This is a genomic window from uncultured Phascolarctobacterium sp. (assembly GCF_937920985.1).
Taxonomy (GTDB): domain Bacteria; phylum Bacillota; class Negativicutes; order Acidaminococcales; family Acidaminococcaceae; genus Phascolarctobacterium_A.
The window spans coordinates 1-53,130 of record NZ_CALDXR010000038.1 but is presented as its reverse complement, the minus strand read 5'-3'; the positions used below and the strand labels follow the sequence as shown (position 1 = coordinate 53,130).

Annotated in this window: 46 protein-coding genes and 3 tRNA genes; 42 read left to right on the top strand and 7 right to left on the bottom strand. The window is 43.7% G+C overall.

Annotation, left to right across the window (positions count from 1 at the left end; genetic code table 11):
• The first annotated feature begins 745 nt into the window (after window positions 1-745).
• The 12 genes from Q0612_RS07235 to rd all read left to right on the top strand — a co-directional run bounded on the left by Q0612_RS07235 (window position 746) and on the right by rd (window position 11,825).
• Window positions 746-1,552 (top strand): hypothetical protein, encoded by an 807-nt coding sequence (locus Q0612_RS07235; protein WP_298882694.1) that lies wholly within the window; start codon window positions 746-748, stop codon window positions 1,550-1,552.
• A 186-nt stretch (window positions 1,553-1,738) separates the two neighbouring features.
• A tRNA-Asp gene (locus tag Q0612_RS07230) sits at window positions 1,739-1,815 on the top strand.
• Window positions 1,816-1,817: 2 nt separating this feature from the next.
• A tRNA-Gly gene (locus Q0612_RS07225) sits at window positions 1,818-1,892 on the top strand.
• 1 nt (window position 1,893) lies between these two features.
• Window positions 1,894-1,967 (top strand) — tRNA-Trp (locus Q0612_RS07220).
• 266 nt (window positions 1,968-2,233) lie between these two features.
• Complete coding sequence (gene typA, locus Q0612_RS07215) at window positions 2,234-4,060, top strand: translational GTPase TypA (RefSeq protein ID WP_293828098.1); 1,827 nt, start codon at window positions 2,234-2,236, stop codon at window positions 4,058-4,060.
• Between the two features lie 111 nt (window positions 4,061-4,171).
• Window positions 4,172-4,546, top strand: coding sequence for a cell division protein SepF (gene sepF, locus Q0612_RS07210; RefSeq protein ID WP_293828100.1), 375 nt, complete (start codon window positions 4,172-4,174; stop codon window positions 4,544-4,546).
• Window positions 4,547-4,712: 166 nt separating this feature from the next.
• Window positions 4,713-5,435, top strand: coding sequence for an aspartate/glutamate racemase family protein (locus tag Q0612_RS07205; protein ID WP_293828102.1), 723 nt, complete (start codon window positions 4,713-4,715; stop codon window positions 5,433-5,435).
• 187 nt (window positions 5,436-5,622) lie between these two features.
• Complete coding sequence (locus Q0612_RS07200) at window positions 5,623-6,396, top strand: PD-(D/E)XK nuclease family transposase (protein WP_298882687.1); 774 nt, start codon at window positions 5,623-5,625, stop codon at window positions 6,394-6,396.
• Between the two features lie 38 nt (window positions 6,397-6,434).
• Window positions 6,435-6,623: a hypothetical protein gene (locus tag Q0612_RS07195; RefSeq protein ID WP_298882685.1), complete on the top strand. Its 189-nt coding sequence runs from the start codon at window positions 6,435-6,437 to the stop codon at window positions 6,621-6,623.
• Window positions 6,624-6,836: 213 nt separating this feature from the next.
• Window positions 6,837-9,686: an excinuclease ABC subunit UvrA gene (uvrA, locus tag Q0612_RS07190; RefSeq protein ID WP_298882682.1), complete on the top strand. Its 2,850-nt coding sequence runs from the start codon at window positions 6,837-6,839 to the stop codon at window positions 9,684-9,686.
• Window positions 9,683-11,530 carry an excinuclease ABC subunit UvrC gene (gene uvrC, locus Q0612_RS07185; RefSeq protein WP_298882679.1) on the top strand — a complete coding sequence of 616 codons (1,848 nt, stop codon included), beginning with the start codon at window positions 9,683-9,685 and terminating at the stop codon, window positions 11,528-11,530. The genes uvrA and uvrC overlap by 4 nt, the downstream gene beginning before the upstream one ends.
• Window positions 11,531-11,666: 136 nt before the next feature.
• Window positions 11,667-11,825: a rubredoxin gene (gene rd, locus Q0612_RS07180; RefSeq protein ID WP_009146201.1), complete on the top strand. Its 159-nt coding sequence runs from the start codon at window positions 11,667-11,669 to the stop codon at window positions 11,823-11,825.
• A 182-nt stretch (window positions 11,826-12,007) separates the two neighbouring features.
• Here the strand turns inward: rd and Q0612_RS07175 are convergent, their stop codons facing one another.
• The gene (locus Q0612_RS07175) at window positions 12,008-13,465 is read right to left on the bottom strand and encodes a hypothetical protein (protein ID WP_298882675.1); all 1,458 of its coding nucleotides are present in this window, start codon (window positions 13,463-13,465) and stop codon (window positions 12,008-12,010) included.
• A 384-nt stretch (window positions 13,466-13,849) separates the two neighbouring features.
• On the opposite strand from Q0612_RS07175, the gene Q0612_RS07170 reads away from it, so the two are divergent.
• From Q0612_RS07170 to Q0612_RS07140, 7 genes are all read left to right on the top strand, one after another.
• Complete coding sequence (locus Q0612_RS07170) at window positions 13,850-14,014, top strand: hypothetical protein (RefSeq protein WP_293828113.1); 165 nt, start codon at window positions 13,850-13,852, stop codon at window positions 14,012-14,014.
• A gap of 235 nt (window positions 14,015-14,249) precedes the next feature.
• Entirely contained in the window at window positions 14,250-15,956 is a 1,707-nt protein-coding gene (locus Q0612_RS07165; protein WP_298882671.1) for a hypothetical protein, read from the top strand.
• A gap of 11 nt (window positions 15,957-15,967) precedes the next feature.
• Window positions 15,968-16,687: a lectin-like protein gene (locus Q0612_RS07160; protein ID WP_298882668.1), complete on the top strand. Its 720-nt coding sequence runs from the start codon at window positions 15,968-15,970 to the stop codon at window positions 16,685-16,687.
• Between the two features lie 27 nt (window positions 16,688-16,714).
• A complete protein-coding gene (locus Q0612_RS07155; protein ID WP_298882663.1) occupies window positions 16,715-17,965 on the top strand; it encodes an SH3 domain-containing protein in 1,251 nt (416 codons plus the stop codon).
• A gap of 20 nt (window positions 17,966-17,985) precedes the next feature.
• Window positions 17,986-18,702: a peptidoglycan recognition family protein gene (locus Q0612_RS07150; protein ID WP_298882661.1), complete on the top strand. Its 717-nt coding sequence runs from the start codon at window positions 17,986-17,988 to the stop codon at window positions 18,700-18,702.
• A 14-nt stretch (window positions 18,703-18,716) separates the two neighbouring features.
• A complete protein-coding gene (locus Q0612_RS07145) occupies window positions 18,717-19,325 on the top strand; it encodes a L,D-transpeptidase (protein ID WP_298882659.1) in 609 nt (202 codons plus the stop codon).
• Window positions 19,326-19,345: 20 nt separating this feature from the next.
• The gene (locus tag Q0612_RS07140) at window positions 19,346-19,630 is read left to right on the top strand and encodes a hypothetical protein (protein WP_298882657.1); all 285 of its coding nucleotides are present in this window, start codon (window positions 19,346-19,348) and stop codon (window positions 19,628-19,630) included.
• A gap of 355 nt (window positions 19,631-19,985) precedes the next feature.
• Here Q0612_RS07140 and Q0612_RS07135 read toward each other — a convergent pair whose 3' ends face one another.
• Both Q0612_RS07135 and Q0612_RS07130 read right to left on the bottom strand, forming a co-directional pair.
• Window positions 19,986-20,357 carry a transposase gene (locus tag Q0612_RS07135; RefSeq protein WP_298882654.1) on the bottom strand — a complete coding sequence of 124 codons (372 nt, stop codon included), beginning with the start codon at window positions 20,355-20,357 and terminating at the stop codon, window positions 19,986-19,988.
• Window positions 20,327-21,268 (bottom strand): IS110 family transposase, encoded by a 942-nt coding sequence (locus Q0612_RS07130; RefSeq protein ID WP_298882653.1) that lies wholly within the window; start codon window positions 21,266-21,268, stop codon window positions 20,327-20,329. The genes Q0612_RS07135 and Q0612_RS07130 overlap by 31 nt, the downstream gene beginning before the upstream one ends.
• 365 nt (window positions 21,269-21,633) lie before the next feature.
• On the opposite strand from Q0612_RS07130, the gene Q0612_RS07125 reads away from it, so the two are divergent.
• From Q0612_RS07125 to Q0612_RS07090, 8 genes are all read left to right on the top strand, one after another.
• Window positions 21,634-22,554 carry a hypothetical protein gene (locus Q0612_RS07125; RefSeq protein WP_298882651.1) on the top strand — a complete coding sequence of 307 codons (921 nt, stop codon included), beginning with the start codon at window positions 21,634-21,636 and terminating at the stop codon, window positions 22,552-22,554.
• Window positions 22,555-22,569: 15 nt separating this feature from the next.
• Window positions 22,570-25,242: an ATP-binding protein gene (locus tag Q0612_RS07120; RefSeq protein ID WP_298882649.1), complete on the top strand. Its 2,673-nt coding sequence runs from the start codon at window positions 22,570-22,572 to the stop codon at window positions 25,240-25,242.
• A gap of 17 nt (window positions 25,243-25,259) precedes the next feature.
• The gene (locus tag Q0612_RS07115; RefSeq protein WP_298882647.1) at window positions 25,260-27,008 is read left to right on the top strand and encodes a hypothetical protein; all 1,749 of its coding nucleotides are present in this window, start codon (window positions 25,260-25,262) and stop codon (window positions 27,006-27,008) included.
• 14 nt (window positions 27,009-27,022) lie between these two features.
• Window positions 27,023-27,301, top strand: a complete 279-nt coding sequence (locus tag Q0612_RS07110) for a zinc ribbon domain-containing protein (protein ID WP_298882645.1) — start codon at window positions 27,023-27,025, stop codon at window positions 27,299-27,301.
• A gap of 4 nt (window positions 27,302-27,305) precedes the next feature.
• Window positions 27,306-27,767, top strand: coding sequence for a hypothetical protein (locus tag Q0612_RS07105; RefSeq protein WP_298882643.1), 462 nt, complete (start codon window positions 27,306-27,308; stop codon window positions 27,765-27,767).
• 15 nt (window positions 27,768-27,782) lie between these two features.
• Window positions 27,783-29,357 carry an AAA family ATPase gene (locus Q0612_RS07100; protein WP_298882640.1) on the top strand — a complete coding sequence of 525 codons (1,575 nt, stop codon included), beginning with the start codon at window positions 27,783-27,785 and terminating at the stop codon, window positions 29,355-29,357.
• Window positions 29,358-29,438: 81 nt separating this feature from the next.
• On the top strand, window positions 29,439-33,659 hold the full coding sequence (locus Q0612_RS07095; protein ID WP_298882639.1) for a hypothetical protein: 4,221 nt from the start codon (window positions 29,439-29,441) through the stop codon (window positions 33,657-33,659).
• Window positions 33,660-33,663: 4 nt separating this feature from the next.
• Window positions 33,664-34,398, top strand: coding sequence for a hypothetical protein (locus Q0612_RS07090; RefSeq protein ID WP_298882637.1), 735 nt, complete (start codon window positions 33,664-33,666; stop codon window positions 34,396-34,398).
• 19 nt (window positions 34,399-34,417) lie between these two features.
• Here the strand turns inward: Q0612_RS07090 and Q0612_RS07085 are convergent, their stop codons facing one another.
• Complete coding sequence (locus Q0612_RS07085) at window positions 34,418-35,299, bottom strand: IS30 family transposase (protein WP_298882596.1); 882 nt, start codon at window positions 35,297-35,299, stop codon at window positions 34,418-34,420.
• A 125-nt stretch (window positions 35,300-35,424) separates the two neighbouring features.
• Here Q0612_RS07085 and Q0612_RS07080 point away from each other — a divergent pair, with 125 nt between their 5' ends.
• The 8 genes from Q0612_RS07080 (at window position 35,425) to Q0612_RS07045 (ending at window position 40,774) form a co-directional block, all read left to right on the top strand.
• Window positions 35,425-35,730, top strand: a complete 306-nt coding sequence (locus Q0612_RS07080; RefSeq protein WP_298882593.1) for a ribosomal protein L7/L12 — start codon at window positions 35,425-35,427, stop codon at window positions 35,728-35,730.
• 16 nt (window positions 35,731-35,746) lie between these two features.
• Entirely contained in the window at window positions 35,747-36,241 is a 495-nt protein-coding gene (locus Q0612_RS07075; protein WP_298882590.1) for a hypothetical protein, read from the top strand.
• Between the two features lie 455 nt (window positions 36,242-36,696).
• Window positions 36,697-37,053: an IS66 family insertion sequence element accessory protein TnpA gene (locus Q0612_RS07070; protein ID WP_298882587.1), complete on the top strand. Its 357-nt coding sequence runs from the start codon at window positions 36,697-36,699 to the stop codon at window positions 37,051-37,053.
• A complete protein-coding gene (tnpB, locus tag Q0612_RS07065; protein ID WP_298882585.1) occupies window positions 37,047-37,400 on the top strand; it encodes an IS66 family insertion sequence element accessory protein TnpB in 354 nt (117 codons plus the stop codon). Before Q0612_RS07070 ends, tnpB begins: the two co-directional genes overlap by 7 nt.
• A gap of 141 nt (window positions 37,401-37,541) precedes the next feature.
• Entirely contained in the window at window positions 37,542-38,126 is a 585-nt protein-coding gene (locus Q0612_RS07060; protein ID WP_298882582.1) for an IS66 family transposase zinc-finger binding domain-containing protein, read from the top strand.
• A 9-nt stretch (window positions 38,127-38,135) separates the two neighbouring features.
• Window positions 38,136-38,495, top strand: a complete 360-nt coding sequence (locus tag Q0612_RS07055; RefSeq protein ID WP_298882579.1) for a transposase — start codon at window positions 38,136-38,138, stop codon at window positions 38,493-38,495.
• Between the two features lie 13 nt (window positions 38,496-38,508).
• Complete coding sequence (locus tag Q0612_RS07050; RefSeq protein ID WP_298882577.1) at window positions 38,509-39,120, top strand: transposase; 612 nt, start codon at window positions 38,509-38,511, stop codon at window positions 39,118-39,120.
• Window positions 39,121-39,376: 256 nt separating this feature from the next.
• Complete coding sequence (locus Q0612_RS07045) at window positions 39,377-40,774, top strand: ATP-binding protein (protein ID WP_298882575.1); 1,398 nt, start codon at window positions 39,377-39,379, stop codon at window positions 40,772-40,774.
• A gap of 301 nt (window positions 40,775-41,075) precedes the next feature.
• Here Q0612_RS07045 and Q0612_RS07040 read toward each other — a convergent pair whose 3' ends face one another.
• Complete coding sequence (locus tag Q0612_RS07040; RefSeq protein WP_298882572.1) at window positions 41,076-42,161, bottom strand: type II secretion system protein GspD; 1,086 nt, start codon at window positions 42,159-42,161, stop codon at window positions 41,076-41,078.
• Between the two features lie 198 nt (window positions 42,162-42,359).
• On the opposite strand from Q0612_RS07040, the gene Q0612_RS07035 reads away from it, so the two are divergent.
• Together Q0612_RS07035 and Q0612_RS07030 are read left to right on the top strand one after the other, a co-directional pair.
• Window positions 42,360-43,538 (top strand): GspE/PulE family protein, encoded by a 1,179-nt coding sequence (locus Q0612_RS07035; RefSeq protein WP_298882569.1) that lies wholly within the window; start codon window positions 42,360-42,362, stop codon window positions 43,536-43,538.
• The gene (locus tag Q0612_RS07030) at window positions 43,531-44,517 is read left to right on the top strand and encodes a type IV pilus twitching motility protein PilT (RefSeq protein WP_298882567.1); all 987 of its coding nucleotides are present in this window, start codon (window positions 43,531-43,533) and stop codon (window positions 44,515-44,517) included. Before Q0612_RS07035 ends, Q0612_RS07030 begins: the two co-directional genes overlap by 8 nt.
• A 116-nt stretch (window positions 44,518-44,633) precedes the next feature.
• Here Q0612_RS07030 and Q0612_RS07025 read toward each other — a convergent pair whose 3' ends face one another.
• Window positions 44,634-46,937, bottom strand: a complete 2,304-nt coding sequence (locus tag Q0612_RS07025) for a cation:proton antiporter (RefSeq protein ID WP_298882564.1) — start codon at window positions 46,935-46,937, stop codon at window positions 44,634-44,636.
• A gap of 207 nt (window positions 46,938-47,144) precedes the next feature.
• Here Q0612_RS07025 and Q0612_RS07020 point away from each other — a divergent pair, with 207 nt between their 5' ends.
• The 4 genes from Q0612_RS07020 to eis all read left to right on the top strand — a co-directional run bounded on the left by Q0612_RS07020 (window position 47,145) and on the right by eis (window position 50,955).
• Window positions 47,145-48,029 (top strand): aminotransferase class IV, encoded by an 885-nt coding sequence (locus Q0612_RS07020; RefSeq protein ID WP_298882562.1) that lies wholly within the window; start codon window positions 47,145-47,147, stop codon window positions 48,027-48,029.
• On the top strand, window positions 48,022-48,528 hold the full coding sequence (locus Q0612_RS07015) for a hypothetical protein (RefSeq protein WP_298882560.1): 507 nt from the start codon (window positions 48,022-48,024) through the stop codon (window positions 48,526-48,528). Before Q0612_RS07020 ends, Q0612_RS07015 begins: the two co-directional genes overlap by 8 nt.
• A 349-nt stretch (window positions 48,529-48,877) precedes the next feature.
• The gene (locus Q0612_RS07010; protein WP_298882557.1) at window positions 48,878-49,723 is read left to right on the top strand and encodes a DUF2156 domain-containing protein; all 846 of its coding nucleotides are present in this window, start codon (window positions 48,878-48,880) and stop codon (window positions 49,721-49,723) included.
• Window positions 49,724-49,731: 8 nt separating this feature from the next.
• On the top strand, window positions 49,732-50,955 hold the full coding sequence (gene eis, locus Q0612_RS07005; RefSeq protein ID WP_298882552.1) for an enhanced intracellular survival protein Eis: 1,224 nt from the start codon (window positions 49,732-49,734) through the stop codon (window positions 50,953-50,955).
• A gap of 152 nt (window positions 50,956-51,107) precedes the next feature.
• On the opposite strand, the gene Q0612_RS07000 is transcribed toward eis, so the two are convergent.
• Entirely contained in the window at window positions 51,108-51,989 is an 882-nt protein-coding gene (locus Q0612_RS07000) for a LysR family transcriptional regulator (RefSeq protein WP_298882549.1), read from the bottom strand.
• A gap of 144 nt (window positions 51,990-52,133) precedes the next feature.
• On the opposite strand from Q0612_RS07000, the gene Q0612_RS06995 reads away from it, so the two are divergent.
• Complete coding sequence (locus Q0612_RS06995; RefSeq protein ID WP_298882547.1) at window positions 52,134-53,078, top strand: ABC transporter substrate-binding protein; 945 nt, start codon at window positions 52,134-52,136, stop codon at window positions 53,076-53,078.
• Window positions 53,079-53,130: the final 52 nt, after the last annotated feature.

Sequence of the window (53,130 nt, the reverse complement as noted above, 5' to 3'; positions counted from 1 at the left end):
AGGAGGGGAGAGTGGGAATGATAGCAAAAGTAAAGACAGCAAACCCCTCTCAGTCACCCTAGCGGGTGACAGCTCCCCCCAAGGGGAGTCTCTTAGTGTCGCTTTGCGCTAACATACAAAACCGCAAGCGGTAATCAGGTACAACCCTTCCGTCTGCTCACTGCGTTCGCAGCCACCTTCCCCGAGGGGCAGGCAAGAAGTCAGGCTTAAAGCTGACTTACCTTGGTTCCCCCTTGGGGGAACTGTCGCCGTAGGCGACTAAAGGGGGTGCTAAAAGCTTCGGTAGCAGAAAGCCTCTCTGAGGAGGGGAGAGTGGGAATGATAGCAAAAGTAAAGACAGCAAACCCCTCTCAGTCGCCCTGACGGGCGACAGCTCTCCCCTAGGAGAGCCTTTCTCAGCATATACCGCAAGCGGTAATCAGGCTTTTAAGAAGGCAGCCAGCCTCCAAAGATAACTTTACTATAACACACCAACCGGCATTTGACAAGAGTTCTGGCAACTTCGTTCTGTCCCACACCTCTCGCAAGAATTTTAATCAGCGTATTCGCCAATAAAGCAAAATCACGAATATGCCAAGAGGCAAAAGGCAGCATAGCAAAATCTTTCCCCTCTATCTCCCATTTTCCTACTATTTCCCATATAGATAGTTGATAATTATTTTCAATCGTGATATGATTATATTGGTTCCTAAGGAACTAATAATTGATTATTCTTACAAAAGAATGAAAAAGAGAGGTTTTTTAAATGACGACTGTTGCTGAAAAGTATTTACAAATTGCTAAGCTGGCGAAGGATCCTGCTAATGCAGAGGTTGTTATTGATGGTATTCTGACATTTTTCGGATTGGATTATTTTGACTTAGACCTGGGTGTTGAGTACCTGTATACTACCAAGGTGATTGACTATAAATTCAGAAGCGTGCTGCACAAGGCTGAAGATATGGATGCTATTATGGCATGGTTCAAAGAAAAAGCCGGCGTTACCGACGAAGAGATCGCTGCTGCTGAAGCAAAAGAAAAAGAATACGTTGCAGGCTGCCTGATGCTTGCTAAACAATATCTGGGCATGGGCCACTGCATCAGCGGCAAAACCTACCTGGAGCTGGCTGCTGCCAAAGGCTCTGAAGAAGCAATCGCACAGCTGAAGGACATGGAATATGCACAAGACATGTACAACCTGGGTGAGCATTACCTGGCAATGGGCCATTGCATCTGCTCCAAGACCTACTTTGAACTGGCTGCTGCCAAAGGCTGCCCGAAAGCTGCTGCTAAGCTGAAGGACATGGAATACGCAGAAGATATGTACAAGCTGGGCGAGCAATACCTGGGCATGGGCCACAAAATCTGCTCCAAGACCTACTTTGAATTAGCTGCTGCCAAAGGCTGCCCGAAGGCTGCTGCTAAGCTGAAGGATATGGAATACGCTGCAGACATGTACAAGCTGGGCGAGCAATATCTGGCAATGGGCCACAAAATCTGCTCCAAAACCTACTTTGAACTGGCTGCTGCCAAAGGTTGCCCGGAAGCTGCTGCTAAGTTAGCTGAATACTAAGCATAATTGATTCTCTAAAATAAGTGTTGGAGTTTTGACCTGATTCAGGTTAAGACTGCCAACACTTTTTTGCTTAAAAGACTTGTGTTGGCAGCTGGAAAAGCGTTCCTGAAAAAAATTGCAAAAAAACACTTGCCAAAACGCTAAACATATGGTAATATATATACCTGTCAGACACCTGACATTGGCCCGGTGGTTCAGTTGGTTAGAATGCCGCCCTGTCACGGCGGAGGTCGTGGGTTCGAGTCCCATCCGGGTCGCCAATGCGGAAATAGCTCAGTGGTAGAGCACCTCCTTGCCAAGGAGGGGGTCGCGAGTTCGAATCTCGTTTTCCGCTCCATAGGGGCATAGTTCAATGGTAGAGCAACGGTCTCCAAAACCGTCGATCTGGGTTCGAGTCCTAGTGCCCCTGCCATAGTTAAAGTAGCCTGAGAGTTCGCTCTCAGGCTTTTTTCATGCCTGCGTTTAGCAAGATACTACTTTATTAGCAAATAGTTTATGCAAGGCTTTGCTGCTAACCCCTTTACCTTGCATCTTACAAGCTTTTCTGTAACTTTCAAGACAATTTTATTGACAGTATGACTGAAAAAGCATATAATAAAATAGTTTAGTAATACTGTGAAAGGATGCACTTGACAAGCATCCTTTTTCTTGTCTTTTATGAAGGAGAGAAAAGGAATAATGATTAGAAACGATATTCGTAATATAGCAATTATTGCCCACGTTGACCATGGCAAGACTACCCTGGTTGATGCTATGCTGAAGCAAAGCGGCGTTTTCCGTGCTAACGAGCGCGTGGAAGAACGCGTTATGGACTCCAACGCATTGGAGCGTGAACGTGGTATCACCATTCTGTCTAAAAACACTGCTGTTATGCATAACGGCGTAAAAATCAACATTCTGGACACCCCGGGCCATGCTGACTTCGGCGGCGAGGTTGAACGCGTACTGACCATGGTTGATGGCGTACTGCTGCTGGTTGATGCTTATGAAGGCCCGATGCCGCAGACCAAATACGTACTGCGTAAAGCATTGGAGCAACACCTGAAACCGATTGTTGTCATCAACAAGATTGACCGTCCTGACCAACGTGTTGATGAGGTTATTGATGAAGTTCTGGACCTGTTCATTGAACTGGATGCAGATGAAGATCAGCTGGAGTTCCCGGTTGTTCTGGCTTCCGCCCGTAACGGTATTGCCAAGCTGTCCATGGATGAGGAAAGCGATTCTCTGGAGCCTTTGTTCAAAGTAATTCTGGAAAACATTCCTGCTCCGGACGTTGACGTTAACGCACCGCTGCAGATGCTGGTTAATACCCTGGATTATGATGATTATGTAGGCCGTATCGTTGTCGGCCGCGTAGTTCGCGGTACCATCCACAACGGCGAAAACATTACCCTGATGGACGAAGCAGGCAACCGTAACGGCAAAATCGGCCGTCTGTACACCTACCAGGGCCTGAAGCGTGTAGAAGTGCCTGAGGTTGAAGCAGGTGATATCGTTGCGCTGATCGGTCTGCAGGACGCTAACATCGGCGACACCATCGCTGACAGCGAAAATCCGGAAGCTCTGAAGGGCATCAAGATTGACGAACCTACTCTGTCCATGCTCTTCTACGTTAACAACAGCCCGTTTGCCGGTCGTGAAGGCGAATTCGTTACCAGCCGTCACCTGCGTGACCGTCTGTTCAAAGAGGTTAAAACCAACGTTTCCATGCGTGTTAAAGAAACCGACAGCCCGGATGCTTATGAGGTTGCTGGTCGTGGCGAGCTGCATCTGTCTATTTTGATTGAAACCATGCGTCGTGAAGGCTTTGAGCTGCAGGTTGGTAAACCTAAGGTTATTATGCACCGCGATGAAAACGGCAAGCTGATGGAGCCTATGGAAGCATTGACCATTGACGTACCGCAGGACTTCATGGGTGCTGTAATGGAAGGCCTGGGCCTGCGTAAAGCTGAGCTGCAGAACATGACCGAAATGGCCGGCTATCTGCGTATGGAATTCAAGATTCCTGCTCGTGGCCTGATTGGCTTCCGTAACCAGTTCCTTACTGATACTAAAGGTAACGGCATTATGAACCACGTATTTGCCGGTTATGAAGAATATAAGGGTGAAATCCCCGGCCGTACCCGTGGCAGCCTGGTTGCATTTGAAACTGGCGAAACCACCTCCTATGGTATCGGCAATGCTCAGGAGCGCGGCACCATGTTCGTAGTTCCTGCAGAAAAGATTTACGAAGGCCAGCTGGTTGGCGAAAACAGTCGTGAAGACGACATGGACGTTAACCCCTGCAAGAAGAAACATGTCAGCAACATGCGTGCTTCCGGCAGTGACGACGCTATCCGTCTGATTCCGCCTCAGACCTTCTCTCTGGAGCAGGCTCTGGAGCACATCAACGATGATGAGCTGGTTGAGGTAACTCCGAAGAGCATCCGTATGCGTAAGAAGGTTCTGGACCGTCTGGAGCGCGGCAAGCTGCGTGGCCGTATGAAGAATGTTCAAGCATAAATTTTGACAACCTGTTGAAAATTTGCTACAATTAGATTACTAAGCAGGACTTTTGCCTATAGGCAGCGAATAATAGTCTAAATAACTGTTTTGGTTTGGAGGCTGATGGCCATGGGTTTAAAAAATACAGCAATGAAATTCTTTTGGTCAGATGAACAGGAAGAGCAGCAGGAGGTATATGCCCGTCCGCGTCTGCTGAAATCCGGTCATTTGAATATTATGGTGCGTACGCCGAAATCCTTTGCGGATGTGCGTGAGTATGCAGATTCTCTGATGAACGGCAGCGCAATTATGGTATGCTTCGATGCAGTTGACGAAGCGCTCAGATATCGCATTTTTGATTATCTGAACGGCGTAAGCTACATTGTAAATGCCGATGTGAAAAAAATTAATGATGATTTGCTGCTTTATGCACCTGAACAGGTACAGGTTAGCAAGGAAGAGACAAGAGCTTCTTCCAGTGTACGTTCCTGGCTTAGTAAATAAAAATTAAAAAATTAGCCGTTGCTTGTCACTCTGCGGGGTGGCTGGCAGCGGCTTTTTGTCTATCTGCAGGGCCTGGCAATATTTGCAAATACCAGCTTGGTGTGCTAAAATTAAAAGAACTTTATTAATCCTATCAGTGAAGCTAAACAGGAAAGAAGAGGTATATATGAGCGAAATGAAAATGAAGAAGAATGGTAAAAAATTAGGTGTTGTCGGTGGCCTTGGCCCTGCAGCTGCTGCAGAGTTCTTGCGTCAGTTTACTATGAGATGCCCGGCAAGCTGCGACCAGGAGCACCCGGTAGTGTATATGATTGGTGACTGCGATATCCCGGACCGCGGCACAGCAATTTTCGGCAAGGGTGAATCCCCGCTGCCGAAGCTGAAGGCTGATTTACTGCAGCTGTGCGATATGGGTGCGGATGTACTTGCTGTTCCCTGCAATACTGCACATTTCTTTATCGACCAATTTGCTGATGAATTGCCGGTACCGTTGCTGCATATCGTTGACGAAACCGTTAAGGCTGCCAAAGAGCTGTCTCCGGAAAAGGGTGCCTGGATGCTGTCTACTAAAGGCACGCGTGCTTGCGGACTGTATCAGAAATATGCCGAAAAGCGCGGACTGACACTGTACATTCCGAATGAGGAGCAGAGCGATAAATCTCAGGAGGTTATCAACTGCGTTAAGGCTAACCAGCTGGCAAAGGCCGGCGCTATTATGAAGGAGCTGGTAGAGGAGCTGTGGGCTGAGCGTGATATTCCTGTAATGACCGCCTGCACAGAGCTGCCGCTTGGCTATGATGCATCCGGACTGCCGCAGGAGCGCAGCGTTTCCAGCATCGGTGCGCTGGCAGATGCCTGCGTGCGTGCTCTTTATGAAGAAGTAAAATAATATTTGTTCGCTGAACCACCTTGGCGTGAGGCTGAGGTGGTTTTTATTTTACTGCGATAAATTGCACATAATTTTCAGAAAACAACTTGACTGCCAGATATTGATGCTTTATAATCTAATAAGTAGAAAAATCTGAAAATTACAAAGATAGGGAGCTGATAAAGTGCCAACACAGGAGCTTACCGAAGTGCAGCAAATTGTTCAGGAGCTGTGCTTAATGAATAATAAGTTTATGAATAAGGTTTTTGAAAACAATATTCCTGCAGCGGAATTGTTATTGCGCATTATTTTGAAAAATGATAAAATCAAAGTGAAAGAAGTTAAGGTGCAGAATTTTATCCAAAATCTTTATGGACATTCGGCACAAATGGATATTCTAGCACAGGATGAGGCTGGAGTATACTTCAATGTTGAGGTTCAACGTAGTGATGAAGGTGCGCCAGCAAAAAGAGCACGCTTTTACAGCAGCTTGCTGGACAGTAATTTGCTGAAGGCCGGTAAGCCATACGAACAGTTACCGGTTACCTATGTAATTTTTATCACTGAAAATGATGTGCTTCAAGGTAATCTGCCATTATACGATATTGATAGAGTGATTAAGCAAAACGGTGCTGATTTTGGCGATGGTACGCATATCGTTTATGTAAACAGTAAGGTACAAGATGATACACCGTTAGGCAAGCTGATGCAGGATTTTTACTGTAAGGATCCCGCAAGGATGCATTATAGTGAATTAGCTGCGAAATGCGGATATTTGAAAAATGCAAAGGAGAGTAAAGCTGACATGCAGGATATTATTGAACAATACGCAGAGAAACGAGCGCAAAGAGCTGTTGCAGAAAACGATATGAAGGTCGTTGAGAAACTTCTAGGAAAAGGAATGTCGGTAGAAGAAATAGCAAATCTGTTGGATTTAACGGAAGCTCATGTAAGAGAACTTGCTGGTAAGCGCAGTGCCTAAGCGGCTGTTTGCAAAACACAAAGGAGCGTGAAGCTTACATGCGGGATATTATTGAAGAATATGCAGAGAAAAGAGCACAAAAGGCTGTTGCAGAAGCAGAAAGAGAAAATAATAAGAAAATTGTAGTAAAGCTTTCAGCTAAGGGTATGTCGGTAGAAGAGATAGCAAGCATTTTGGAGATAACAGAAGCACAGGTAAGAGAACTTGCTGGTAAGCGCAGTGCCTGAAACAATAATAATTTAAAATGAAAAATGCCCTCGGTTTGCAGTTAATTTGTAAGCCGGGGGGTTTTGCTTTTAGTGCAATCTAATATAAAAATTAACCTTTAGCGTGAGTTTCCAGAAAAGCATTTTTACTGCGTTTATCCTAGTAGTGTGCTATAATATAAACATACTATCGTTGGCAGCAGCTGCTGCCTTTTGTTAACAGAGGTAAAACATATGCAAGAATTTTTAATTGTGAAGGGTGCGCGTCAGCACAACCTGAAAAATATAACGGTAGAAATACCACGCAATAAAATGGTAGTTATCACAGGCCTTAGCGGCAGCGGCAAAAGCAGCCTGGCCTTTGATACAATTTACGCCGAAGGCCAGCGCCGCTACGTGGAATCACTTTCGGCCTACGCCCGTCAGTTTTTGGGGCAGATGGACAAGCCTGATGTGGATTACATCGAAGGCCTGAGCCCGGCAATTTCCATCGACCAGAAGACCACGAGCCGCAATCCGCGTTCTACCGTAGGTACGGTAACGGAAATTTACGATTACCTGCGCCTGCTGTTCGCGCGCGCAGGTGAACCGCACTGCCCTAAATGCAGCAAGCTCATCGAGCAGCAGAGCGTGCAGCAGATAGTCGACAAGGTGCTGGAGCTGCCGCAGGGAAGCCGCTTTATGGTGATGGCGCCGCTGGTGCGGGGGCGCAAGGGTGAGCATATGCGTTTGCTCGACGATATGCGGCGTGCAGGCTATGTGCGTATGTATATTGACGGCGAGGTGCGCACACTGGATGAGGATATCCGTCTGGAGAAAAATAAAAAGCACAGCCTTTCTGTAGTTATCGACCGTCTGGCGGTGCGTGAAGGCATCAGGCAACGTTTGACGGATTCCGTGGAAACGGCGCTGAAGCTGGCCGATGGCTTTGCGGAGGTAGCAACACTGGGAGAAACAACGGCAACGCAGCTTTTCAGCGAGCATTTTGCCTGCAATGACTGCGGTATCAGCCTGCCTGCGATTGAACCGCGCCTGTTTTCCTTCAACAACCCCTTCGGTGCCTGCCCGGACTGCACAGGTCTTGGCATGCATATGGAGTTTGACAAGGCCTTGATTGTGCCTGACGCTGACAAAAGCTTTGCGGAAAGGTGCATTGCCTGCTTCAGCAACAATCTGAATTCCTATTTCATGAAGCAGCTGGGCGCAGTTCTTGCTGCCTATGGCTATAGCTATGACACCAAATGGAATGAGCTGACGCCCGAGATGCAGCAGCTTTTGTGGGATGGTGCCGGCGAGAGCAAGTTTAAGTTCCTGTACGAAAACCTGCAGGGTGAGGTTAAGGAGCACAACACAACCTTTGACGGCATTTTGAACGTGCTGCGCCGTCGTTACCGTGAAGCCTTCAGCGACGCTATGCGTCAGGATTTGGAGGAGTTTATGACGAGCACTCCCTGCGCGGCCTGCCATGGCAGCCGCTTGAAGCCGGAGGCTCTGGCAATTCTTATCGGCGGTAAAAATATCTGTGAGGTTACGGCGCTGACGGTGCGCGACTGCCTGCAGTTCTTTAAAAAGCTGGAGCTGACGCCGAAGCAGCAAATCATTGCGCATCAGGTGCTGAAGGAGATCATGGCGCGCCTGCAGTTCCTCAACGACGTAGGCCTTGATTACCTGACGCTGGACAGAAGCGCCGGTACGCTGAGCGGCGGCGAAGCGCAGCGCATCCGTCTGGCAACGCAGATAGGCAGCGGCCTGACAGGCGTGCTGTATATTCTGGACGAACCGAGCATCGGTCTGCATCAGCGCGATAACGGCAAGCTGCTGGAAACGCTCAAGCATTTGCGTGATTTGGGCAATACGCTGATTGTTGTCGAGCATGATGAGGAAACGATGTATGCTGCCGACCAAATTATCGACATCGGTCCGGGAGCAGGCGAGCATGGCGGTGAGGTAGTGGCCCAAGGCACGGTAGAAGAAATTAAGCAGGTGCCTGCATCCGTTACCGGTACCTATCTTAGCGGCCGCAAATTTATCCCGGTTCCTAAGCATCGCCGTGAGTGCGATGGCAGGATGCTGACGATTCACGGCGCCCGCGCCAACAATCTCAAAAATATTGATGTCAGCATTCCGCTCGGAGTCTTTACTGTAGTAACAGGCGTGAGCGGCAGCGGCAAATCTACTTTGATTAACGATATTCTCTATAACTCTCTTGCTGCGAAGCTCAACAGTGCGCGTCTGCGTGCTTCCGAGCATGACAGCATCGAGGGCATAGAATATACAGATAAGGTCATCAATATCGACCAGTCCCCAATCGGACGCACACCGCGCTCCAATCCTGCAACCTATACCGGCGTTTTTGATTTTATCCGAGAGCTCTTCAGCCAGACCAACGAGGCCAAGCTGCGAGGCTATAAGGCAGGCCGCTTCAGTTTTAACGTAAAGGGAGGACGCTGCGAGGCCTGCAAGGGCGACGGCATGAATAAGATAGAAATGAACTTCCTGCCGGACGTTTATGTTCCATGCGAGGTTTGCCACGGTGCACGCTACAATCGCGATACGCTGGAGGTGCATTATAAGGGCAAATCCATCGCGGAGGTTCTTGATATGACGGTGAGCGAAGCCTGCGAATTCTTCAAAAATCAGCCGCGCATTTACCGCAAGCTGGCAGTGCTGGAGGACGTAGGCCTTGGCTACATTCATCTGGGACAGGCAGCGACGACGCTGAGCGGCGGCGAAGCGCAGCGCGTGAAGCTGGCAACGGAGCTTTCGCGCCGCAGTACGGGACGCACCGTGTATATCCTGGACGAACCTACGACAGGCCTGCATATCGCGGATGTACACAAGCTGTTGGATGTGCTGCAGCGTCTTGTAGAAGGCGGTGACAGCGTTATCGTCATTGAGCATAATCTGGACGTTATCAAGGTAGCGGATTATATTATCGACCTCGGTCCCGAGGGCGGCGACAAGGGCGGTACCTTGGTGGACAGCGGTACGCCGGAGGAAGTAGCGAAGGTCAAAAAATCCTACACAGGACAGTACATCAAGCAGGAGCTGGCTAAGGCGAAGAAGAACGGGTGGTACGTATGACAGAATTAGCCGCAGGCTTTAGTGATAACATAAAAAACGCCCTGGCTGTGCTGCCGGAAAAGCCCGGCGTTTACCTGATGCACGATGCTTCCGGCAAGGTTATCTATGTCGGTAAGGCCGTAGTGCTGAAAAACCGCGTGCGCAGCTACTTCCGCAATTTGGCCAGCCATACGCCGAAGGTGAAGGCGATGGTGGCGAAAATCGCGGAGATTGAAACGATTGTTACCTCCAGTGAGGTGGAAGCGCTGATTCTGGAATGTAACCTGATCAAAAAATATCGCCCGCGTTACAACATTAGCCTGAAGGACGATAAAACCTATCCCTATCTTAAGGTTACCATGCAGGAGGATTTCCCGCGTTTATATGTTACACGCAGACACATGCGTGACGGCGCACGTTATTACGGACCGTATGCCGACGCCGGTGCCATGCATGCTACGGTAAAGCTGCTGCGCAGCATGTTTCCGCTGCGCACCTGCCGCAAAATGAATCCTGACAGACCGTGCCTGAACTACCATATTAAGCGTTGCCTTGCACCCTGTGCCGGTTATATCAGCAATGCGGATTACCACAAGATGATTAAATCCGTCTGCATGGTGCTGGACGGACGCACCACGGAGCTGGAGCGTGATTTGAAGCAGCAGATGCAGGAGGCAGCGGATAACTACGCCTTTGAGGAGGCTGCCAGACTGCGCGACCAGCTGCAGGCTGTGGCACGTCTGAACGAGGCGCAGAAGGCTGTCACTAATAACGGCGGTGATATGGATATCTTCGGCCTGGGGCAGGATATGACAGGCCTGTGCGTGCAGCTATTCTTCGTGCGTAAGGGCAAGCTCATCGGCAGAGATAACTTCTTTATGCCCGACGGCGGCGACACGCCGCAGGAGGTTATGACAGCCTTCGTCAAGCAGTATTATAACGAAGCAACCTTTATTCCCAAGGAAGTAGTGCTGCCGTATTTGCCCGAGGAGGAAGAAAAACAGCTTATTGAAACGTGGCTGGCAGACAAGGCGCAGCGACGGGTAGAGCTGCTGCTGCCACAGCGCGGCGTTAAAAAGGATTTGCTGAAGCTGGCGAATGAAAATGCCGTCAAGCTGCTGAACGAACGCTTGCGCAAGGGCAGCCTGTCGCTGAAAAACGACCTGCAGGCAGCCGAAGAGCTGCAGCAGGCCTTGGGCTTGGAGCATCCTCTGGAGCGCATGGACTGCTTCGATATCAGCCATACGCAGGGTAGCGAAACTGTTGCTTCCATGGTTGTGTTCCGCAACGGCACCAGCAGCAAAAAAGATTACCGCAGATATAAAATTGTTTCGGCAGAAGGCAAGCCTGATGATTTCAAATCCATGCAGGAGGTTGTCTACCGTCGTTACCGGGATTATGAGGACTTGCCCAGCCTGGTGGTTATCGACGGCGGCAAGGGCCAGCTGAGCTCGGCGCTGGAGGTTATCCGCGGCCTGGGCCTTGACGATTTGCCGGTTGTAGGTCTGGCCAAGCGCGAGGAGGAAATCTTTAAACCGCATCAGAGCGAAAGCATTATGCTGGACCGTGAAGGCGCTGCGCTGCACCTCATTCAGCGCATCCGCGATGAGGCGCACCGCTTTGCTATTACCTATCACCGCAAGCTGCGTGGTAAACGCAATCTCATTTCCGTGCTCGACCATGTGGATGGCATCGGTCCTAAGCGTCGGCAGGAGCTGTGGAAGGCGTTCAAAACGCTGGACGCTATGCGAGCAGCAAGCGTCGAAGAGCTGGCTGCGGTAGAAGGCATGAACCATGCGGCGGCACAGACGCTGTACGACTTCTTCCGTCTGGATTTGCTGGAAAAGCAGCAGGCGCTGCAGTAAAAGGTTCACAGCTATTTTGCAGAATATCCTCGCATACTGTGCTATAATAATTATAGGTCAAAAATAATAATTATTATGTAGCTCGCACTTAGCTATTCTTAAAAGCGCGGGCTATGGCAAGAGGAGGACGAAGCTTATGGCAAAATGGGTATGTGATGTTTGTGGTTATGTGTATGATCCTGAGGTTGGCGATCCCGATAACGGTGTTGCAGCAGGCACAGCCTGGGAAGATGTACCGGAAGAATGGGTTTGCCCTCTTTGCGGTGTAGGCAAGGATCAATTCTCGGAAATGTAAAATTGCATAGGATATAGCAAACGAGGCTGGGGTTATCCTAGCCTTAAACAGAAAAACCAGTGGAGGTTTACCGTCAGGTAAATATCCGCTGGTTTTTTAGTGCAAAAAATTAAAAAATACTTAATTCTAGCGATTCTTTAATTTGTGAAGTTGGTTTGTCCCAACCTCTTTGATGTTACTTATTAATTATAGATATTTTTATATTTATCGTAGACAGCATGCAGCAGCTCTTTGCTTTCCTCTTCGGAATAAACCATACTGCTTTCCGGCAGGTAAACCAGAAAATCATGGAATGCATGTACCAGGCTTAATTCCTGCAGATGGAAGATATACTGTCCTTTATTGGAACTGAAGTAATATATAATAATATTTTGCTCGCTTGGCGCGCAAATGCAGATAGGTGACGGTACGGAAAGCTTTTCACTGCGCACAATCCTTGGCGTGAAGCTGCCATCATCAACGCTGTTGATAATGTTCTTTAAAAGCGCCAGGCGTTGCGGCGGCGTCAGGTAAGTGTACATGAAATCAGGGATTTCTGTTACGCGTCCTGTTTCCATAAAGAGGTTTAGGCCCTCCAACGTAAAGGAAATATGATGTGTGCTGTATTGTGCACGGATTTTGTCAAAATAAGCAACAATAACACCTTGCATTTCAGCCGGTATAATATCCTTGTTTAATCTGTCCATAAGTATATCTTCCGGACAGAAGCTGGGGAAGCAAGGCTGGTAGAAAAGCTCATGCACTTCTTCAGCGTTTATTTCCTCATCGCTGAGGAAGGTAGACTGCAAATATTCCTCCGGCGTAGGATGGAAGGCTTGGCAGATCGGATTAGCAACACTGAGACTTTTTTTGAAGGTATCACAGGTAAGTGCAACCATATCCTGTGAATGATAGAGAACTGCTTTATCCTGTTCGTAGGATATTGTTAAAACAAAATCACTGGTGATGATTTTAAACGGCAGCATACTTGTGTGGTTGAACAACGTATCAACATTGTCATAAACATAGTAAGGATGGAAAACCTCGCATTGGAATAAAATAGGCACAAGCTTTTGCAGGATGTTAAGGTTATAGGTTGTGCTTTTATGTCCTTCGTTTTTGTCAAAAACGATGATAGCTTCCACAAGCGTGTTATTGCGGTTAAAATCAATGGAAGTAAGACAATCAAAAATATATTGATATTCAGGCTGTACCATTAATTTGATGTGGCCTGATTTTTTATTGGCTTCAATTTCCAAAACCGCCTTCAAAATACGATTGATATTAGCCTGACCGTTGATAGTTTTTAATTGTTCCTGCATATCGAGCATATCCTGTACGCCTGTGGGAATCACAAGCTCGTCGGCAGAATTCATATCGTAAAAACCGGAGATGATTTTGCTGACGTGCTCACGACGGAAAAAGTTTTCTTCTCCCATATGTGATATATGATAGGCGCGCAGTAATTCTGCTGTTTCACTGGGGTTGAGCATCATGGCTTTGGCGATGGCAGTTACGTCTGCAACATTCGCAGGCATACGCTTACCAACCTTCATGTGCTGTATCATTGTTCTGTCTACACCGCTTATTTTTGAGATAGTGTAAATTGTTGTATTTTTGGTTTCTAGATACTTTTTGAGCGTATCTGCAAATAATGTCATAAGCAAAACCCTTCCTAAAAATAGTTCATCGTCAATATATATATTATAGATGAATTTGTGACAATAATAAAGTCTTGAATATGCAAGAAGCCTGTCACAAAAGTTGTCACATGTGTCAGATATATGTCAATTTGGTTAAAATTAAGAGTATAATGGAAATTTCATAATGATATATACGAGCATTGATAAGAGATACCCCTATATGACGATGCTTTGCGAACTAATAGACAAGTACTTCGTAGAAACGCTATTGTGTAGTGGGGGGCAAAATGGGTGTTAGAGGTATACATTGGAGGGTATAGTGGATGGTTTTAGCTTGCGACTTGACTACTATTAGTGTATCAATAAATTTCTCATATCAATTTAGTAGAGAGGGTGATATTAATGCCAATATTGAATAGAATAAAATTTGATGGTACTCGTAACAACGAACCATGGTTAATTTATAAATGGGAAAGGGAAGATATTATATTAGGTTCGCAGTTAATAGTTGGACCTGGACAAGAAGCTATATTTGTAAAAAATGGTCAGGCGCAAGACATTTTATAAAAAAGCGGTGGCTTTAGAAGCGCGGTCTTTAGCTTGTGGAGAGTTTGGGTATGGCAGTGATAATATTACAGAATTAGAAACTCTCATCTGTAATGAATTGCTTTCATTAGAAAAATGGTTTCTGATGAAAGCTATGATCGTGCAGAAGTTAATGATAAATATATTGGAATACACAACTTGTTAGAAGAACGAGAAGCCATGTTAAAACATTATTAAGCAAGGAATGGTGATGAGCATGAAACAGTATTATAATTTATTAGAAATAGATGAGACTCTCAGTAAAGATGAAGTGAAAAAAGCATTTTTAAGCAAGAAAGCTTCTTTGCAAAGTAAATTATTGTCTAAGGATTCCTACGAGCGACAGGATGCTATGCGCAAATTGCAGGAATTAACGCAAGCTTACAAAGAAATTATAACTTCTCTCAACAATAAAAAAGCGGAAGTTAAAGAGCAGGAAAGCAGTAGCGCAACGCATGATATACAGGTCAAAGATAATACCAATAATACAAAGCAAGATAAGCAGGATATAGAAGATACAAGCAAGATAACGCATGGTAATAAAGGGGCAGTTGCTTCTGTGGATGAAAAAGTTGGGCAAAAAAATAAAGATGGTAATATTGGTACGAATAGTAATAGTGGAACAGTTATCGTTTCGCCTAAGCCAGATGATGTAACTCGTATCGCTGATAATGTTTTAATTTGTCCGAAGTGTCAGTTTGCCAATAACGCTACTTTGAAATTTTGTGGAAACTGTGGACAACCTTTAAGAAACAATGGTGAATATGGTGGTGGCAATAGTGGTGACAATGGCGTAGTGACAGCAATTGTCAAATATAAAAACTATATTTTCAGCGTTTTGGCGATATTGCTTATTCTAGTGTGTGGCATTGGTGTTTTTAAAAATTATGTTAATACGCCGGAAAAAGCAGTAGAGAAGTATTTGACTGCTCTCAGCAAACAGGATTATGCTGCAGCTTATGGATATTTGTTTGTAACCGAGAATGATTTTGTAAATAAAGACAATTATATAAAGAGCATAGAGTTCGTGAAGAAAAACCCTAAGGATTATAAGGATAAACTAGTTGTGAAGCTGTCTAAAGGAATAGCTGACATCAACGTTGTACAAGTAGGGCAAGAAACCAAAGTTGATGCACAACACGTATGTACATATAAATATAAATTGAGATTAAATGATAATAGTGAAGTTGAGGGAACTTTAGTGACGGTTGCTCCCGTTAGTTATTGGGATAAAATACTTGGCAATTATAAAATCCCTGATTATGAGACGATTAGGGCAGTTGATATGGAAGTAGAAACTAATGCCAAGCTTTATGTTGATGGGGTGCTGTTAAAAGCACCGAGTAGTACCAACAGAGGTACACATAACTACCTTTGTCCAGGCCTTTTTTATGGCGAGCATAATATTAAGGTAGAAGTACCATTTTGCGATCCTTATGAAACAAAGCTGATTTTAACGCCCAATACGAAATCTTCAGTCTTATATTATTGGAAATCGCATTTGAAAAAAGATGTTTTGCAGGACATGGAGAAGCAATCTGAAGATATTCAGCGAAAAATTGTAGAAGGGGCAGTCAAAAATGAAAGCCTTGAGAATCTGCAATTAGGCTTTTCGGAAGCAAAACTGAACAGTATGTATGATCAATATAAGCGTTTCTTCAACAGAGCTGATGGAAGCGGTATATATTCTATGGATATTACTGAAGTTACAAGCAATGAACAGTATAATAATAGATTATATAATCCGTTCAAAGATAGAATTTATAAAATCAATTTTAAATTTAATTATACAAGAAAGAATAGAAATGGTATTCAAGAGAGTAGAGTTGGCAATGGAGAGGGTGAGCTTGGTGTAGTTTTCAAATTAAAAAATGATAAAGTGGTACCTGTTGCTATCGATACTTTCAGATTAAGAACGCATTGAAGGAGCTAATTATGAAAAAGATATGTGGTATTTTATTAGTTTTGACATTAACAACTAGCAGTTTGTATGCAACGCCTGCTGACGCATTTGATTGGGGAAATTTTGGTAATAAAATATTAAGGTCTGTTGGCATTTCTAATGGAGGGCATTCATCTAAACCCAAAATAGCAAAGAAAGATAAAACTAAGCCTAGCGAATCTAAACCGACGATATTGGCAAATAATCGCATGTACCAAATTGTTGATTTGCGCTCTGGGTATAAAAAAGCTGAATTATATGCAGATCGTGTAGGTGGTCATTTGGCAATAATTGATTCTAAAGAAAAGAGCAGAATGTTGTATGATTTCATGGTTTCACAAGGATACGACAGTGCGTATTTTGGTTTGACTGATGAAGAGCTTAATGGCAATTGGGTATTACCTAATGGGCAGAAGCCTAAATTTACCAATTGGCATTCTGGGCAACCGACAAAGGAAGAAAGTAATGAAAGGTATGCGATGTTATATCGCAAATATAAAAATGCTACTTGGAAAGCTGGTTCGTTTTCGCCTTTGTTAGAAAATAGTAATACTACAGCATTTATAATTGAATGGGATAAAGAAGTGAAACCACAAGAATATAAGGAAAAAGTTGTAAGAAAAGAAGCACCAGCAGATGGCGGCTATTATGAACCATCGTGGGGCAATAGCTCGTATGAAGAACCGGATTATGAGGAAGAGATTTCCGGTTAATTTGCTAGGTAGAGGAGTGGAGTGTAAATGCAAGATTATTATGATTTGCTTGGATTAAATGAAAACTGTACAAAAGATGAAGCAAAAAATGCCTTTATGTCTAAGAAAAAAGAAGTGCAGGGAAAAATGCTGTCTCGGGATTCTGAAGAACGAGCTGCAGCTGTAAAAGAACTGGGAGAATTGACAAGTGCTTATAAAGCTATTGTTGAGAACATTACTGATGCTAATAAAACGAGTAATTCTGTAAAAACTGAGAGTGGTGGTATTATAATTTCTGGTCCTATACAGCCACCACCTAAGCCTGTAACACCTAAGACTGTAACACCTATTAAAGTTAATCCTAGTGGGACTGCGATAAACAAAAATATGATGATAATTTTTGGCATGATTTTAGGTATTTTAGTATTAGGAATTGCTGTATATTTTGTGTTTATACAACCAAATAAAACTAAAAATATTCCAATACCGCCGACGATTAGTACATCTGCTTCAATTATACCTAAAATGGAAGATGCTAAAGAAAGACATAATGGCAACATAGCTAGCATAGCTAAATTGATTAATGATACTATAAACAAAAAGGGTAATTTAAAAGGTGAAACAGAACTTCTTAACAGTGCAATGCGTGTTGAGCAAGAAGTATTAGATACTTTAACAGAGCTGCGTAATAGCAGTGAAGCAAATACGCGTAAGGGAAGAATGCTTATCAGAATTCTTCAAGCAGAACAAAAAAGAATAAGCGGTTTGGTAGATGGTCTTAGAGCAGGTGTTAATGGATTGGATTATCAAGCCGCATTTAAAATTGGTAGCGAAGGTTATTATGAATATGAAAGATTAAACAGCGAGTATATGCACTTTGAAACAGGTGATTTTAAACCTCAAATGGCCTATGTTAAGGGCGATGATGTTTTTTTGAGAAGTGCGCCGTCTACCAATAGTTCTGTGATAAAAACCTTGAAGCGTAATAGCGGACTAGATGCTATTGCTGTACAGACATGCGATGATGAGCGAGCTGGTATGATTAATACTGATAATGTGGTTGTGGGCTTCAATGGTCAGAATATAAGACTTGCAAAAGGACAGCCTGTGACAATAACTGGTGAAAATGGCGGTACTTATCAGTGTCAGCTGAATTTAGAAAATGGCAGTGGAACAATATATGTTGATAAAGTTAATGTGAAAAAGCTTTATGGCGAGACTTGGTATAAGGTACGTTTGTCAGGTGGTACGGAAGGTTTGGTGTATAAGGATTTTATTCAACTGAAAAGAGATATGTAACATTGCTGGAGGCTTAGTAGATGGGTAAATATTTAACATTATCTTTGTTACTTTTGCTTTGCTGGACTAATTTAGGTTGTTTGGGAGCAGAAGAAAATACTGAAAAAGAAGTTGCTCCAAAGACTGCTGTTCAAGAGCAAGTAATGCGGGAATTACCTAAGTTGGAAGTTGTACATAAACCTATAAAATGGACGGAACAACGAGAGCAGCTTATCAAAGAATATGCGCAAATGCATTATGGAAAGGATATAACTAGTATTGTTCCGCAAGTTGTAATTACCCACTGGACTGTATCTAATGATGCTGAATCTGTTTATCAGTATTTTTATAGTGAGACAATGCCAGATGATGGCGGCGGACGTTTAAATGTTGCGTCGCATTATTTGGTTGATAGAGATGGCACTATTTATCAGTTGACGCCGGAGACAGCGTTAAATAGGCATGCAATTGGTTATAATTGGTGTGCTATTAGTATTGAAAATGTTGGCGGCGTTGATGGAAAAGAAGATTTGACAGAGGCACAGGTAAAGGCTAACATTGCTATTATCCGCTATTTACAGGCAAAGTATTCTACGATTAAGTATGTGTGGGGACATTATCAACAACATGAAGCAGAAAGTAGCGGATTGTTTATAGAGAAGGTACCAGATTATTATGCGGAAAAAATTGATCCTGGTCCTGCTTTTATGGGTAAATTAAAACAAGGATTGAGTGATTTGAATTTGAAATTTTACTAGGAGTAGTGTTGATCGTGAAAAAGTATGTCCTTTATATATTGATACTGGTGTTTTCAATTATTTTTATTGGCGGGTGTTCAGCTGATCATGGGGATGGGCGAGATGCTGATACGCAACGAGGCAATACTGATAATAAGGCAGAGATAGTGAAAGATAAAAATGAAACTAATGAAAATTTATTAAAGAAGTATAAAATGGATAATAGGTTCATTTTAATCGTTAAAAGCAAATTTGAGGTTTATGCTATTGATGATATGGGAAAGGTAGTAGCAGTTTATCCGTGTGCTTTAGGAAAAAATAGTGGACAAAAGGAAAAAGAAGGAGATATGAAGACTCCGTCAGGCATTTTTCCTATTGATGAAATAATTGATGCCTCTAGTTGGACTCATGATTTTAAGGATGGTAAAGGAGAAATTACAGGAGCTTATGGACCTTGGTTTATTAGTTTAGATACTAATAAGCTAAGTAGAGGTAAGTGGGGAGGTATAGGCATCCACGGAACACATGATCCAGATTCGATTGGTAAAAAAGCTTCAGAAGGTTGTATAAGATTAAAGAATGATGATGTTCAGAAGCTTAAAGCTTTTGCTAAAGTTGGCATGCAAGTAATTATTGAAGAGTAGAATCAAGGAGATGAAAAATTATGATGAGAAGATTAATGTCAATTATGCTAGCAACGTTTTTTGCGATGGGGATTAATGGATTTGCAGAAGCTGCTACAAGCGGGGGAATGAATACAGCTACTATCAATGTGCAGACGCAAGCAGATTGGAAACGAACTGGCGCAGAATCTATCACTTTAGTAAACAATGCTGTTACAATAAAATATTTAAATCTATTTGGAAAAGAAAAAGTAAAACTATTTATCCAAAGTTTAATATTAAAATTAAAAGTGCAGATGGCAAGCAGAGATTTTCTCGTATCATGAGCAGTAAAACAGTTAAAATTAATTTAAAGCCTGATAAGCATTATTATATTGAAGTTTCATATGATGGAAATGGAACTTGGCTAAAATATGCTAGGCTAAAAAATGCTAGAATGGAAGGTAATCCGTATTGGTATGTTAGTGCAACGTATAAGGTAAAGTCTTATTGGTAAAGTTATGGTAATAAGTGAGAAAAATATGAAAACAATTTACGGAAAGCATTAATTTTACTAAGCAATCTGGTAATATGTCAAGCCCCTAATAAGATAAAAATGTAAGCAACTGGCCTCAAAAAGGGTAACTTTAATAAGACTGCCGGATTAATCTTCAAAAAAGAGGCAGTTGTAACGAGCAAATATTAAGTTCGGCTTACTCCACTTTGGGAGTAAAGTTGGTTTTTGACCAGCAATCCAAAAATCAACCGGACAAATTTGCGAGCAGTTAAAACTAAAGCACGTTTATGTTGGTGCAATTTTACTTCAGCATATTTCTTTTGGTAGAACTCCGCATAAACAGCATCATGCCTAATAAGTGAGCCAACAGCTTCGAGTAGGTAGTATCTAAAGTAACTATTTCCCGCTTTGGTCATTGTCGTATCATCAGCTCTAAAGTTGCCAGATTGCGTTTCACGCCACGTGAGACCAGCATATTTGGCTAATGCGTCATCAGAGCTGAAGTTTTCAATGGTGCCCAGTTCAGCTAATAGCCCTGCAGCATATACAGGATCCACTCCAGGTATAGAACGCAGGACATATAGGCTTCTGGATGCAGTCCTCTAACGGTATGCTCAATAGCCGTGTTAACGGTTTTGAGCTCTGCAGCATAAGAGCGAATTACATTGAAAGATGAGGCAATGGCAATAGTTAGAGGCTCATATAGGCACTTGTCCAGACGGTAGGAATCGCGTGCAGCCTTCTGTAGAAGCTGCGCAGTCCGTTCTGGATCAGTAAATCTGTTCTTGCCTTTAGAACAGATAAAATCAACCAAGTTTTCCATGGACATAGTTGCTATGTCATCTGTGGAAAGAAGCTCGGTGAGCACAGCGGCAGCTGTGGCACCATAGTTGTTAGAAAAGGGCTTGTTCTCGTTATCTAGAATAGAGAACTCACTGAATTTCAGGAATATGTTGGAGCACATATAAGTCTTTTCTCTGGCTAGGCACTTAGATAGATGAAGCCTGTGCCGTGTAAGGCGTTGTAGAGCCAAAAACTGGCTACCACGCCAAGGCTTTGAAGTTATCCTGCCGACTCTGGCAAAGTCGGCAATCACCATAGCATCGACATAGTCGTTCTTGCTTTTGCCAAGAAAAGATTTCTTGTAATTAGCAATCATCTTGGGGTTTAAGCAGTATACCTCAATACCAAGAGCCATAAGCTCAGAACAATCTGAGAGATAGTTGGCGATGTGGATACTGTAATAGGATGTAGATTCCAGGGCTACGCACACTTTAGTAAAGTCATGCTTAGCTGCTACGAATTCAAGAATGGTATTAGCCAACTGTTCGGCACCAGGCTGGTTATTGGGGACAGCGAACGACTTTAGGACAGTAGTAGAGAAGAAGTCTAAAAAGCAGACAACGTTCTCACGAGAGCTAATGTCGATACCGACAAACAAAGTAGATTGAAGATCCGCCTTCTTCATAAAGAAAACACCACCTTTCCGGCTAAAGATGGAAGAGTAGTTAAGGGCAATCCTGATCTCAGGGACTGACTGCAATCTCGCATAATAAGCATTCATCTGTGGAAGCATACTTGCTGGAGAACTTCCGCCCAGAGATGCAACATCTGAGTGAGCAGATAATGATCCAGGAGTCAGGCGGCAAGCTTTTTAAGCAATAACCGCTAAGGGTTTGCAGGAGGTGACAGCCGTTATCTTAGCTACAGTTCATTAAGAATATTGTAGCATCAGGAGAGCCTGTTGGGGTAGCCTTATGAAGTTGTCAAAGAACAAATTTTGCTGGTAAGTTAACGGCGGATGTTGCTTACAAATATATTATACGAGGAGGAATGATAATGGCGTATAAGTGTAGAATTTGTGGCGTAAATGAAGTTGATAATCAAGGCGATATATGTGAACTTTGTGCGATTGGTCAAGATCCATATGCTCAAAGTGTGTCACCTACTCAAACTCAAATCGCATCACATAACAAACGAAATATTATAAATAATAGCGGCAATCAAAACACCGATACTTATGCCCCCAAAAGAGGGGGGAACCGAAAAGTTTTATTAAGCGGTGGAGCTTCGTTGGCTGACCAAGCCCCATATGGTAACGATATGACAACCGTTGCCTCTCAGCCTTCGGTTCAAGTGTATTCAGCAGGTCAAGCTCCTCAAGTCGCTCAGCAGAACACAATTGTAGTCAACTCTCAATCTGCTCCTCGTGTTTCGGGTAATCAACCTTTAACAACGGGAATAACCAAAAACATTGTCGTGGATAATCAAAAGCGGTCTATTTTGGAAAAGTGGTTTAGAGCTTTGTTTATGGGAATCCCCTTTACACTTGATGATGATGTTACGATGTTCCAGGTGTTTCCCGATTTTTCGGGTACTGCATTAAACGCCCTTGGTAATGCCTGCGATCAGGTTATTGTGTACGGAAGGTTAAATAATGGTGCAGTTAGCGAAAATAATGATATTGAAGTATATGGACGAAGAGACTCCAACAATAACATTATTGCCAAACTCATAAAAAATAAAGCAAGCGGAACCACTATTACCCCTGCGAGAACAATCGGACAAGGTGTTGTTTGGTTTATCACAGCGATTGTCGTTGCCCTTATGTTTATGATGATTTCCGGTCTTGGTGTCGAAGGAATTATCTGGGCAGTTATTATCATTCTGTGCCTTACAAACCTACCCAAAGCATTGAAAATATTCGGTGCTATTTTTGGGGCTATATTCTCGCTAATAAAACGACTTTTTTAACAAGAAGGGTGGCCAATGGCAAATTATAACGGATATACTTCTGCCGAAAAGAATCACGCTCTTTGCAGGAAAGACCTTGATTTTATTCCTAACGGCAACTTTATATCTAATGGATATGAAGAAAGTCAGAATATGCAGTTTTTCAAGGTGAATGGTTTAACTCGCTTTTGGGAAACAGAACAAGATTTTTCAATAAGTACATTAGTTGGTGACATTCTCAACAGTAGCGTTCGTCACGGTGTGCCATTTGCATATGCGATTATCGGAAATGAAAACGGCATTGACATATACATAGGAACAATGAAAGTTTTGCGAGACGGATTGCGTTCTTCGTACGAATCTGTTTTTCCGGGGATTGACATAGAATATGTCTCCGAAAATCCTTTAAGAACAAGCCCACGAGAATATGGTGGAATGTTCACTGGTATTCCGACCGATAAACTTGCGGCTGAAAAAAAGAGTTTTCAAATTGAAAACATTTGCCGAGGTATGCAAGGAAAAAAATTTACTTATTTAATACTTGCATCTGGCATCAGCAATATCGCTGTTACACTCGGACACGAAAAAATTCTTGAGGAAATGGAAAGTGTCTTTACGCTCATTAACCAGACCATTTCTGGCGGAGCACAAGGCAATCTGTCTGCACAAAAACAGGATTTTCACAGCAAGAATTATTTTGAAAATCTTGAAGTTCTTGAGCATATGTTAAAGGTCGGTACAGCACGAGGAATGTGGCGTGTAAACGGCTACTTTGCATCCGATAACGCTATGGATGCGAAGCGACTTGGAAATATCATCAAAGCAAGTTATTCGGGTGAAGAATCAAAGCCCGAACCTTTCAGAGTAATTGATTACAACTCAATTAAAGATGTAATTTCCAATACATATATGATGGCTGATTTGATTGAAAATCCAGACTTGCATCCCTTGGGAAGATGGCAACGCTCTGGAATTGCTCAGTCAATCACGTTGTTTATATACAAGTATCAAACCGTGTTAAACAGCGACCAATTAGCTACTATGTGTCAGTTGCCAACAAAGGAATTTCCAGGGTACTACATTGACCAATATGTTGAGTTCGATGTATCTAACAGAAGAAAAAAATTATTTAAAAAGCCTATCCCGATTGGAGATATTTGTGTTGCAGGACGCAAAGACAATTCAACTGCCAACAACATATATTCTATGGAAAAAGACGACTTCACACGTCACGCTCTGATTATTGGAATAACCGGCGGTGGTAAAACAAATACGTCTAAATCCATTTTGAATACGTTGTGGAACCCTGCTGACCGACAAGAGAAAGTTCCCTTTATGGTTATCGAGTCAGCGAAACGTGAATATTGGGAGTTGCGAAACCTTAAAGGTTTTGAGGACTTGCTTGTATTTACGCTGGGCGCTGAGGCAGCTCAAACATCGGTAAAATATAGAATCAATCCCTTTGAAACGAACCACAAAATTTCGCTTCAAACTCACATTGATTATTTGCTATCAACTTTTAAGGCTGCGTTCGATTTGTACCCTCCAATGCCATATATCCTTGAAAAAGCTGTTTATGAAATATACAGCGACCGTGGATGGGACATTGTAGAAAATATAAATCGTTTTGGTTTGACCGAGTACCCTACTCTTTCAGACCTTTACAATAAAATTGATGTAATAGTCGATAATATGGGGTATCACCAAGAGGTTCAATCAAACGTAAAGGCTGCACTACAAGCACGAGTTTACTCTTTGATGATTGGCGGTAAAGGTGCGATGTTGAACACGCCAAAATCTGTGCCAATAGAAGAACTGTTGTCTCGTCCTGTTGTAATGGAGCTTGAAGATTTAGGTGACGACGAAACAAAATCTTTCGTAATAGGCATTCTGCTTGTTCAGCTATACGAATACCGAAAGTCTCAGATGACCAAAGGTAGCAAACAGCTCTCCCATATTCTTATGGTTGAAGAAGCACACCGCTTGCTGAAAAATGTCTCTGAGTCGGGTGAAGGTGGTAACACACGTGCTAAATCTGTTGAGTTTTTCTGTAACCTTCTTGCCGAAATTCGTACTTTTGGGCAAGGCATCTTGATTGCTGACCAGATACCCACAAAACTCGCACCGGATACGATTAAGAACACAAACCTTAAAATTGTACATCGTACAGTTGCGTTAGAGGATAGAGAAACGATTGGCAGAGCAATGAATATGAGTCCAGAGCAAATTGAGTATCTCAGTTCATTGCGACGTGGTTATGCTGCTGTATATGCCGAAGGTGACAATAGGCCCAAGTGTGTGAAGTTGCCTCTTGTTAAGTCTTATTACGAAAAAAACCGAGGCGAAGTTATTGCCGAGGTGAAAAAGAAAGTATATGACATTGCAAGCGGATACGATGAGGTTATTTGCCACCATGCAGGATGCTCGTATTGTGAACATCGTTGCAAATATCACAAGAAGATTTCCGAGTACATAGACACCAATGTAGCCACAAACAAGGTTTTGGAAAAGTGGGTAGTTAAAAAATTTGCCCCCAAATCATTCGATGCGTTTTTGAACTCGGAACTGATTAAAAAGTTAAACATACAAAATGATTTTGAGCGTCTTTGCGTGTTAGGCTATATCTTGGCTCAAAACGAAGATCTAAATGATGGTCAAAGGCAGAAATACCTGTCAGACTATCTTAAATATAAAAAATCCACTAAATAAACGGAGGTAGAAAGAGAATGGCGGATTATGCAATCAGTTCAGCTAATCTAAGTGCAATTGAAGATGGCTTAAGAGCTATCAACAACAATCTCGGTACGCTGAACAACAACCTCGAAGTAATCGACAATAACGTTGACCGTGTAAACGACAACGTCAAGGTAGTTTACGATGAAATTGGTGCCTTGGCACGTGATTTCAACAACTTTGTGCAGCTTCAGGTTAGAGCGAACGCTTTGTCCAAAGCACAGCAGAGAGTTATTCAAATCAGGCAGGAGATGGAGAAGCGGTTTGGTCACTACGACATCGTAAGAAGAACTACCACTGGCATTCTTCAAGCGGATGACATTGGTATTGTCAAGAAAGACACTATAAGCAATGCTACTGAGGAACTTATGATCTCCACCCCTGGATATTGGTTGGCTCCTTGTTTGGTGGCACTCGCTGCTTGGATTAACGACCAGCCAGAATTAGCTGAACGTGCTCTCAAGGAAGGTATCAAGAGAAACGACGAAAAGACTTCTCTGTTCTTCGCTTTGATTTGCCGTAGAGCCGACCGCAAGAGCGCTGCACTCAAATGGACTCAGCGTTATCTCGCTAACCAGGATGAAGAAAATCTTGACAGGAAGACGGTGATTATTCTCGACGCTTTTGCAAGCGGTTTGCTTGGGTCAGATTCCGAAGGCATCGTTTCCAGACAGATGGGCGAATGGCTTGAGCATCTTGCGGACAAGCCTGGTTTTGTTGAGCAGCAGACAAAGCAGTGGTCCGATGCAATCAACCTCAAGAGAAAACCTCTTGCAACTAACGATTATACATATCTTCGCAAGTACAGCAAGACATGGCCTGCTTTGCAGGATATCATGGAAGGAGCTATGCTCCATGCTGAAATCCTGGGCTATTTCACCGCAATCTTTGAACAGGAAAGTTCAGCAGACTCTTTGAAGGCACAGCTCGACGAGATTTTGAACACTTTGGTTTCTGAATTTGACGAGGAAGAAATTCCTCTCCGAAAAGAAGAAAAGTACAACCAGTTTGTTATTGACTTTGACGGCGATGAGGATTGTGCTCGCCTGAATATGGCTGTTGAACAGACCGCTTTTGAGGAACACAAGGACTTTACTCAGTTGCTTACTGATGCAGCTATGAAGCCCGACAGTTCCCATGCAAGCGCTTCTACTCAGAAGTTTGCTATTGCTCTTTCCAAGGAATGGGTCAGCGATGCCTACAACGACGTTGTAGCTCAAAACAGGATGAAAATTCCAAACGAAATCGAAATCAATGTTGATACCTTTAACGATAAGACTACTGATGGTCAGAATGAAACAGAACTCATCAGCAAGTTCAACGCCCTGGTTGACAAGGAAAAAGCAAGTGCGCTTGCTCAGGTTGTCCTCTCCGGATTTGAGAAATTCTGTCTGTGGGGTGGTGCGGCAATAGGTGTTATCGGTTTGATTATGATGATTGCCGGCAACGGTTTCCTCGGTTTGATTGCGATTATCGCTGGCATTGGTATGGTTATCAACCATTTCTCCAAGAAGAAGAAAGTTGAACAGAATCGTCAGAATATCGAAGCAAAGTTTGAAGAAAAACGCAAGAACGGTTCTCAGATTATCAGAGCTATTCTCGCTGAGGTTGTCGATTTCAGAGCTGAGTTCGCTGAAAAAGATGGTGAAAGTCAAAAGGTTATTGACTTCCTTGAGCAGATTAGCCCCGAACAGTATGTGAGAAAGCTTGCGGATTCAAACCGTAGAATTAAGGTTCAGTAAAGGAGGAAAGAAAGATGGATGCTAAAAGCAAAGCGAATTTTATAAACTCTGTTGCTGCTGGAACGAATATTCCTTGTCCTAAGTGCGGTGCAAGTAATAAAGCTGATAGTAAATTTTGCATTTCCTGTGGCGAAGAAATTGTTGTGCCCCAAGCCAACAATGCTCCTGCTTTCGCCCCCGCAAAGGAAACACCTGCAAAGGTGGCGAAATATGTTGCACCCAGCAGTGCTTTTGCAGAGAGCCTTCCTGCGTGGAGCATCGAACCGCCCCAGGTAATGGTAAGGAGGCACTAATTCGATGTTGACCACAGCTATTGCACCTCCGAAAACATATTCTGAATGGGTTGCTGTTTTGGATATGCTAAAAGCTAAATCCGATGATGAAGCTGTGTTGTCTGCTATGCAGAGAGGCACTATTGAATGGCAATCCGGTGTTGCCGAACGGTTTGCAAAAAAACTGATTGATGTTATCAACTATCGAATGAATGCTGCATCTGATAAGTTCCAGAAGGAAATGACTCGTTCTAATGGGCAAGAGAGAGCCATTGTGCAGGCTCTCCTTGCCCTCCGCAAGGAGATGTGCTTTTTATCTAAAGCGATCAATCTTCCTGCAATCCCGGAGAAGGACCGTCAGCAGTATCACCAGTTGGTAATAAGTCAAGCAAACAGTATGCAGACTTCTCTTGAGGATTCTGCGAAGAAAGACCGTAGCGGTAAACTCGCAAGCATTGTGAGAAACAATAAAGTAAACGCATTTTGAAAGGAGAGCTGATATATGAGTGATGTTGCAAAGAGCAAAGAACTTTTGAAAAGATACTCTATCGCTCGTATCCCTTTCATAGCTATAAACACAATCGAAAGAGCAAGAACGTTGGATATTTTGAAAGAGATTTCCGAGGAACTAACTCTACCTTTTTATGTTCATACGCTATCAAAGGGTATTTACGATTTAAGCACGGAAAAGTCAATTAACGATGATAAATCCGTGTATGGAGCTATTGACTTTATGAGTGAGCAAATGAAGCGTAAGCAGTATATGACGCTCATTCTGACCGAGGTTCCCGATATTAGTGGCGACAATAGTGATGCAAGACAGATTCTGGACTTGGTTACATTGGCAAACGAATCTGGCGGCGTTGTTATAGTTTTGACTAATAATGCTGTTTGGAATCAGCTACAAAGATTGGGTATGGTCATTAAAATTGACCTCCCCAACGAAGATGAAATGTATTCGATTATCAAGGAGTACATAGACGACTATCGTTCGGAAATTCCTATTGAATGGGATAATACCGATATTCGTGAAGCCGCTTCTACTTTGGCTGGCGTAACCCGCATTGAAGCGGAAAATGTAATTGCTGCCTTGATAGCAAATAAGAGTATCAAAAAATCCGATATGGATGAAATTAGATACGCTAAAGACAGATTGTTTTCTGACATTTCCGGTTTGGAAAAAATTGATGTGGATGAGAGCGTTAAGGATGTCGGCGGATTAGCCGGTTTAAGAAAATGGCTGAATGAAAAGAAAGAACTCCTCACTCCTGAAAAGCGTGATGAGTTAAGAGCAAAAGGATTGCAACCGCCGAGAGGAATTTTGCTTGTTGGTGTTCCTGGCTGTGGTAAATCTCTTTCTGCGAAATCAATTTCTGCTAACTGGAAATTGCCGCTATATCGCTTGGACTTCGCTACAGTTCAAGGAAGTTATGTGGGGCAGTCCGAGCAACAGTTGAAGGATGCCCTTACAACCGCTGAGAATGTATCTCCTTGTATTCTCTGGATTGATGAAATTGAAAAGGGATTGTCCGGTGCAAGTGGTTCAAACGACGGCGGTGTATCGACACGAATGGTTGGACAGTTCTTATTCTGGCTTCAGGAGTGTAAAAAGCAGGTGTTCGTTGTTGCGACAGCAAACGATGTTTCTATGCTCCCCTCTGAGCTTTTGCGTAGAGGTAGATTTGACGAGCTGTTTTTTGTCGATTTGCCTACTGCCGATGAACGTCGTGACATTCTTTCGCTGTATATGCGTAAATATTTGAAACTTGATTTTATCGGTCCATTTGCAGATAAAATTGTAGAACTTACTGATGGATTTACTGGCGCCGACCTTGAATCTACCGTGAGAGACTTGGCATATCGCTCTATTGCTAACAGTAATTTCGTGCTTAATGAAGAAAATATGATTACAGCATTCAACAATGTTGTACCCCTTTCTCAGACAAGTCCCGAAAAAATTGAAGCAATCCGTGATTGGGGAAAAGAGCGTGCTGTGCCTGCTTCCGGTAAGCCAATCGGCGGAGAGGAACTCTCCCAGAAGAAATCTGGACCCAAGACACGAAAAGTGTTGGTGTGATAATTCTACGCAGACACGGATGTGGCTTGATTTATGCAAACCATACCGTGTCTGCGTTATTTTATATATGGAGGATAGATTATGAGCTTCAATTTAGAAAACGGCGAGAATAGAGAAATCAACGAAACTCCCGAAGTCAAAGTTGATAGTGAACACTTGTCCGAAACTGAGGAAACTGCCGAAAATTTTGATGACTGCTCTCTGAATGAAGTTCAAGACAGTAAGGGCAATGAGGTAAATGCAGAGTCATTAGAAGAAGCTGAAGAAAACTACGACGACTGCGAAGTCAAGATGGAGGAAATGGAAGAAGAAAATCCGGAATTGGTTGAAGAAGATGATGACGATTTCAATGATTGTGGTAAGGAAACTGATGGTCAATATGTATCAGAAGTTACCTACACAACTGATGGCGAAATTAGCCAAGAAGAAGCCAGTGCAGAATTGCAGGAAGCTTACAATGAATGTAATGACCCCGAAGATATGCAACAACTCAAAGAAAACGCAAACGAGAATGAGCATATCGAGGTACATAATGCAGAAGTTGTTGAACGTCCAGAAGGTGACGAAGTAGCCGATGAGGTTACAGAGGAAGAATACGAACAAGCACAAGAGGAACTGGAAGAAGCAGAAGAAACACTTGAAGCTCAACAAGAGGCTGCACAAGACTATAAAAACGATTTGGAAAATCAAATCAATGAAAACGAAAATGAGGTTCCGAAAGGAACAGAAAATATAAACAACGAAGCATCCGAGGATGTCGAAGAAAATCCAGAGGAACTGTCCGAAACTGAGGAAGGAACCAATGAGGGCGACGAGTCTGAGAGTGACGAAATTTCTGAAGATGATGCTGAGCAATTAGAGGATACAGCGGAAGCCGAATCTTCCGAGGCTGAAGAAAACGCCGAGGAAGTCGAGTCTGACGGCGAACAGGTTGAGGAACAGAGCGAAAACATCGAGGAGACCGCTGAGACTTCGGATGAGAATGACGAAGATGTGAATGAGGGTACATCTTCTGAGACCGAAGAAAGCACCGAGGATGTTGAAGCTGATGATTTGGAGCAAATGGATGATGATACTAAGGTTGAAACATCCCAAATTAACGATGAGAGTGTCAGCGAAGATGTCTCTCAAAAAGTTGAGGAACAAACCGAAACAGAACTCAGCGACGAAACCAAGGAGGAAATCCAAGAGGATGTAGCCGAAAACATCAACGATGAATCTGAGGATGGTAAAATTTCCTCTGAAAAAGCCGAGAAATTTGTTGCCGAAAATATTGAGGAGAACGTTGATAACATCGAAGAACAGCAGGATTCTGCTGATGAGACCATTGATGCCCGTGCTGATGAAATCGTCGAAAATGGAGATTTAACCGATGATGAGGCAAAAGAGCAAATTGCTGATGAAGTTAAAGAATCAACAAGCGAAAACCTTTCGGATGAAGAAGTGGAAATAATAGCCGAAGAAAAATCCGATGAAATCGAAGATGCTGTTGAGGAAAAGAAAGAAGAACAAAAATCTGTAGAGGCAATCGAAGAAACCGCGGAGGAATTGGAGAGCGACCAGATTGAACAGAACTCCGAAGCGGAAAGCAAATCCCTGCAAGAAAGAATCGACGGTGCTTTCGAGAAAGACGACGTTTCTTCTTCCGAAATTAACGATTTAAGAGAGGAAAACGCTACTGAACTACAAGCTAAAATCGAGGAAAAAGCTGCAACAGAAGCCGAATTAAAGAGTAAGTTTGATGAAGTTCTGTCCAAGGAAAAAGGCAGCGAAGAATATAAACAGTCTCTCAGAGAATACAACGACCTCCAAGACCAAAAGGCAAACCTTGACGAACAAATTGCATCAATGGAAAAGCAGCAAGAACTTTTAGATAAAAAGAGTCTTGAACTCCGAGATGCTCAAATTCAAAAGGGTGCCGAAGCTGTAGCCGCCTCTGCTGCTACTCTCGCAGGAGTTAATGCACTTCAAGAGAGGTACGACCAAACGTATTATGACACAAAGCCGGATAATGGAGAGCTTGCAAATATAAGAGAAGAAAGCTGCTCTACAATTAAGGAACTTTCCGCCGAAAAAGACTCCATTAAGCAGGCTATGGATGCTAAAATGGATGAAATTTCGAAGTATGTTACATCCAACAATATGGATAGATATGATACAGCTCACGACTTACGTTATCAGCAGCTTTCAGCAGAATATAACGCAATGAAAGAAAGTTATGACAGAATCGGCTATTCTATTGTAAAGTTGGACGAGAACAATAAAGCTATCACGGAACAACTTGGCGATGAATATGTTTCTATGGCTGAGTTGCCCTCTGCTACAAGAATATCTGAGGTAAATGATGGCACGGATGTTCCTGGTGAGACCAACTATTTTATTGATGAAGCAAAAGCTGCCGAAGTGCTGTCTCCTTTCAAGCAAGGTAATTGGGAACAATTATCTATCAAGGAGCAGAAACAAGCGGTTGAAAAACTTGCAGATTATAATGCTGAAATCCTGGGCGTTGAAGATAAGCCAAGGATTGTGTACTATAAAGCAGAAGACCCTTGTGATTTTGGCGGTTACTCTGCAAAGCAAAATGCTATTTATATCAATGAATATAATATGCACGATGCGGCAGAAACAGCAGATACTATCTCCCACGAATACCGTCATAAGTATCAGCACGAGCGAGCAGATAAACTTGAGACCGAAAGAGATTTGGAGTTTAAGGAAGGATTTGATAACTATATTCGTGCAGAAGATGATTACCAGGGATACAAGGAACAGTTAGTTGAATCCGATGCACGAGATTATGCACAAGCTGTTAAAGAGAAGATTGCATCTTGTTCTGAAATGCCAAATGAAATCAAAACTTCCTTTACTGAACAAGGCGGTCAAGGAGCTGTGTTTTCCAAACTCAACCCCGAAAAAGGAGCTGTGTTTGAAAAAATCTCTGTTGATGAATTGCCGGAAGATTTTGAACAAAAAGATAGAATCGCATATAAGGAAGTCCTTGAAACTCAAGAACTTGATGAACTGCGGTCTGTTGCCGGTGTCCATTACGAAAACGGAGAAGCCGTATGGAGTAAGCTCGGCATTAAAGAGCTTGAATCTTATAAGGAACATAACGATATTGAAAACGGTCATATTGAAAAGGTTCGCTTGAAGTCGCTTGAAGCTGCCGATACCTTAGAAGCTCATTTTAGTCAGAATGATTATGATGGACTCTATTCCCCGAATATTGATAGACGGACAGTTGAAGTTATGTCTATTTATCATGATACGGGAATGGACGGAAATATTAAGGCTGAAGATTATGAGGCTGAGCGAGAAGCATATATCTCAAACGAACAGATTAGAGAGAAATATGTATCCGATGCTGTCTCAAAGAAAGAAAAAGAAGCTGCAAAAACCGGAGAACCATTTGACCGAGCTGCCGCTGAAGCTAAGGCGAATGAAAAATTTGAAAAAGAAGGCTTTGAAAACCACTTTAGACCTAATCATTCGCTTGAATCTGCTATCCACGCTTTGCGTGATAGAGAAAGCATAAGCAATCTCAGCGTAAATGCAGATGAAGTCGCTTTGGGATGTCTCGTTCACAGCAAATCCAATTCTGGATTAAGGAATATTGCCAGCGAAGATGATTGGAGAACTGCTGTAGGACGTTTGCAGGAAAGGGTGAACGAATATAACGAAAGTCACCCCGATGAACAAATACATTTTGATAGTTCTTTCCTCGTAAACGAAGATGGTTCTTTTAACCAAGAAAAGCTCGCGGAAATGCGTAGTGAGGCGATTGTGCTTCGCATCGGAGATGCTAACGGACACGATACCAATTCAAGAACTTCTCAAACGGGAAAATCTATCGAATTTAACCTTGAGCAAAAAGCTGTGTCCGATGAATTGCCCAGCGATTTTGAAAGCAAATTTGAAAAGGGCGAATATGATGAGTTTTTCCTTGAGGTTCAGTCTGCTGATGTTAAGGTGGGTGGTACTGAACTTAATAACACTAATGACCCTAAAGGAATTTCACGAATGTTCGCTGTCGGCGAAGGCAACTTCCAATCGCTTAATTGCGAGGTAGATGAGAACGGTGTTATCAAGCAAAACTTTGAGTTGTGTGACGGCAATGCGTTCCCGTTGAGTACGCAGCACTGTATCGAAGAAAGACTTGACGAATATAAAACTGCTCATCCTATGAAATACACACCGGTTGTAAAGCTTGGAAGTAATTGTAGCGATGAAGTATATCAATCCTATCTTGCATTTGCTGATAAGATTGAACGAGATTATAATGTAAGAATGGAATGGAGGTAGAGCGATGAAAATAATATCTAAAAACGCAGGATACTTATCTAACATAGAAAGATATGACCTGTGTGATGTGTTTTCGGAATCTGCGACAGTTAATGGTCTTATAATCTGTTACGCATTAGCCACTTGCAAAGACGCAAAACTTATTTCTTTAGACCTGCGAGCAAAACACGAAGAAATTGGTGTTGCAGAACAATGGCGCAAAAAATATACTGCAAGTTCTTTTGACAGCACTTTTGCTTCTGCCACAAAGTTTACTGACACTTTTGACACCGATGATTTTGGTCGTTGGACAATTACAATACTATATCAAAACATAGAGGTCGTTGTAAGTGGAGAAAAGGAAAAAACGGAAGTAGGTATCTCATACCCTAAAGAAAAGAAAGTAAATTTGCTTCCTTTACTGAGTGGTGTAGAGACAAATACTTATTCCTATAACCGGTACGACAAGCAAATTCTAAATTTGTTAAAAACGGATTTTAGAATGACAGAAAAACGTGCGGTTCTTGCAATAAAAAAGCTCCAAACCCACCAAGATATTTATGATGAGTTTGTTATGGTTGCCACGACAAAGAAATATGCAAGCAATGATAGGGCTATTGTAATCGAAGGATTTACAGCCAAAAAACTAAATTCAGACTTTCCACTGTCGGTTATAGGCGCTTACAATTTCCTTATTTATCTCAGAGAAAATCCCAAGGACGCTTTAGAAGATTTGAGAAAAGGCTTGCCGAGGAAATAACTTATGGCTATAAAACGCCTTACCAGACGGTTATGCCTTTGTTGCTGCCTTTATCCCATGAAGAGTATGGATGAGCGTAATATACTAGAGTTTTACTGCCTTTTTCAAGATTACTCAACTCTGTAAATTCAGATCCGTTATCAGTAGTTATGCTCTTGAATACATCACTGAACTTGGAACCGAAGTATTTCCTAACCTTCTCAAATACATCCATTACCGCAGCTGCTGACTTGCCAGCTATTTTGACAAGTATGTACTTGCGGGTCTGGCGTTCAAGTAGGGTTAACAACGCTTCATCGTTATTGGTCTTTTGACCAATAACGAGGTCAGCTTCCCAATGTCCGAACTCTAGTTTGCCGTCAATGGCCGGCCTTTCTTCAATCGACCTTCCGAGTAGCTTCTTGTTTTCTCGCACTCTTTTAAGCTTAGGCCTACGAGATACCTTTTCTGGAAGATTGTGGTTGCGGATGTGCATCAGGCCTTTGTCTATGTAATTGTAGATGGTCTTAGTGCAGAGCATCTGCTCTCGTGGGAAATAACCTTTTTCCATAGCTTCGCCTACGCAGGCATCAATGGAGATACCAAGATCAAAGAAGCTGTTCTCAACATGGGCAATAAATTCCAGCTTGTTAATATATTCGCAATGATGGCAGGAGTTGGCTCTATTTTCCTCATAGGCTTTTTGACCAGCTTCTGCTTTGTAATGGGCAACTTTACCATTATATAAGTATACGGTACCGCGTTTGATTTCATTGCGGATAGTATTGGGAGAACAGCATAACTTAGCAGCTATTTTGTTTGGAGAGTGCTTGTCGTTGAATCTGGTCTGAATAATTACCCTTTCCTCGAAAGATAAGTGTTTACCCTTTTGATGTTGTGTGGTAGAATTAAGTTGATCCATAGTGATTCTCCTTTTTAGATTTGGTGTGGTAACTTAATTCTAACACAAGGAAGAACGCTATGGATTTTTTTATTCTCTTTTTACTCACTTAGGTGTGCAACTTCATTATACAATCTACCGAATAAATGTTTTGCCATAAATGCGGAACTCAAAATGAAGAAATAGCTCGTTTTTGCCGAGCTTGTGGAAGACAGTTAAAAAATGACTCCTTTGTAAATAATCCATATAAGAAAGTTGTTTTAGTTAATTGCGGAAGAAACAAATTAAATGTGATTAAGGAAATCCGAATGTTGACTGGGGCAGGTCTTGCAGAAGCTAAAAACTTATCTGAACACACTCCTTCGACATTAACGGAAAATATAACCGAAGCTGAAGCTATGCAGATTAAAAATACATTTGAAGCTATCGGTGCAACCATAGAAATTAGATAATAGGAGGAATAGAACAATGCCGAAACCAATGTTAAGACAACCCCAAACCCAACAGCAAACAAACACCATCTTGAGTGCTACTCAAACGCAGCAGCAAACCCAACAGACTCAGCAAATGGACAAGATGAAGTTAGACAGATTGCTTCGCAAGCCTCGCTCTAAAGAATATATGCAGGCGATGCACAAGCTCGATGCTGGTGGTCACGTTCATAATCAGTATAAAGTAAATGAAATCGTAGATACCATTAGAAGTGAGTTCCCAGAAGTTGAAATCACCGGCATTATGTTGGGTATCGTTTCTATTTGCTATCTTGGTAAACCCTACGAGGTTCACACTTTGGATATAACTGGTCAGATAATTGAACATTATAAGGGTGGTCAAATGCTTCCTGGCGGACTTGAGAAAGCTCGTTCTATTGCTATGCGTGGTGGTTACGACTTTATTGAAGTTTATGTTGATTGTTGTCGTGCTATCAGTTCAAACGGTTCTGTTTCCGTGATTTCTTGCTAAGATTTTTAGGTGGTAGATTGTATAATGAAGTTGCACACCTAAGTAACTAAAACTTCCCACACCTAAATAAAGCATAGAACCTTGAAAACTCAATAATTCAGCCAATAAAAAAGGCATAAACCGCATCCCTTTGGTATAATTAAAGTGCAAACAAAAACATAGCAAAGGGGAGTTTATGCCATGTCTATTTTATCACAAAACACTGATGTAAAGGAACTAAAAAATAACATTTCTTGCTTTTTTCTAAATTTAATATTGGAAAGCTTCTTAACAAGTGCAATTTCACTAAAGAAAAGGGTATTTCACCGTAAGCGTCAAATATAATGACGACTTGTTGTTTTAATTCACACATGTCATAATCAAACTATCACTAAAGACTACCATAGACTCTATTAGAATCCAGTAGACTATAATAGACTCTACCGTAGTCTTTGTACTCAAGGAGGATGTTTGATGTGACTAAAGAACTTATAAGCCTCAACAAAGAAGCTACTATACAGCTCTGGACGGAGCGGGTTAGCGCCTGCCGAGCTAGTAATCTTACAGTAAAGCAATGGTGTCAACAAAACAATATTCCCTGCTCTAGCTATTACCACTGGCAAAAGAAACTTTTTGATACTGCTGTCGCAAGCAGTCAGGTGCCTGCTCCTCAATTTGCAGAAGTACCCGTTAGTGCAACAAGTTTTATATCTCAAAGTTCTGCTCCCGATGTCATTGCAAGTTTAGAAATTGATGGAATAACAATCCGACTTTATTCCAACGCTAATGCCAATGTAATTGCAGCCATCTGCAAGGGGCTAAGGCAATGCTGACGGATATTAAAGCGGATAAGATATACCTGGCAGTTGGCTACACTGACTTGCGCCGTGGTATAGATGGTCTTGCCTGCATAGTTCAAGACCAGTTCCGTCTTGATCCGTTTACTAATACCCTGTTTCTGTTCTGTGGTCGCAGACGTGACCGCATTAAAGGCCTGCTTTGGGAGGATAACGGATTTATCCTGCTTTATAAACGGTTGGAGCGCGGTGCGTTTTGTTGGCCTCGCAACGGAGATGAAGCACGCATGCTCACAGAGCAACAATACCGCTGGCTCATTGAAGGCCTCAGCACAGACCAGCCAAAAGCTTTAAAGCCTGTAACCGGGCTCACGTCGGTATAATGTATAATTGCTCCAAAGACGTGTTCTGCACGGCTTTTTTAGTGTATAATAGTACTCATGAATATGAACGTAAACAACACAAACGATACAATTACATTATCTCGTGCTGAGTATGAAGCATTGCTTGCGCAACAAGCAGCTATGTTGCAACAACAAGTTGCTGTAGAAAAGCAAAATGCTGAGCTTCTTAAGGAAAAAGCTAAGTTGGAGCACCAGCTTGACTACTTCATGGAGCAGCTCCGTATCTCTGTACAACGCCAATACGGCAAATCCAGCGAAAAACTTGACAAAGCTTTGGACAACAAGCTGATCCGCCTGTTTGACGAGGCAGAAGCTATGAGTGGCAAATCCGAAATTTTTGAAGCTGCCGAAGAGGAGCCGGTAGTTACTGTTGAAAAGCACACTCGTAAAAAACGTTCTGCTGATCTTTTGAACAAGCTGCCTGAAAACGTACCTACGGAAACAGTAGAGCACAAGCTTTCTGATGAGGATCTTATCTGCAATATATGTGGTGAAAAAATGCAGGTTATTGGCAAGGAAATCCGTAAATCTCTTGTCATTATCCCTAGACAGGTTATTGTCCGCGAGGACGTTTACTATACCTATGCCTGCAGGAACTGCAGCAAAAACTCCGAGAGCACTCCTATTACTAAGGTCCCCAAAGAAAATACCGTTATCCCCGGTGGCTTTGCTTCACCGGAGGCTATTGCTCATTTTATTAATTAGAAATTCGTTATGGGTACACCTATTTACCGTATGGAACAAAACCTGCACAGAGATGGGATTATGCTTCCCAGACAGACAATGTCTAACTGGATGCTGGGCGCGACCGAGCTGTGGCTAAAGCCGATTTATGAAGAGCTGCGCAGGCAGCTAATTCAGCATGATATTCTGCATGCAGATGAAACCGTGCTGCAAGTACTCAGAGAGGAAGACCGCAAAGCTGAAGCACAAAGCTATATGTGGCTTTACCGCACTAGCAGCAATGCAGACCATGCAATTACACTCTATGAGTACGCTCCAGGCAGAGCCGGTAAATATCCTGAGGTCTTCTTAGAGGGATTTAAGGGATACCTTTTAACCCGATGGTTATGAGCCGTACCACAAATTGAATAAAGACATTGTAAACGTTGGTTGTTGGGCTCATCTACGACGCAAGTTTATGGATGCGCAAAAGGCTATGCCCAAAGGAAAATCTGCAGCCAATACAGCAATAAATACGGCATTAGGATTTTGCACCAAAATATTCAAAGAAGATAAACGCATAAATGCGCTTGCCTTAGAAAAACGTTATGAAGAACGCCAGAAGCACTTAAAACCGCTTTTCGACGATTTTTACGCATGGGCAAAAACTGTAAATGCAGCTCCTAAAGGAGCGTTAGCTAAAGCCCTAACGTACCTTGAGAAGCAATGGCCTTATCTTACTAATGTTTTGCTAGATGCAAGATTGGAGCTTACCAACAACCTTGCCGAGCGAAGCATTAAACCATTTGTTATTGACCGCAAAAACTTCTTGTTTGCTGTGTCACCAAAAGGAGCACAAGGCAGTGCCATTATGTTTAGCATTGTAGAAACCGCAAAAGAGAATAAACTCAATCCTTACAATTATCTGTGCTATATCTTTAGGACAGCACCTAAGCTTGACCAGACAAAGCCTGATTGGATTAAACCATTACTTCCGGAAAACGTTCCTGACTGGTGTAAAGCTGGCAAATATTGATAACCTGGACCGCCTAACCGGCGGTCCTATTTTTTTCACGTTGTTGTATTTGACGCTTACATATTATCTATAGCAGTATACTTGTTTTACAATTTAATAATTGACAAGAAGTAGGGAGGCGTTTTGCGTGCGCAAGTTTTAAATTTAAAAGTCCACCCCTTGCAAATTTCTTTATTCTAAATTATAATACTCGTAAGTAACATACTTATGAGTAACATAATCGTGAGTTATATAATTTTGGATGGTGGTGAAGCAGATGGAAAAGTTTTATTGTCGTGAAGAGGAATTGCGCAAGCTTAATGCACGTTATGAAAATGAAGAATTTGAGTGCCTGATTATTTATGGCCGTCGTCGTGTAGGCAAAACAGCCTTGATTAACAAGTTTTGTGCAGATAAGCCAACGATATTTTTTTCTGCGCTCAATACAACGGGGAAAGAAAATTTAAAGGCTTTATCAAAAGCAATTATGAGTTACGAAAAGCCTGACGCTGTGGTTGCGCCGGAGTTTAAAAGTTATGATGATGCTTTAGCAGAGATAACGGAGTTGGCGCGTGAGCAGAGGCTTGTGTTTGTTATTGACGAATATCCTTATTTAGCAAAAGCTAAGCCTGCTATCTCAGCAATGCTTCAGCATTTAATTGATCACCAATGGAGCAAGGGAAAACTTTATTTGATTTTGTGTGGTTCATCTATGAGCTTCATGGAAAATCAGGTGTTGGGGCAGGAAAGTCCGCTATATGGCAGAAGAACAGGTCAGTTTAAAATTGAGCCGCTGGATTATAAAGAGACAGCCGTATTCCATCCTGAGCTGACGTATGAAGACAATGCTTTGATTTATGGCATTACTGGTGGCGTGCCGCATTATATTAACAAGCTGGGCGTAAAGAAAGATATTGATGAAGCGTTGCTGACCAATTTATTTGATCGTTCGGGATATTTGTATGAAGAACCTGCTAATTTGCTTAAGCAGGAGCTACGTGAGCCTGCAATTTATAATGCTATTATTAAAGCTATTGCTGAAGGTTCATCGCGAGCTGCTGATATCTGCGGTAAAGTGCAGGAGACAAGCACAACTGTTTTAAAGTACTTGAAAACGTTGATGGAATTAGGAATAGTCAAAAAGGAGACTCCGCTCACGGAAAAAGCAGGGCGCAAGACGATTTATCTTTTAGCAGATAATTTTTTCCGTTTCTGGTATAAGTTTGTGCCGAATAATGTGAATGCCATTGATTCTGGCAGGATTGCAAGGATTTATTCGCAAACGGTAAAACGCTATTTTTCAGATTATATGGGCCTTGTTTTTGAAAAAATGTGTCAGGATTACTTGCTGTATTATGCGAAGAGCTTGCCTATTGAGCTTGTTGATATAGGGCAATGGTGGGGGACGGATGCGCAAAAGAAGAAGCAGGTGCAGATTGATATTGTCGCAACAGGAATTACACCCGATGCTTATATCATCGGTTCTTGTAAATATCGTAATGAGAAAATCGGTTTAGATGAGCTGGAGCTTTTACGTGATTATGCAAGAGTTTTTGGCAAGGGAACAAAGTATTATTTTTATATTTTTTCTAAAGGTGGCTTCACTGAGGGCTTGCTGCAAGCAGCGCAGCGTGGAGAAGTGACGCTTGTGACGCTGGCTGATTTGTATAATTAAGTTCTTTCGTAAGCGTCAAACAGTCAACCGTAAAACGTCCCTACATGAAAAAAAGACCACCGGCGGTGGTCTTTTTCGTCTCTTAATCAACATTGGTTGGTAAACAAATTGCCTCAATCGCTTTTTTGTGGGATTTCTGGTTACGGATATACTCTTTTCCGCTAGCATCTGGAGTTACTATCTACAGGCTTAACTCCATGTGAGAGCGACATGGAGTTTACTCGCTCTTTTTGAGGAATGGTGGTTGACAAAATACAGATTACAGCGAAAACAGGTTGTAAGCATCTAACGTATTTACCTGCTACTTCTCTTCCTCCTTCTTCAGCCCCTCATTATAAATCGCCGGCGAAGCGCCTGCTTCCGTAATGTGCGGCGTTAAAAGCAGCAAAACCTCCGTCTTGCTGTGTGAACGCGAACGGTTTTTAAACAGCTCGCCCAAAAGGGGAATTTTGCTCAAAAAAGGCACCTGCTGCATTGTACGCTGCTGCTCCTCGCTGATCAGACCGCCAATCACCAGTGTTTCACCGCTGTACATGCGCACGTTGGTGTCGGCAGTACGACTGGTGATGCGGTAATTTTTCAGCTCGCTGATGAGCACAGGCGTGCTCACCTCAGTGTGGACGCTGGCGGTCACCATCCTGCCATCCTCGCTGATGATAGGGGCATATTGCAGCTTGATGCCGGCATCAAGATATTCCGTTGCCGTATAACTGCCGCTGCTGTCATGCTTTTCTGTCTGCACGGGGATGTGGTCACCGATGAAAATGCTGGCCTCCTTGCCGGGGATGGTGATGATGCGCGGCGTTGCCAGAATGCGCGCCTTACCATTGCTGATGAGGGCATTGAGCGTAGCGTTGAAGCGGAAGGCGAAGCCACGCCAAAATTTGAAGCTGCCATCATAATTGCTGTTGTTACTGTCACTATCACCGTCGTTCGTTTCCTGTGCGCGCTGGGGAATTGTATCCCAGTCCCAGCGTACCCCCAGGTTTTTACTGTCCTCGCGGCTGACGGCGATGATTTTGGCTTCCAGCGTTACCTGTCTTGTTGCTACATCCATCTTTGGCAGCAGCTGCTTTAAGCGTGTATGGCTTTGCTCATCTCCCAATAGAATGAGGCTGTTGGTGATAGGATCCAGCCCAAGCTTGGGGCCGAAATGTGGCGTTAACGCTTCCTGCACGTCCTTGGCTCTGGCATAGCTTAAGGGATAGCAGGCCAGTCGTTCGCAGACTGGCGGTGGTGGTGCGGGGACGCTTGCTGCAGGTGTTTTGCTTATTGTGGCGGCGGGAGAGGGTACAAAGGGATTGATGAGAGTGCTTTGGGCGTTGCAGGGCATAGTTAAAGTGAGCAGCAGACTGCTGAGTATTAACGGGAAAAAACGTTTTAGCATAATGAGCTCCTTTCGGTGTTATCTGTTAAGAGAAAGATAATGAATGCTGTATAGTAGAATTCATGTTTCATTGTAACGCAGGCAGAGAATAATTTCAAGAGAAAATTGTGAAAATAGAGAAAATTTAAAATTATCGTATTGCATTTCGCTTTTTTTGTGCTACAATAAAATTCAGCATAAGAAAAATGAGGTGATGCAATGGAAGGCTTACGTAATAATAAACTGGCAGAAGATTTACTGCACCTGGCCTTGGCGCAGGGGGCGAGTGATATGCATATCGAGCCTGATGGACAGGGAGTGCGCGTGCGCATCCGTGTAGATGGCCTGCTGCAGCAGCTTTGCGTGCTGCCACGCGCCCAGCAAAGCACGCTGCTGACGCAGCTGAAGGTGTGGAGCGGCATGGATATTGCTGAAAAAAGAGTGCCGCAGGACGGACGCATGCTCCTTAAATATGTCGACACTGAGGTCGATTTGCGTTTGTCCAGCCTGCCGACCGTCAATGGCGAAAAGCTGGCCATACGCTTTTTGCAGCGACAGGATAATCTGCTATCGCTGGAGCAGCTGCAGTTCAGCGATAGCAATTTACAACGCTACCGCCGGCTTTTTCATCAGCCGAACGGTTTGGTGCTTTTGACCGGGCCTACGGGCAGCGGCAAAACGACGACGCTTTATGCGACGCTGCAGGAGCTTGATGCAGCGGCCAATAATATTATTACGTTGGAGGACCCGGTGGAATACAAGCTGGCGGGGATTAATCAGGTGGCCGTAAACCGCAGAAGCGGTCTGACCTTTGCCGCAGGCTTGCGCTCGGTGGTGCGTCAGGACCCGGACGTGATTATGCTTGGCGAGATCAGGGATGAGGAAACAGCGGCGATGGCGGTACATGCGGCGCTGACCGGACATTTAGTGCTGAGTACTCTGCATACGAATGATGCTATCGGGGCGGTTTATCGTCTGCTGGACATGGGGATTGCCGATTATCTGCTGGCGGCTGCGTTACGTGGCGTGCTGGCACAGCGTTTGCTGCGCCGCCCCTGCCGCTATTGCGGCGAGCGGCGCCTTGCAACTGCAGCGGAGCTGCAGTACCTGGTGCGCAGGGCGGATGAAAAGCTGGAGGTGCTGCAGGTTCATGGCTGCGAGCATTGTCATGGCACAGGTTACCGAGGACGTTTGGCCTTGCATGAGCTGGTTGTGTTTGATAAACGAATGCAGCAGCTGTTGGTAAACGGCGCTGATGAAGCAGAGCTTTTGCAGGAGGCACGTAGGCAGGGCTGGCGCAGCCTGTACGCCGACGGAGTAGCGAAGGTGCTGCAGGGGGCAACAACAGTTGAAGAATTGTGGCGCGTTGGTATCACCGGGGAGGCTGATTATGCTTGATAAGCTGTTGATGCAGGCACGAGATATGGGAGCCAGTGATTTGCATCTTACGCCTGCGAGTGTGCCGATGGTGCGCATAGATGGCAGCCTGCAGCCTTTAACAAGCGAATTTATTTCCCGGGAAAAGCTGGAGGCAGCGTTACTTGCCTTACTGCCGGAGCAGGAAAAGCGACAGCTATTGCAAAATGGCGAGGTGGATACAGCTTTTAGTGACAGTACCCAGGAGCGCTGCCGCCTTAATGTATATCGTCTTGGCAATGGCTATGCAGCGGCAATTCGCCTACTGCCGCACGAAATTCCTTGCTGCCGCAGCCTGGGCCTGCCGGAGATTGTCAGCCAGCTTGCGGGCAGCAGGCAGGGACTGCTGCTCGTCACAGGTGCCACGGGCAGCGGTAAAAGCACAACGCTTGCATCATTGGTACAGCAGATAAATCAAACACGCGCTGTGCACGTGCTGACGCTGGAGGACCCGATAGAGTACGTTTATCCTCCAGGCCTGGCACTGATTAACCAGCGGGAGGTGGGGCGTGATACCAAAAGCTTTGCCAGCGGTCTGCGCAGTGCGCTCAGGCAGGACCCGGATGTGATTATGGTGGGCGAGCTCAGGGATGCGGAAACAATCGGTATAGCACTGACGGCGGCGGAAACAGGCCATCTTGTTTTGGCAACGCTGCACACGCAGGACGCTGCAGGTACGGTAAACCGTATTCTTGATGTGCTGCCCGATAGGCAGCATGTGTGTACGCAGCTGGCTGATTGCTTGCTCGGGATTTGCTGCCAAAGGCTGCTGCCACGCTGCGACAGAGCAGGCAGAGCGGCAGCCTTTGAGGTGCTTGTAGCAACGCCTGCTATGCGCAATCTTATTCGCGAGGGGCGTACGCATCAGCTGCAGTCCTATTTGCAGACTGGCGCGCGTTATGGCATGCAGACGATGGAGGATGCAGTGAAGGCCTTGCAGCTGCGCGGCGTAATCGCATGAAAAAAGCCGCTGCGAAAAGCAGCGGCTGAATAGGGACGTATAGGTTAACGCACCAGATAACGTACCTGATAGCTTTCACAAGGTAACGTAGTGGAAGCGGCGTTAGAAAGCAGTCATTACAAAATCTCTTCTCTGATTAACGTATTCATCATTTTTTGCTTGCCTAATACCCAGAGCAGGTCGTTTTCTTCGAAAACAAGTGAAACGTGGGGGTTGGTAATCGTAAAGGCACCACGCTCCAGACCGATGACGAGGCAGCTCCACTTGTTGCGCAAATCGGCAGCCTTCAGCGAGGTTCCTAAAATAGGAGAATGCTTATCAATCGTAATTGCCAGGGAGAGGAATTGTTGTTCCGGTTTGTTCCGGTGATTATCCAGCATAAATTCACGCAGGCTTTGCGGCAGGTCGCAGCGCTCCAGGCCTAAGCTGCGTTGTCTTGCAGCAGCGTCAAAAACCTGCAGCTGGCTGCTGGTACCGATAAGCAGCAGCTTGTCGCCCTGCTCAACTATCTGCTCGCCACCGGGCATATCAACGGTGCGGTTGCTGCCCAAAAGCTGCAGAACGTTACAGCCATAGCTTTCGCGGAAGCCGAGACTGCGCAAAGTTTTGCCGATTATAGAGGAGTCATTTTGCAAATCGTAATAAACAAGCTGCAAATCCTCATCGAACCAGGTACGGCTGTCATCAGGAGAGCTTTCGCGATGCTTGCGCATGTGCTTTTCGTTAAGGTTTACCAAAAAGCGCGATTCAATGCGCAGGTATTCGCTCATCAGCCAGTCGGAGGAGGAGATGAAGTACGCTGCCAGCAATATGGATACGCAGGCCAGGAAGCCGTGCAGATTAAGCAGAGTGTGGAAGATGAAGTACAGCGAAGCAGATGCTACAAGCAGCTTGCCGAATACCAGGAACATCAGCGGCAGATGGTTGGCACGCTTCTTAAACCAGAGCTTGGAGAACAAATCACCATTACCGGCGCGGTTGACGAGCACAGCACGCAAAATCGGTGACATGATGATAAAGGTGGCTGCAGCGGTCAGCAGTCTGCTGTACGGCAGTTTCAGCGTGTTGCCCAAATAAGGCAGCAGGTAATATTCTGCACCCAAAGCAATAGCTGCCAGCAGGGTGATAAAAATCAGCATACGCATCGTGTAACCGGTCAGCAGGTTCTTCCAGTCCTGATCCTTGTCATCGTCAGTATTGGTGCCGGTGTAACGGTCCAGCCAGCTTTTAGCCTGCGGCGGCAGCAGCTTCAGCACAAGCTGGTAGAAGGGTTCGGCTGCCATGATGCAGAAGGGTGTAGTAAAGGTAGTGATTACGGATACCGCTACGATAATCGGATATAAAAAGCTGCTGATTACGCCCAGGCTCATGCCGAGGGAAGCGATAATAAAGGAGAATTCACCAATCTGTGCCAGGCTGAAGCCGCAGTGCACAGAGGTGTTGAGGCTTTGGCCGGAGGCCAGTACACCGCCGGTAGAGAAAATCAGCTTGCCTATAATTGTTGCAACTACCAGCACGAAAATGGGCAGCGCCTGCTCCAGCAGGATAGCGGGATCTACCATCATGCCGACGGACACGAAAAAGACTGCGCCGAACAAATCCTTGATAGGCGCAACGAGGTGCTCGATTTTTTCGGCGTTAGGCGCTTCGGCAATCAAAGAACCCATGATGAAGGCACCCAAAGCGGAAGAGAAGCCAAGCTGAGTTGCCAGCACCACCATGCCAAGGCACAGGCCGATGGAAACAACTACCAAAGTTTCTTCGTTCATCAGCTGCTTGGCCCATTTAAAGAAGCTGGGGACAAGGTACATACCCAGGACAAACCATAGCACGAGGAAGAAAATTAAGCGTCCGATGCTGAGCAGCAGCTCCATCGTGGAAACATCGGCGCTGGCTACGGCCATGGTTGCAAGCAGCACCATCATCACGATGCCGGCGATATCTTCAATAATCAGCACGCCAAAAACGATTTCCGTAAAGCGCTGCGCCCTGAGCTTTAAATCGTCAAAGGCTTTGATGATTATCGTGGTGGAGGACATAGAAAGCATACCGCCAAGGAAAAGGCTGTCCATATGGTTCCAGCCCAGCAGCGTACCGGCGAAGTAGCCTACGGCCAGCATACCGCCGATTTCTACCGCAGTGGCGATGAAGGCGGTACTGCCTACGCTTTTCAGCTTGTAAAAGCTAAACTCCAGTCCCAGCGCGAACAGCAGGAAGATAACACCGATTTCGGACCAGGCGTGGACGTTGGCCTTATCGGTAATCGTCGGGAAGAAGTTGAAGTGCGGACCGGTGATGAAGCCGGCAACAATATAGCCAAGTACCAGCGGCTGATTAATTTTTTTGAAAAGAATAGTTGTGACACCGGCTACAAGCAAAATCATTGCTAAGTCGTTAATAATAGTGGGCAGATGCGTCATGGGAATCTCCTTTGCGATATTTTTTGCCAAAATGGCTTTAAATGGTGTATAATAATTGAAATGTAGTCATTAGCTTTTTACAAGCTCTGCAGACTGCAAAACAAATAATCTCAATATATATTATACAATATTTTTGACTGGAATTATTGCATAAATAATGCTTTATTATGTTAATTTATTGTGACAAGCGCAATTGGAGGAATAAAGATGAACGAAAATCAACAAGAAAAATTAGTTTTGGTAGACGGCGAGATTATGCCGGAGGCTGAAGCGTTTATTGACGTTAACGACCGCGGCCATAATTTCGGCGATGGCGTTTTTGAAATTGTACCGGTTTATAACGGCCGCTGCTTTGCTTTGCTGCCGCATATGAACAATTTATTCGATTCTGTAATCGCCGTAAAAATCCCCGGCGTTTATATGATTGAAGAGCTCGTAGAGTTCCATGAAGGCCTGCTGGCCGCAACCGGTCTGAAGGACTGCGAAATCTATACTCAGGTAACCCGTGGCAGCGGTGCTTATGCTCTGTCCTATCCGGAGCAGAGCATTCCGCATCTGACTATGTATGCTGTACCGGTTGACCGCGAGGCGCTGGCACAAAAGCGTGCTAAGGGCGTAAATGTTATCACTGTGGAAGACGTACGCTGGGCATGCTGCGATATCAATACATTAAACCGCCTGCCGGAAGTCATGGCTAAACAGAAGGCTGTTATCGGCAATGCTTTTGATTCCCTGTTTGTTCGCGACGGCAAAATTACCGAAAGCACCGAAGCAAGCTTCTTCATTTATAAAGACGGTATTCTTTGGACTCATCCCGAAAACAACTTTATCCATAAAAACATTACCCGCCGCCTGCTGATGGAACGCCTGTCCAAAGACCTGGACCTGCAGATTATCGAAAGAGCCTTTGATAAGGATTTCGCACTCAAAGCAGACGAAGCCTTCCTCTGCGGACCGCGCTGCGAATTTATGCCTGTTACCAAAATTGACCGCAGCTTCGTTGCTGACGGCAAGGTTGGCGAGCTGACACAAAAGCTGCAGGATGCATATATGGCGTTTGTAGCTAAGGAATGCCCTGCTAAGCATGAATAACAGCAAGCTGGTGCGGGGAGCACTGCTGGTGGCCTTGGCGCTGGCGCTGCAGTCGCTGCGTCTGGTGCTGCCGATGCCGCAAATGCTTTCCACGTTTATCATCGGTACTTTGGTGCATATGATGCTGGTGCTCACGCTGCAGCTGGGCGGCCTGAAGACAGCATTGCTGCTGGCGTTTTTGCTGCCGCTGACTGCTTACGTGCAGGGGCAGGTGCTGCTGCCGTTTCTGATTCCTGTAATCTGGCTGGGCAATTTTATCTTTGTGCTGCTTGTGCGTCAGTTTAAGGGCAGGCATAAGCTGGCTTTATGTGTGCCGCCTGTGGCGAAGGCCGCTGTTATGCTGCTGGCAGCCTGGGTGGTAGTCAGCTTTTTGGCGTTGCCGAATCCTGCGCTGAGTAAGACGATTATGTTTGCGATGAGCGTACCGCAGCTGCTAACGGCTGTTGCCGGTATTTTGCTGGCAGAGCAGGTCAAAAAGCGCCTGCGTCAGTTTGATTAAGCAGGACTTTGTAATAATATAACGAGTTTATGTGTATCGAATTGTTCGATAGCTAAGATAACCGCCAGTATAAAAGCTGTGCGGTTATTTTGTGCTTATGCTTAAGAATGTTCGGTAACCTTTTGGTAACTGAAGCACTTTTTTGTGCATACTTTGCAGAAAAGCTGAAACAGCATATTATAATATAGGTAATGGATAGTAGTTATCTATTTTGTGAAGTTAATGTTAAAAATGCAATTACAATGACGCAAGCTATATTTCATATGCTATAATATACAAGCAGTAATGAGTTTTTTAGGGGGTTATCAGTATTTTAGAATTTAAACCTGTAACATTGGCACAAAAGCCTTTGTTTGAAAGCTATATATCAAAATCACATCAAAATGGCAGCGAATGTGCCTTTTCCAATCTTTTTGTCTGGCGTGACTGCTATCATATTTATTGGTGCGTAGCGCACGATTTCCTTTTGCTGAAGGTTAAACGCAACAACGTTGATTTTTACATTCAGCCTTTTGGCGGACGCGATGAGGATTTGCCGCGTCTTATGCAGGAGCTGAAGGAGGAGCATCAGGGCAAACCGTTTGAGATGCATGGTATCTATGATTTTACCAAGGAGCGCTTTGAGCGCGTGCTGCCGGGTCTGACATATGAAGAAGACCGCGATAACTGGGATTATGTATATCTGCAGGAAAAGCTGGCAACGCTTTCCGGCCGCAAGCTGCACGGGCAGAAGAATCACTATAATGCTTTTGTCAAGGCGCATCCTGATTTCGTTTATGAGCCGATTACTATGGATAATATGATGGAATGCTTGAATTTCGGCGAGCGCTGGTGCGACGAGCATATGGCGGAGGATCCTTCGCTGTTGTGCGAAAAATATGCTATCCAGGAGGCCTTCCTGAGCTTTGAACAGCTGGAGCTGCGCGGCGGTGCCATCCGTTTTGACGGTAAAATCCAGGCCTTCAGCTTTGGCAAAAAGATTAACGATGATACGGCGGTGCTGCACGTAGAAAAGGCGCGTCATGATGTGCGCGGCTTGTATACTGCTATTACGAAGGAGTTCGCCGCTCATGCCTGGACAGATGTAAAATATCTGAATCGCGAGGAGGATATGGGACATCCCGGTCTGCGTGAGGCAAAAATGGCGCTGCATCCGGAATTTATGGTGCAAAAATATAATGTAATTATTGGGTGAGGTAGCTTATGATTTACCGTGTCTTGAGCAAGGAGCGTATGTACCAGGCGGAGAAGCTTTGGGATTACTGCTTTGAAAAAAAGACAGAACCTTTCTTTCAGTACTATTTTGAGCAGTACTGCGGCAAGGATAATATGGTTATCGGTGGCTTTGACAAGGTTGGCGAGGACGAAAGACTGCGCACAATGCTGCACGTCAATCCTTATATGCTGCGTTTGCGCGGGCAGGAGATGCTGGTGCCGTATCTGGTGGGCATTGCCACCGCTCCGGAAGCACGTGGACAGCATCTTTTGCGTCCGCTTTTGGAAACTGCCTTTGAGGTGCTGCGCTCGCAGGGCTTCCCCTTTGTGACGCTGATGCCAATCAACGCCGGAATTTATCTGCCGTACGAATTTGCTTATTGCTATTATCGTCACGAGTATAAAATGCCGCTGGCACAGCTGCAGCTTCCTGCAATAGGTGATGACCTGTCGGTAGAACGTCTGGATTTAGCTTCTTTGCTGCAGTCTGTGACTGAGGAAAAAGCTCAGCCTTGCAATCCTTTGGCAGATATTTACGCAAGTGTTACCGCAGCATGGAACGGCGTACCGCAGCGTACTGCTTTCCAATGGCGCAAGCTGTTGTCGGTAGTTACGCAGGAAAATGTGCTGTGCGCTGTTGTCTATCGTGCGGGAGAAGCAGTTGGTTATATGCTTTATGCTTTGAGCGACGGCACGTTCAACGTGCAGGAGCTGCTGGCGCAGGACGCTGCGGCGAAGAACCGTCTGCTGCAATATGCCGCAGGACATAGAAGCGAAGCGCAGGAGCTTTGCTGGCTGGCGGAGCCTTGGGATAAAACATATCTTGGCTTTGCAGACCAGGCGCTTACGGGCAGACTGCAGCCGTTTATGATGGCGCGCTGCCTCGATGCACGGGCAGCGCTCGCCAAGCTGCCGGTAGCAGCAAGCATGAGCAGCGGCAGTGTTGTTGTGCTGCTTACGGATAAGATGATTGAGCGCAATAATCATCTGCTGCAGCTGCGCACGTCACCGGGTAAGCTGGAGGCAGTCAGCACGCTGGAGCAGGAGGAGGTCACCATGGACATGGGTACCTTTACTCAGTTTTACTTTGGTGCTTTCAGTGCCAGCGAACTGTTGGAAGCAGGGCGCATCAAATGCAGCGATGTGCGGAAGCTGCAGTTGCTCGATGAGCTCTTTCCTAAATGTCGCACGTACAATAACGAATATTTTTAAAGCTATGCAGGCTGTCGGAAGACACGACAGCCTGTTTTTCTATTTATAGTTGGAAATTATGAGAATGCCCCCAATACTTTTTTGTTAGTATTGGGGGCAAAAATTACTAATATTTTTTAATTTTACAGATAATAAATTTAGCTTTGCTTTAATTATAGTGAAGCATTTTGTTGTATCTGCCTCAAATAATTTATAAACAATTTAGCGGACGAGGAAATATTACTTTTGTTATAGAGTATCGAACATTCCTTGATTTTGTTGAGTTCGACAATTCTCTTTACAGTGAGACAATCTGCGGAATATTCACTAAGGTAAGATTTAGGAATAATAGTGATACCTAAGCCTGCTTTAGCCAACATAACGGACGTATTTAAATCATCACAAAAACAATATATAAATGGTTGAAAAGAGTTTTTTTCGCATAAAGCAGTAATTGAATTTACAAGATTCTTTTTGATAATGAAAGGAGTGGTTTTGAGAGAAGCAATATTTATGCAGTCATTAGAATCTGTAAAAAAATCTTTCTTTCCGATGATCACTAAATAATCATTGGGGAGCGAAAGCTTAGTAAATTTGCTGTTTTCAGGAAGCTTTCTGGCAAAACATAGGTCTATTGTACCTAAGGTAAGTCTGGAGAAAAGAGCTTGTTTGTCATCTTGGATTATATCTAGCCTGATATTCGGATAATCTTTATGGAATCCTTGCATAAGCTTTGGTAAATATTCTAAACCGATTGAGTTCCAGGAGCCTATAGAAATAATACCTGATTTACCTGCTTGCAGGTCTTTTATTTTTGAAACAGCAGTATCGATACATAGAATGCTGTCACGAGCATATTTATAAAAAATCTCTCCGGAATTTGTTAAAACAATATTTGCGCCTTCTCTGTTAAATAGCTTAGTATCAAGCTCTCTTTCTAAGCTTTTAATACTCTGACTAATAGCAGGCTGTGTTACAAATAGCTTTTTTGCTGCTTTACTTATACATTTGGCATCGGCTGTCTCTAAAAAATACTCTAATTGCTTAAAATCCATTGAATATCAAATCCTTGCATAAAAAGAAGTTATACCGCTATAAAAATATGTTTCTTTTAAAAAGTGTAATTATCTGATATAATCATACCACAAGTAGCAGGGTGGTTCAATAAGAAACGGACTTATATTAGGAGGAGATGCGGTGTGAATAGAGCTATTACGCTGGTACTTCTGGTAGTAATTCTTGCTTTAGCAGGTTGTGGCGGTCATGTTGCCGATAACAGTAAAAGTAATCTGAAGACGGCATATAGTATTGTAGATTCTCGCGGAAAGAGGATTAGTTTTGATAAAAAGCCAGAACGAATTATCAGCTTGCATGTCTCTACTGATGAAATTCTTTTAGACATGGTTGACTCCGGAAGGATTTTATCTGTTAGCAAAGGTGGCAGAGAAAGAGCTTTATCACATGTTGTAGATAAAGCTAAGGCTGTCAACAGGACAACAGAAGAAAATATAGAATTTATGCTGGCAAATAAACCTGATCTTGTAATCATAAGGGAAAACTTTAAAAAGGATTTTATTGATGCATTGGAAAGCTCTGATATTAAAACGGTTGTAATCAAAAATCCTAAAAGGGTTGATGATATACCTGACTATATTATGCAGGTTGCCAAGGCTGTAGGTGAAGAAGAAAAAGGCGAAGAGCTTATCAAAACTTTTAAAAGCAGATTAGCGAAAATTAATAATCTGCATATTAAGGAAGCAGACAAGAAGAGTGTGATAATAGCAAGTTCTTTGGGAGCAAGAAGCTTTAAAGATACGATTGTAGATGATGTTATCCATAAAAGCCAACTGAAAAATGCTGTTGATGATACTGATTTACCTAATGATGCCAATTTGAATATAAATAAAGAGGAAATCATTAAAGCGAATCCTGATGTTTTACTTTTAATAGATTGGAATATCGAAAAGATTAACAGAGGAGAATCTCAAGTATATAAAGATTACATGAGTGATGAATCACTGAAGGATGTAAAAGCTGTAAAAAACAATGATGTTATACTTATACCAATGAAGCTAACGGTTTGTTTTACTCACTATGTTTGCGAATCTATAGAAGATTTGACAAACATTGTTTATAAAAAATAAGGAGCATTCCCGTAATCAACAAATATGAGCTTTGCAAAAAAAGAGAAACCCC

What these genes read in the sequence shown, in the direction of transcription:
- rd (WP_009146201.1), top strand. Translation starts at nt 11,667, where the DNA reads ATGGCAAAATGGGTATGTGATGTTTGTGGTTATGTGTATGATCCTGAG.
- Q0612_RS07100 (WP_298882640.1), top strand. Translation starts at nt 27,783, where the DNA reads ATGAGTGATGTTGCAAAGAGCAAAGAACTTTTGAAAAGATACTCTATC.
- Q0612_RS07090 (WP_298882637.1), top strand. Translation starts at nt 33,664, where the DNA reads ATGAAAATAATATCTAAAAACGCAGGATACTTATCTAACATAGAAAGA.
- Q0612_RS07055 (WP_298882579.1), top strand. Translation starts at nt 38,136, where the DNA reads ATGGGTACACCTATTTACCGTATGGAACAAAACCTGCACAGAGATGGG.
- Q0612_RS07205 (WP_293828102.1), top strand. Translation starts at nt 4,713, where the DNA reads ATGAGCGAAATGAAAATGAAGAAGAATGGTAAAAAATTAGGTGTTGTC.
- Q0612_RS07085 (WP_298882596.1), bottom strand. Translation starts at nt 35,299, where the DNA reads ATGGATCAACTTAATTCTACCACACAACATCAAAAGGGTAAACACTTA.
- Q0612_RS07030 (WP_298882567.1), top strand. Translation starts at nt 43,531, where the DNA reads ATGCTTGATAAGCTGTTGATGCAGGCACGAGATATGGGAGCCAGTGAT.
- Q0612_RS07105 (WP_298882643.1), top strand. Translation starts at nt 27,306, where the DNA reads ATGTTGACCACAGCTATTGCACCTCCGAAAACATATTCTGAATGGGTT.
- Q0612_RS07140 (WP_298882657.1), top strand. Translation starts at nt 19,346, where the DNA reads ATGATGAGAAGATTAATGTCAATTATGCTAGCAACGTTTTTTGCGATG.
- Q0612_RS07075 (WP_298882590.1), top strand. Translation starts at nt 35,747, where the DNA reads ATGCCGAAACCAATGTTAAGACAACCCCAAACCCAACAGCAAACAAAC.
- uvrC (WP_298882679.1), top strand. Translation starts at nt 9,683, where the DNA reads ATGACAGAATTAGCCGCAGGCTTTAGTGATAACATAAAAAACGCCCTG.
- typA (WP_293828098.1), top strand. Translation starts at nt 2,234, where the DNA reads ATGATTAGAAACGATATTCGTAATATAGCAATTATTGCCCACGTTGAC.
- Q0612_RS07040 (WP_298882572.1), bottom strand. Translation starts at nt 42,161, where the DNA reads ATGCTAAAACGTTTTTTCCCGTTAATACTCAGCAGTCTGCTGCTCACT.
- Q0612_RS07095 (WP_298882639.1), top strand. Translation starts at nt 29,439, where the DNA reads ATGAGCTTCAATTTAGAAAACGGCGAGAATAGAGAAATCAACGAAACT.
- tnpB (WP_298882585.1), top strand. Translation starts at nt 37,047, where the DNA reads ATGCTGACGGATATTAAAGCGGATAAGATATACCTGGCAGTTGGCTAC.
- Q0612_RS07155 (WP_298882663.1), top strand. Translation starts at nt 16,715, where the DNA reads ATGCAAGATTATTATGATTTGCTTGGATTAAATGAAAACTGTACAAAA.
- Q0612_RS07015 (WP_298882560.1), top strand. Translation starts at nt 48,022, where the DNA reads ATGAATAACAGCAAGCTGGTGCGGGGAGCACTGCTGGTGGCCTTGGCG.
- Q0612_RS07235 (WP_298882694.1), top strand. Translation starts at nt 746, where the DNA reads ATGACGACTGTTGCTGAAAAGTATTTACAAATTGCTAAGCTGGCGAAG.
- Q0612_RS07060 (WP_298882582.1), top strand. Translation starts at nt 37,542, where the DNA reads ATGTTGCAACAACAAGTTGCTGTAGAAAAGCAAAATGCTGAGCTTCTT.
- Q0612_RS07045 (WP_298882575.1), top strand. Translation starts at nt 39,377, where the DNA reads ATGGAAAAGTTTTATTGTCGTGAAGAGGAATTGCGCAAGCTTAATGCA.
- Q0612_RS07150 (WP_298882661.1), top strand. Translation starts at nt 17,986, where the DNA reads ATGGGTAAATATTTAACATTATCTTTGTTACTTTTGCTTTGCTGGACT.
- Q0612_RS07025 (WP_298882564.1), bottom strand. Translation starts at nt 46,937, where the DNA reads ATGACGCATCTGCCCACTATTATTAACGACTTAGCAATGATTTTGCTT.
- Q0612_RS07020 (WP_298882562.1), top strand. Translation starts at nt 47,145, where the DNA reads ATGAACGAAAATCAACAAGAAAAATTAGTTTTGGTAGACGGCGAGATT.
- Q0612_RS07125 (WP_298882651.1), top strand. Translation starts at nt 21,634, where the DNA reads ATGATAATGGCGTATAAGTGTAGAATTTGTGGCGTAAATGAAGTTGAT.
- Q0612_RS07035 (WP_298882569.1), top strand. Translation starts at nt 42,360, where the DNA reads ATGGAAGGCTTACGTAATAATAAACTGGCAGAAGATTTACTGCACCTG.
- Q0612_RS07160 (WP_298882668.1), top strand. Translation starts at nt 15,968, where the DNA reads ATGAAAAAGATATGTGGTATTTTATTAGTTTTGACATTAACAACTAGC.
- sepF (WP_293828100.1), top strand. Translation starts at nt 4,172, where the DNA reads ATGGGTTTAAAAAATACAGCAATGAAATTCTTTTGGTCAGATGAACAG.
- Q0612_RS07110 (WP_298882645.1), top strand. Translation starts at nt 27,023, where the DNA reads ATGGATGCTAAAAGCAAAGCGAATTTTATAAACTCTGTTGCTGCTGGA.
- Q0612_RS07130 (WP_298882653.1), bottom strand. Translation starts at nt 21,268, where the DNA reads ATGAAGAAGGCGGATCTTCAATCTACTTTGTTTGTCGGTATCGACATT.
- Q0612_RS07170 (WP_293828113.1), top strand. Translation starts at nt 13,850, where the DNA reads ATGCCAATATTGAATAGAATAAAATTTGATGGTACTCGTAACAACGAA.
- Q0612_RS07120 (WP_298882649.1), top strand. Translation starts at nt 22,570, where the DNA reads ATGGCAAATTATAACGGATATACTTCTGCCGAAAAGAATCACGCTCTT.
- Q0612_RS07000 (WP_298882549.1), bottom strand. Translation starts at nt 51,989, where the DNA reads ATGGATTTTAAGCAATTAGAGTATTTTTTAGAGACAGCCGATGCCAAA.
- Q0612_RS07115 (WP_298882647.1), top strand. Translation starts at nt 25,260, where the DNA reads ATGGCGGATTATGCAATCAGTTCAGCTAATCTAAGTGCAATTGAAGAT.
- Q0612_RS07175 (WP_298882675.1), bottom strand. Translation starts at nt 13,465, where the DNA reads ATGACATTATTTGCAGATACGCTCAAAAAGTATCTAGAAACCAAAAAT.
- eis (WP_298882552.1), top strand. Translation starts at nt 49,732, where the DNA reads ATGATTTACCGTGTCTTGAGCAAGGAGCGTATGTACCAGGCGGAGAAG.
- Q0612_RS07165 (WP_298882671.1), top strand. Translation starts at nt 14,250, where the DNA reads ATGAAACAGTATTATAATTTATTAGAAATAGATGAGACTCTCAGTAAA.
- uvrA (WP_298882682.1), top strand. Translation starts at nt 6,837, where the DNA reads ATGCAAGAATTTTTAATTGTGAAGGGTGCGCGTCAGCACAACCTGAAA.
- Q0612_RS07195 (WP_298882685.1), top strand. Translation starts at nt 6,435, where the DNA reads ATGCGGGATATTATTGAAGAATATGCAGAGAAAAGAGCACAAAAGGCT.
- Q0612_RS07080 (WP_298882593.1), top strand. Translation starts at nt 35,425, where the DNA reads ATGTTTTGCCATAAATGCGGAACTCAAAATGAAGAAATAGCTCGTTTT.